Source organism: Paenibacillus glacialis, from assembly GCF_001637205.1.
In the GTDB taxonomy this organism is placed as follows: domain Bacteria; phylum Bacillota; class Bacilli; order Paenibacillales; family Paenibacillaceae; genus Paenibacillus_AQ; species Paenibacillus_AQ glacialis.
In genome coordinates this window covers 1-44382 of sequence record NZ_LVJH01000061.1, presented here as the reverse complement: position 1 = coordinate 44382, position 44382 = coordinate 1, and the positions used below count along the sequence as shown (strand labels likewise).

36 protein-coding genes and 4 pseudogenes are annotated in these 44382 nt (G+C 41.1%); 16 read left to right on the top strand and 24 right to left on the bottom strand.

What is annotated here, in order from left to right:
* Positions 1–728: pseudogene (locus tag PGLA_RS22180) on the bottom strand (hypothetical protein); the annotation flags it as partial.
* 241 nt (positions 729–969) lie between these two features.
* Between PGLA_RS22180 and PGLA_RS22175 the strand changes: the two are divergent.
* Both PGLA_RS22175 and PGLA_RS22170 read left to right on the top strand, forming a co-directional pair.
* Positions 970–1635: a response regulator transcription factor gene (locus PGLA_RS22175; protein ID WP_068537234.1), complete on the top strand. Its 666-nt coding sequence runs from the start codon at positions 970–972 to the stop codon at positions 1633–1635.
* A gap of 13 nt (positions 1636–1648) precedes the next feature.
* Positions 1649–3088, top strand: coding sequence for a sensor histidine kinase (locus tag PGLA_RS22170; RefSeq protein WP_068537243.1), 1440 nt, complete (start codon positions 1649–1651; stop codon positions 3086–3088).
* A gap of 78 nt (positions 3089–3166) precedes the next feature.
* On the opposite strand, the gene PGLA_RS22165 is transcribed toward PGLA_RS22170, so the two are convergent.
* From PGLA_RS22165 to PGLA_RS22140, 6 genes are all read right to left on the bottom strand, one after another.
* Positions 3167–3385 (bottom strand): hypothetical protein, encoded by a 219-nt coding sequence (locus PGLA_RS22165; protein ID WP_068537232.1) that lies wholly within the window; start codon positions 3383–3385, stop codon positions 3167–3169.
* Positions 3386–3398: 13 nt separating this feature from the next.
* Positions 3399–4076 carry an ABC transporter ATP-binding protein gene (locus PGLA_RS22160; protein WP_068537231.1) on the bottom strand — a complete coding sequence of 226 codons (678 nt, stop codon included), beginning with the start codon at positions 4074–4076 and terminating at the stop codon, positions 3399–3401.
* 11 nt (positions 4077–4087) lie between these two features.
* Positions 4088–5512, bottom strand: coding sequence for an ABC transporter permease (locus PGLA_RS22155; protein ID WP_068537229.1), 1425 nt, complete (start codon positions 5510–5512; stop codon positions 4088–4090).
* 154 nt (positions 5513–5666) lie between these two features.
* The gene (locus PGLA_RS22150) at positions 5667–7652 is read right to left on the bottom strand and encodes a stalk domain-containing protein (RefSeq protein ID WP_068537227.1); all 1986 of its coding nucleotides are present in this window, start codon (positions 7650–7652) and stop codon (positions 5667–5669) included.
* 245 nt (positions 7653–7897) lie between these two features.
* Entirely contained in the window at positions 7898–9658 is a 1761-nt protein-coding gene (dhaK, locus tag PGLA_RS22145) for a dihydroxyacetone kinase subunit DhaK (protein ID WP_068537225.1), read from the bottom strand.
* A gap of 1 nt (position 9659) precedes the next feature.
* A complete protein-coding gene (locus tag PGLA_RS22140; protein WP_068537223.1) occupies positions 9660–10796 on the bottom strand; it encodes a glycerol dehydrogenase in 1137 nt (378 codons plus the stop codon).
* Positions 10797–11274: 478 nt separating this feature from the next.
* Between PGLA_RS22140 and PGLA_RS22135 the strand changes: the two genes are divergently transcribed.
* The 3 genes from PGLA_RS22135 to PGLA_RS22125 all read left to right on the top strand — a co-directional run bounded on the left by PGLA_RS22135 (position 11275) and on the right by PGLA_RS22125 (position 15943).
* Positions 11275–13065: a putative bifunctional diguanylate cyclase/phosphodiesterase gene (locus PGLA_RS22135; RefSeq protein ID WP_068537221.1), complete on the top strand. Its 1791-nt coding sequence runs from the start codon at positions 11275–11277 to the stop codon at positions 13063–13065.
* A gap of 260 nt (positions 13066–13325) precedes the next feature.
* The gene (locus PGLA_RS22130) at positions 13326–14990 is read left to right on the top strand and encodes a histidine kinase N-terminal 7TM domain-containing diguanylate cyclase (protein WP_068537219.1); all 1665 of its coding nucleotides are present in this window, start codon (positions 13326–13328) and stop codon (positions 14988–14990) included.
* 185 nt (positions 14991–15175) lie between these two features.
* The gene (locus PGLA_RS22125) at positions 15176–15943 is read left to right on the top strand and encodes a stalk domain-containing protein (protein WP_068537217.1); all 768 of its coding nucleotides are present in this window, start codon (positions 15176–15178) and stop codon (positions 15941–15943) included.
* A gap of 101 nt (positions 15944–16044) precedes the next feature.
* Here PGLA_RS22125 and PGLA_RS22120 read toward each other — a convergent pair whose 3' ends face one another.
* Positions 16045–16386, bottom strand: coding sequence for a zinc ribbon domain-containing protein YjdM (locus PGLA_RS22120; protein WP_068537212.1), 342 nt, complete (start codon positions 16384–16386; stop codon positions 16045–16047).
* Positions 16387–16486: 100 nt separating this feature from the next.
* Positions 16487–17158 carry a YdeI/OmpD-associated family protein gene (locus PGLA_RS22115; protein WP_068537210.1) on the bottom strand — a complete coding sequence of 224 codons (672 nt, stop codon included), beginning with the start codon at positions 17156–17158 and terminating at the stop codon, positions 16487–16489.
* A gap of 211 nt (positions 17159–17369) precedes the next feature.
* Here PGLA_RS22115 and PGLA_RS22110 point away from each other — a divergent pair, with 211 nt between their 5' ends.
* Entirely contained in the window at positions 17370–18491 is a 1122-nt protein-coding gene (locus PGLA_RS22110; RefSeq protein ID WP_245700263.1) for an amidohydrolase family protein, read from the top strand.
* A 189-nt stretch (positions 18492–18680) separates the two neighbouring features.
* Positions 18681–19733 (top strand): YncE family protein, encoded by a 1053-nt coding sequence (locus PGLA_RS22105; protein ID WP_068537208.1) that lies wholly within the window; start codon positions 18681–18683, stop codon positions 19731–19733.
* A gap of 40 nt (positions 19734–19773) precedes the next feature.
* Here the strand turns inward: PGLA_RS22105 and PGLA_RS22100 are convergent, their stop codons facing one another.
* From PGLA_RS22100 to PGLA_RS22090, 3 genes are all read right to left on the bottom strand, one after another.
* The gene (locus PGLA_RS22100; protein WP_068537207.1) at positions 19774–20259 is read right to left on the bottom strand and encodes a hypothetical protein; all 486 of its coding nucleotides are present in this window, start codon (positions 20257–20259) and stop codon (positions 19774–19776) included.
* A gap of 226 nt (positions 20260–20485) precedes the next feature.
* Entirely contained in the window at positions 20486–21802 is a 1317-nt protein-coding gene (locus PGLA_RS22095; protein ID WP_068537205.1) for a D-arabinono-1,4-lactone oxidase, read from the bottom strand.
* A complete protein-coding gene (locus tag PGLA_RS22090) occupies positions 21790–22932 on the bottom strand; it encodes an amino acid deaminase/aldolase (protein WP_068537203.1) in 1143 nt (380 codons plus the stop codon). Before PGLA_RS22090 ends, PGLA_RS22095 begins: the two co-directional genes overlap by 13 nt.
* Before the next feature lie 367 nt (positions 22933–23299).
* Here PGLA_RS22090 and PGLA_RS29860 point away from each other — a divergent pair.
* Together PGLA_RS29860 and PGLA_RS22085 are read left to right on the top strand one after the other, a co-directional pair.
* A pseudogene (locus tag PGLA_RS29860) lies at positions 23300–24184 on the top strand (carbohydrate-binding protein); the annotation flags it as partial.
* A 45-nt stretch (positions 24185–24229) separates the two neighbouring features.
* Positions 24230–26158 carry a glycoside hydrolase family 18 protein gene (locus PGLA_RS22085; protein ID WP_245700254.1) on the top strand — a complete coding sequence of 643 codons (1929 nt, stop codon included), beginning with the start codon at positions 24230–24232 and terminating at the stop codon, positions 26156–26158.
* Between the two features lie 149 nt (positions 26159–26307).
* Here the strand turns inward: PGLA_RS22085 and PGLA_RS22080 are convergent, their stop codons facing one another.
* A complete protein-coding gene (locus PGLA_RS22080; protein ID WP_245700251.1) occupies positions 26308–26874 on the bottom strand; it encodes a TetR/AcrR family transcriptional regulator in 567 nt (188 codons plus the stop codon).
* A gap of 185 nt (positions 26875–27059) precedes the next feature.
* On the opposite strand from PGLA_RS22080, the gene PGLA_RS22075 reads away from it, so the two are divergent.
* The 4 genes from PGLA_RS22075 (at position 27060) to PGLA_RS22060 (ending at position 29726) form a co-directional block, all read left to right on the top strand.
* Positions 27060–27947 carry an ABC transporter ATP-binding protein gene (locus PGLA_RS22075; protein ID WP_068537201.1) on the top strand — a complete coding sequence of 296 codons (888 nt, stop codon included), beginning with the start codon at positions 27060–27062 and terminating at the stop codon, positions 27945–27947.
* On the top strand, positions 27944–28753 hold the full coding sequence (locus tag PGLA_RS22070) for an ABC transporter permease subunit (RefSeq protein WP_068537199.1): 810 nt from the start codon (positions 27944–27946) through the stop codon (positions 28751–28753). Before PGLA_RS22075 ends, PGLA_RS22070 begins: the two co-directional genes overlap by 4 nt.
* A gap of 240 nt (positions 28754–28993) precedes the next feature.
* Positions 28994–29335, top strand: coding sequence for a DUF4234 domain-containing protein (locus tag PGLA_RS22065; RefSeq protein ID WP_068537197.1), 342 nt, complete (start codon positions 28994–28996; stop codon positions 29333–29335).
* The gene (locus PGLA_RS22060; RefSeq protein ID WP_245700247.1) at positions 29325–29726 is read left to right on the top strand and encodes a DUF2752 domain-containing protein; all 402 of its coding nucleotides are present in this window, start codon (positions 29325–29327) and stop codon (positions 29724–29726) included. Before PGLA_RS22065 ends, PGLA_RS22060 begins: the two co-directional genes overlap by 11 nt.
* Before the next feature lie 97 nt (positions 29727–29823).
* Here PGLA_RS22060 and PGLA_RS22055 read toward each other — a convergent pair whose 3' ends face one another.
* The 3 genes from PGLA_RS22055 to PGLA_RS22045 all read right to left on the bottom strand — a co-directional run bounded on the left by PGLA_RS22055 (position 29824) and on the right by PGLA_RS22045 (position 33851).
* Positions 29824–30885, bottom strand: a complete 1062-nt coding sequence (locus PGLA_RS22055; RefSeq protein ID WP_068537195.1) for an endonuclease/exonuclease/phosphatase family protein — start codon at positions 30883–30885, stop codon at positions 29824–29826.
* Between the two features lie 203 nt (positions 30886–31088).
* Positions 31089–32444 (bottom strand): arsenic transporter, encoded by a 1356-nt coding sequence (locus tag PGLA_RS22050; RefSeq protein ID WP_068537193.1) that lies wholly within the window; start codon positions 32442–32444, stop codon positions 31089–31091.
* Positions 32445–32756: 312 nt separating this feature from the next.
* Positions 32757–33851: a polysaccharide deacetylase family protein gene (locus PGLA_RS22045; RefSeq protein ID WP_068537191.1), complete on the bottom strand. Its 1095-nt coding sequence runs from the start codon at positions 33849–33851 to the stop codon at positions 32757–32759.
* Positions 33852–34135: 284 nt separating this feature from the next.
* Here PGLA_RS22045 and PGLA_RS22040 point away from each other — a divergent pair, with 284 nt between their 5' ends.
* Positions 34136–35317, top strand: coding sequence for a MalY/PatB family protein (locus tag PGLA_RS22040; RefSeq protein WP_068537189.1), 1182 nt, complete (start codon positions 34136–34138; stop codon positions 35315–35317).
* 114 nt (positions 35318–35431) lie between these two features.
* Here the strand turns inward: PGLA_RS22040 and PGLA_RS22035 are convergent, their stop codons facing one another.
* The 5 genes and pseudogenes from PGLA_RS22035 to PGLA_RS28435 all read right to left on the bottom strand — a co-directional run.
* The gene (locus PGLA_RS22035; RefSeq protein ID WP_068537187.1) at positions 35432–35968 is read right to left on the bottom strand and encodes a hypothetical protein; all 537 of its coding nucleotides are present in this window, start codon (positions 35966–35968) and stop codon (positions 35432–35434) included.
* Between the two features lie 170 nt (positions 35969–36138).
* Entirely contained in the window at positions 36139–36723 is a 585-nt protein-coding gene (locus PGLA_RS22030) for a MepB family protein (RefSeq protein ID WP_068537185.1), read from the bottom strand.
* 48 nt (positions 36724–36771) lie between these two features.
* Entirely contained in the window at positions 36772–36930 is a 159-nt protein-coding gene (locus PGLA_RS29855; RefSeq protein ID WP_084411417.1) for a DUF2975 domain-containing protein, read from the bottom strand.
* A gap of 15 nt (positions 36931–36945) precedes the next feature.
* Positions 36946–37935 carry a sensor domain-containing diguanylate cyclase gene (locus tag PGLA_RS22025; protein WP_068537183.1) on the bottom strand — a complete coding sequence of 330 codons (990 nt, stop codon included), beginning with the start codon at positions 37933–37935 and terminating at the stop codon, positions 36946–36948.
* Positions 37936–37938: 3 nt separating this feature from the next.
* Positions 37939–38151: pseudogene (locus PGLA_RS28435) on the bottom strand (alpha/beta fold hydrolase); the annotation flags it as partial.
* Positions 38152–38507: 356 nt separating this feature from the next.
* On the opposite strand from PGLA_RS28435, the gene PGLA_RS22015 reads away from it, so the two are divergent.
* Both PGLA_RS22015 and PGLA_RS29230 read left to right on the top strand, forming a co-directional pair.
* Complete coding sequence (locus PGLA_RS22015; protein ID WP_245700243.1) at positions 38508–40148, top strand: glycoside hydrolase family 19 protein; 1641 nt, start codon at positions 38508–38510, stop codon at positions 40146–40148.
* Positions 40149–40431: 283 nt separating this feature from the next.
* Positions 40432–41577: a chitinase gene (locus PGLA_RS29230; protein ID WP_068537177.1), complete on the top strand. Its 1146-nt coding sequence runs from the start codon at positions 40432–40434 to the stop codon at positions 41575–41577.
* Positions 41578–41786: 209 nt separating this feature from the next.
* Here PGLA_RS29230 and PGLA_RS22005 read toward each other — a convergent pair whose 3' ends face one another.
* From PGLA_RS22005 to PGLA_RS28235, 3 genes and pseudogenes are all read right to left on the bottom strand, one after another.
* The gene (locus tag PGLA_RS22005; protein ID WP_068537175.1) at positions 41787–42911 is read right to left on the bottom strand and encodes a DUF4179 domain-containing protein; all 1125 of its coding nucleotides are present in this window, start codon (positions 42909–42911) and stop codon (positions 41787–41789) included.
* Complete coding sequence (locus tag PGLA_RS22000) at positions 42886–43476, bottom strand: RNA polymerase sigma factor (RefSeq protein ID WP_068537173.1); 591 nt, start codon at positions 43474–43476, stop codon at positions 42886–42888. Before PGLA_RS22000 ends, PGLA_RS22005 begins: the two co-directional genes overlap by 26 nt.
* 230 nt (positions 43477–43706) lie before the next feature.
* A pseudogene (locus PGLA_RS28235) lies at positions 43707–44382 on the bottom strand (hypothetical protein); the annotation flags it as partial.

The following is a 44382-nucleotide window of genomic DNA, read 5'->3' as shown; positions in this document are numbered from 1 at the left end:
TGTTTTGGTGGTTTTCTACGGTGTTCACCGATGTTTATGGTGTCGTGTACCGGGCTATAGCGGTAAGCAGCTTTGTTTGTTTCTACCTTGATGTCCTTAGCTCCACTGAAATCAAACTCCCAATCGATACCAAGAGCTTGAAGTTGTGTTTTCACTTGCTCTTTAGTGAGTGTACCCGCTTGTGATTGTTTCAAAATCGCTTTCACCTTTTCCTGGGTAGCGTCATCGAGGTTATCTGGCTTAGTTACTTTGTTTGTTTCTATTTTGATGCCCTTAGCTCCACTGAAATCAAACTCCCAATCGATACCAAGAGTTTGAAGCTGTGTTTTCACTTGCTCTTTAGTGAGTGTACCTGCTTGTGATTGGTTCAAAATCGCTTTTACCTTTTCTTTAGTTGCGTCATCGAGGTTATCTGGTTTACTCACTTTGTTTATCTCTACCTTGGTACCACGAGCCGTACTGAAATCAAACTCCCAATCAATACCAAGAGCTTGAAGCTGTGTTTTCACTTGCTCTTTCGTTAGTGTACCTGCTTGTGATTGGTCCAAAATTGCTTTTACCTTTTCTTTGGTTGCGTCATCGAGATTATCTGGTTTACTCACTTTTCCTTGTTCTACCTGTTGTCCATTTCCAATAGTTTGTGTTGATGCATCAGCCGCGAATACAGACCCAAAAGATGTGAGAGCAAAGACAGCACCTAAAGCAGTAGTAGCCAATTTCTTTTTCATAGTTATCAATCTCCTTCGTAAATGTATTTTTCTTAACGTCTTCATTGTACTGTCGTGATCTGGAGTTACTATGGAGATTACGTAGAGTTTTTGTGGGGATTTTTCTCATTTTTTTTATAAGAAACGGCATATATAACCCATTGTGCTCGGCGCTAGCCTCTATCTATCTATGTATTTATACCGAATGCTTCTCCACATAAACTCCAGATAACACGGTTATAATATTACGAGAGGTGATATAATGATGAACTATCATATTCTTGTGGTAGAGGATGATCAAGAGATTCAGGAATTAATCAAACAATTTTTAATGACACAACAGTATAGTGTTGAAGTTGCATCAGATGGATTAGAGGGAATGAAACAATTTAATAAGCAATCCTTTGATTTAATTCTTTTGGATGTGATGATGCCAAATCTTGACGGATTTGAAGTTGCCAAAATGATTCGAAATGAGTCAAATGTACCCATTATTATGCTAACCGCATTAGAAGAAGAACAAGAACAAATGAAAGGCTTCGATATTGGAATCGATGATTATATTACTAAACCCTTTTCTTTTCATGTATTAATTAGACGGGTCAAGGCTGTACTGAGAAGAAGCAATGATCAAAGTACGGATAATCATTTAGTTTTCAAAGAAATGCAAGTCGATTGCGATGCATATAAAGTTTATGTAAATGAGGTTGAAGTTCCTTTAACGACAAAAGAATTCGAAATTGTACAACTACTGCTTCAAAATGAGAAAAAAGTACTTCCAAGGGAAAGCATTGTCGAAAAAGTTTGGGGATACGATTATTACGGAGAAACACGAATTATTGATACACATATTAAAAACATACGAAAAAAATTAGATATACCCTACATTAAAACAGTGAAGGGAATTGGTTATAAAATTGATGAATGAGGTATTAAAAATGATGACGATGAAGCGGATTACCTATAAACTCTTTCTGATTACATCTCTTATTTTGTTAGCCTTTGCAGTCCTGATTTATTTAACTTTATACTTCTTTCTCCCTTCATTTTATGAGCAGTATAAAACAGAACAGCTTCAAACAGGAATAGAAGAAATAATTGATAAATCTAAGGGTCTCACTTTTCAACATGCCATACCACTTCTTGAAGAATACACAAAAATAAATAACGCAATGCTCTACCTTCAAAATAAAGAAGGAACCATTATTTATTCTCCGTTATTCTCTTTTTTTCAAGGAAGTACCCAAGCAGCCCCAAATGTACAATTCGATAAAACAAAGCCATCAAGGAATTCAAATAGCCTTTCCAAATCATATGACGTTACCATGCCCATTCAATTTCAAGATGTTAACTTAACGCTCGTAGTTTCCGCAACATTTCAACCTATTAATGAAGCTTCACAGGTCTTGGTACGTTTCCTTCCCTATATCAGTATCATTGTCGTTGTTATTGGTATAGGAAGTGCTTATTTATATTCGAGGTTCATTACAAAACCACTCCTTTACATTAATCAAGGAGCACAAAAGATGGCGAATTTGGATTTTGCCGAAAAAATTGAGGTTCGTTCCAATGATGAATTGGGGCAGTTATCCAATAGTTTAAATGAGATGTCAATTAATTTACAACAAACAATGCTTGATTTACAGAAAGCGAATCAGCAATTAAAAAGTGATATTGAAAAAGAAAGAGAAACAGAAAAAACACGCAGGGAATTTTTTGCTATTGTCGCACATGAATTAAAGACGCCTCTTACGGTTATGAAAGGATACTTAGAAGGGATGATATATAATATTGGTCCGTATCAAAATCGTGACCAATACCTACAGAAAAACCACCAAATTATTGAAGGCATGGAACAACTGGTTCGCGAAATTTTAAGCATGTCAAAATTAGAGCAACATACCTTCAAACTACAATTAGAAGTAGTAAATCTCTCGGAATTAATGGATACAATCATAAAAAATCTCGAATTTTTTGCTTCTCAAAAAGACATTCAAATGATAAAACAGATAGGTTCTCACCTTTCTGTTTATACAGATCGTGTTCTTTTAGAAAAAGCCTGTAAAAATATTATTCATAATGCGATTATGTATTCACCTCATGGAGAGAAAGTATATATAGAGCTAACTCAGGATTCAAAACAACACCATATCCAAATTAAAGTCATCAATACAGCTGTGAAAATTAAAGAAGAGGATATACAACATATTTTCGAACCATTTTATCGAATCGAAAAATCAAGAAATCGAAATACGGGAGGGAGTGGCTTAGGGTTATATATTGTAAAGCAAATTTTTGAAGCCCTTTCTATTACGTATTCTATGAAGAATACAGAACAAGGAGTACAATTTTTAGTTACCATTCCTTTATCCATAAAATAAACAACAAAAGAGTCTCGATCTCATTTCAATTAGGAGGAAATGAGATCGAGACTTCATTTTGTATCTTCTGAATCTGAACTAAGGCTTTGCCGCGCCGCTTACAGACCCATCTTGATCTTGATAAGGAGGAGACATTTCCTCTTGATTTTGCATCATTCTATCTTCTTGATATACATCTGTTTCTTTAGGATTCAAGTCCGAGTTATCCCTTGAATTCAACACATATAGAAAAGCACCAGTTAAAATACCAATCGTCACTACTACTAAAACAATTGGGGCTGCTATTTTTTTCCACATTCTTCTCATTCCCTTACAACTTTTTGATTACTAAATTTCTTTTTTCGAGATACACCGCTGTATCTGATTGTTTAGCCACCTCTTGGGAGTGAGTGACTACAATGATACATTTATTTTCTTTATGAGCAAGTTCTTTAAATAACTCGATAATTTCCATGGAAGTTTCTTGATCTAGATTCCCAGTGGGTTCATCAGCAATTAATAAATCTACATTACAAGATAATGCACGAGCAATCGCTACACGTTGTTGTTGACCACCACTAAGCTGTAATACCTTTCTTTTTGCTTCTCCTTCTGTCAGCCCTACCTTTTCTAATAACTCAAGCGCTCTTCCTTTTTTATCTTTCACATCTACCCCTGTAATCTCCATTGCCGTGACTACATTTTGAAGAGCGGTCATATACGTAATGAGATTATAGGATTGAAAGATAATCGAGACATGTTGATTTCGATAGGTAACCAGACCTATCTTCCGTAAATCTGTTCCTTTGTATAATACATTCCCACTACTTGGGATATCTAATCCACTTGCTAAACTAAGGGTTGTTGTTTTTCCGGATCCCGATGGTCCTAAAATGGTATAAAAGTGTCCAGCTAGAAACTCAAAATTTACATTATCTAATATAGTGATTTTTTTATTATTGTTTTGATAATGATAATTCAGATTTTTGAACTGTAAAATAGTGTCCATGTATATCCCCCCTACTCATCTTTTAATAAAATATCTTTTGGATTCAATCGAAGAATCGATAATGCTGGAAGAATGGTTGATAGGATTGCGATTATTAGGCCTAATCCACCTAATTTCAGCACATCTTGAGATGTTACACCTACATCAATATGATTAATAGGATCCACATCTTTACCTTGGTCATCATTCATCCCAAACATAAATGTGGGTGCCTCTAGATTATTTTCTTGCTCTTCAGAAGCAGTAACTTCTTTCTGTAATAAACTGTCTCCCATTGTTTGAGATACTGTCTCACCTGTAAATATAGAAAGGCTAAATGCTAAAGCAGCTATACATAATACCTCTACTAAGAGTTGTCCTATTAATTTTCCTTTTTTCTCGCCAATCGCAAGTAAGATTCCTAATTCTTTCCGTCGTTCTTTTATGGTCAACATAATGATAAGACCTAAGATAATAGATCCTGTAATTGAGACCAGGTATATAATCCATTTTGAAGTTGCTGCCATGTTCTCAATAGGGCCTATCATTTTTTTGTATAAGGCATCATGAGCATCTAGTTTAAATAGGTCAAAATCAATGCCTGTTTTCTTTCCCTCTGCTTTAAAATCATCGATATGATCTGGATCATTCAAGTAATAAATGGCTTTATCAATGGGTGTACCCTTCATATCCTTATTTTCCGAAAATTCTTTTAACGATCCGTACGAGACATATACTTTGTTCGATGGATGAAACAGTGGTGGTGCCGTTTCCATGTTGCTATCCATCGTGGACGTTTCGTAAATCCCTATAATTTCGAGCTCTACTGTCGATGTTTCATTTGTTGTTTTGATCTTTAACTCATCACCAACTTGTAGATTGTTATCTTCAGCTAACTGTTTTTCAACCAAGGCTACTTTCTTATCTTTGTCTTCTGAGGTTATTGAACGCCCCTCAATCATTTTATTCGTTTCTTCTGTAAATTCTTTCAATAAATCAGAACTTCTCACACCGTGAATGAATGTATTTGGCATTGTCATATTACCTTGGCTTCCACCTATGGATCCACCTACCGAGCCTCCCCCTTTATCATCATTAATGGGAGTATAGCCATCCGCTACACCTTGACTATCTTTTAGATAGTTAAAATCTTTTACATATGGTGATTCAGCTAACTTATCTGCTTCCTCTGTAGAAAGTTCTGGGCGATGTATTCTTTCATTTGGATTTTCATTTCTCTGTTTTTGTACATATTTTTGAAATTTTTCTCCATCTAATCCTAACGTTATGTCAACTCCCAACTTTTTTCTAGCGAGATCACTCGCTGTTTCCGTGACATTTTGCATCGCGAATCCTGCTAACACTAAATTACTAACAACTAAAAATACAACAAATAAGATAAGGGATTTTCCCTTTCTTGCTTGTACACTTAAAAATGCGCGTTTGATAAAATTCATTGTTATAACCTCCTTGATATCTCTAATCTATACGATTAATCTGGAGTCTATATGGAGATATAGAGGAGTTTATCTGGAGAATTGTGATGTTTTTATCAAACGTGTAAAAAGGGCACCCTTTTGGGTGCCCTTCATTTAGCGGGTTGAATGAAGTTTATTTGTTTAGCAGCATTATAGAGGCATCATTAATATCATATAGCTTGCCCTTATTGCTATTAACAAGCTGAATAATTTGCTTGTAAGCTAATCCTCCTGTTGGTGCGATTGCATCAAGAGTAACCTTATTCGTTTTCAGCTCGGCAATAATTTGTTCAAGAAAAAATCCGGATTTTCCTTGTGAGGTGCCTTTATCGTGAACAGGAGCATCCGTTATAAAGATGATTCTTTTGGAATTCGTGCTACCCGACAACTTATTAACTGCCATATGAATGGCTTCTAGTCCGGATTCTTCCAAGTCCACTCCGCCAGAAGCCACCAACTTATCTAAATTATTCTTTAACACATTTTTATTGTTTGTGAATGAGAAAAATTCTAAATCTTTATGATACGCATCTACATAATTAATATCCCGATAAGCCACAATAGCAAATTTTGAGCCGGACGGAACGGAATCCACGAATTTTTTAACCGTTTCTTTTATATAACCGATGATCTCTCCCATACTACCAGTAACATCAATTACAAATACAATGTCAGTGGGAGTGGTAATACCATGCGATATTTTTTCTAAAATAGGCGAAGAGCTGGACGGTTCGGATTTCGCTTCTTTCTCGCTTTCAGCAGTTGTAGGGATAGTCGGCTGTTTTTGAAAAACAACAACTGAATTAGAAGCAATGTTCCACTCTACCATTCCGCCAAGAGCCTCGCTAACAAATCGAACCGGAACCATCGTACTTCCATTTATTAATTGCGGAGCTGCACTCAAGGTAATAGGAACACCGTTCACGTAAGCGATCTTAGATCCCATCGTTAGTATAATGGTTTTTCCTTCTCTTGTTGCAGTCACCGTTTGGGTGGATTTGTTCCATTTCACGGTTGCCCCTAGCGATTGGAAAATCGCCCGGAACGGAACGAGTACATTTCCACTTACATTTACAGGTGCTTGCGCATAAGCCTGCTTGTGTCCTTCAATATACACTTGAATATGTTGAGGTTCATTGTTAATCGGAACAAACTGAGGGATCGAAGCTGCCAAACCACCTGATTGATTTACTGTTTTCAAATAAAAATAATATCCTCCTGAAGGCAATCCGAGCTTGCTCAGAGAATAGGTTGAAGAATTGCCCGGGTTAATACGGATTCGTCTAACTACTTCCCCATTTGCGTTTTTGACCATAACATAGGAAGTATAAGTCGGCTGTACGGCTGCAGATGTAATATTAACAATGAACGTATGATTGGTGCTCAGCGTAATATGGCCAGGGTAGCTTTCTCCACCAGGCACTTGAAATTCCGATTCAACCTCTTTACCTGGAGTTACAGGTCCGCCTGTCGAGGGACTCTCTGTTTTTTCACCAGAGGATGATTGGGTACCGGCAATAGAAGTAACCGGAAAATAAAAGTACATTTTTGAATTAGCACCGGGTGCCGAGCGCTTTTCTGATATCGTGATAGAATTGTTCGCATAATTAAAAGTGAACTCAGAGGCGCGAACTTTCGTTCCGTCTATGTATAAGCTGACATTCTTGCTCGAACTCAATAAATAATTGGTTAATTTAAAAACGCGTGTTGAGCCATTCCCTTCAGGAAGAGCATTTCCAATTTGGTCCTTGCCTGAAATTCCTTCTCCCCATTCAAAAGTTGGGCTTATTAAGTATTTAATCGAAATCTCGGCTCCCCTGTCGGGAGCTTTATTCATTGTTATGGTATAGCTTTCATGATTAACCGTATACTCCTTAGAATCGATTTCTATTTGATTGATAAACAAACGAAGATTGGTATTACTGGACGTAATTTTATTGTCAGTCGTGAATTTAAAAACACGCGCTCGTCCATCCCCATCATCAAGGATATTCACAAGGTAATCGCCTTCTCTAAATTCATGCAAGCCATTAGCGCTTGCATTTCCTGCCCAAAACTCCAAGCTCCCAGCAAGCATGATGAAAATCATGAACAAAAGGATCATTTTTCTACGCTTCATATTCTCTCACTCCATTAATGTAAGACATGGTGGGTCTATTATCTGTAGCCTATTTCTCTGCGTGGAAATGGTAGCCGACACCTCACTTTACCATACAAAATGGTGCGGTTATAGTAAAATATTACCTTTTTAAATCTGATACATGTCGCTTGGTAATGACGCCTCAATGATATGCTTTTCGGTACCAAAAGGGCACCCTTTTGGGTGCCCTTCATTTAGAAATATTATTATTGAGTGCCTAACTTTCACTTTATGGTTTTTGAAAGTTCTGTAAAAATAACCCCTAATGCATAGGCTCCTGCGTCGGGATAACCAATACTTCTCTCACCGACGGTACCCGCTCTGCCCATTCGAGCAACAATCGCCTCCGTTTGTTTCGCCCCTTCTACAGCAGCATCTGCTGCCTTCGTTGATGCAGCCTTGATATCATCTCCGTCATGCGCACTATTTGCCCAAGATTCCGAGTAAGGAACAAGCGCATCAATCAAGGTTTTATCCCCCACAACTGCCCCCCTACCAAAGGCTCTTTCTCCTGTATCTTGTATCCCTTTAACAACAGCGGCCATCATTTGGGCAGTCTCGTCAATGGATAGCTCTTGTTTATTTCCAACATTCTTACTGGCTGCTCGAAATGCTGATCCCCAGATTGGACCTGAAGCACCTCCACAATGCTCCATAATAATCAGGGAACAAGCATCTAGGAAACTTCCAATATCCGAGACATGGTTCGTTACAATATCCTGCCACTCTGTCTTTAATTGCTTGAATCCCTTCGCCACACTCATGCCGAAGTCACCGTCACCCGCATGAGCGTCTAGCTCACAGAATGGAACTTCATTCTCAATGATGATTTCACTCATTTTATCTATTAGATAAATGATGTTATTTAAGGAGAATTTGTCATCCACAATGGTTGCAAAGTTCTCATTCGTCTCACATCTGAAGGATACAGACGTATTCTCATTTTCTTCTATGACAACCTCGGTGTAATTCACTTGCTCAAAAGCTTCACGAACAACTAGCGCTGGCGTATCACACTCTTCAGCCAATAACTGCTTTAACTGATCGTCTAGCTTCATAACAGAGACAGACGCCCCAGCCATATCTATACTCGTCATGTAATTTCCAACAAACACTTTGTAGACCCTTATATTCCTGGAAACTAATTCACGGATAACGGAGTTATTCAATACATACAATTCTTGTAGCGGAGTGCCTCCAAATCCATTAATCAATACAGCAACCTCTTGGTCTGAGTCACGATCTATCTTCAGACTTTCTAATAATGCGTTCACCATTCTCTGTGCCAATTCATCGGCAGAAGCTATTGCTTCTCTCCGAATTCCTGGTTCCCCGTGAATGCCAACACCGTACTCCATCTCATTGTCTTCAAGAGTAAACGTTGGGGTTCCCTTTGCAGGAACCGTGCAAGAGGTCAAAGCGAATCCAATACTCCTCGTATGGTCTATCGCCTTTTGGGCTACCGCCTTCACTTCACTTAAAGACTTGCCTTGTTCAGCGGCTGCGCCGGCTATTTTATGAACCAGAACCGTACCTGCTACGCCTCTTTTCCCTACGGTATAAAGACTATCTTCAACCGCAATATCATCATCCACTTTAACGAAATCCACCTGAATGCCATCTTCCCCTGCAAGGTGAGCCGCATTCTTGAAATTCATGATATCGCCGCTATAATTCTTAATGATTAATAACGTTCCTTTATTGGACGCTGTGGATCGGATCGCTTGGTATACTTGAATTTGTGAAGGGGAGGCAAACACATCACCACACACTGCTACGTCAAGCATTCCTTTTCCAATAAAACCAGCATGCGCGGGTTCATGCCCACTCCCACCACCACTGATCAGTGTTACTTTTTCTTTGTTTATTTCCTTCTTCTGAATGATCTTATACTTGCTATTAAACGCTAGATTTGGATGTGCCAAGACTAAGCCGTTACACATTTCTCTGACTAACGTTTCTGGCTTATTTATTATTTTTTTCATGTTATTCATCCTTACTCAATTTGTATTGTCGACCGAGTCGATCGGCTACCGTGATGGCTGCTGCCACCGCTTCTTCTGTTATTGGGAATGGCATTGAATGAATCGATTCTTGTGGAAGACAAGCTATACGGGCTACACTTAACACTTCTTCATATGAAAAGCTATCCACGCCAATGTCTGCGAGGCAGATCGGAAGCCCAACCGCTGTGCAAAATGCCAGCACTTCATTCAATTCATCTTGATCTGCATTCTCAAGAACGAGTTGAGCAATTGTGCTGAAAGCTACTTTCTCCCCATGATAATAGTGATGCGTTCCTTCTAATGAAGTTAAGCCATTATGAATGGCGTGGGCAGCAGCTAGACCGCCACTTTCAAAGCCAAGCCCTGATAACAAGATATTAGCTTCAATAATATTCTCAAGTGCAGGAGTGACTAAATTACAATCTGAAGCTACTTTTGCCTGTACACCGTCTTTCAATAATGTTTCATAGCAAAACTTAGCAAGTGCCAACGCGGTATTGGTTCCTTTAGCATCACCACATATTCCTTCGCGAACCCCACATGGTAATCCTGCATTGACGTTAGCGTATGATCTTGAGGTTGCTCTAGCTTCGAAATAGGTGGAAAGTGCGTCCCCCATTCCCGACACAAGAAATCTCGTAGGCGCATTTGCAATGACGGTCGTATCAATCATGACCACACTTGGGCTTTGTTTAAAATAAGCATAGTCATCAAACTGCCCATCGGGAGTATATAGAACTGCTGAATGACTTGTTGGGGCGTCGGTCGCTGCGATCGTTGGAACTATGATTAAGGCTACACCTTCTGCTACGCACTTTGCTGTGTCAATTGCCTTGCCTCCACCTAATCCAATCGTACAGGAACAGTCATGTTCTTTAGCCAATGCTTGTAATCTCTGAACTTCTTCCCGTGAACACTCCCCTTGGAAGTTACTTTCAATCAGTGTGATATTAAATGTATTTATAGTCGACTCCAGTTTTCCTTTTACTCGATTCACATCATCTGGATGAGCAATAAGTAGTGCTGAATCCCCGAATGTCTTTACAAAATACCCTAAGTTTAAGATTTCATCTTCTCCTTGAACATATTTCGTTGGGCTAATAAAAGCTTTTCTCATAACTATTCCTCCTAATGCTTACTATGAATCTTGTATAGTCCGATATGGGCAGCAATCATTGAAATATCACTGCATATGTACAACATTAGCATGAAAATCCACAGCAAGTCAGTTTATTATTCTATTCGCATTATTAAAATTCTATTCGCGGTAGGAAGCGTATTATGATGATAAACTGATCGATTAATTAAGTTAGTATCAACCATCACTGACATACGATTTGCGAACCCATTTCTTGATTTCTTCGCGTGAGCACCTCCCCTTTAGAATTAAATTCCAATGATTAGTGTTATGTACTGCTTGTTATATGCAGGGATAGGTAATTGTTCAGATGGATCGGCTTGCGAATCGGTTCTTTTCTATAAGTTCCTATTTATGGTAATGTATTTCTGGTATTTGTCAAAATATGTTCAATAATAGAGGATTTCGAAGAAGTTTGTTGAAGATTTCTAGAGGCTTAGATAGTGGGGGGCACAATATGCTGCGAAGAATTAAAGTCGGGAGAACCAAGAATGTGGGAGAACATTTAAATGAGGGATTCCAACCGGCCCCAACAAAAAAGAGAATCCTTAGTCCCCAGTGGAGTTCTTTCAGAATTGCCGGAATTTATTGTATTATAGGGTGCTTATGGATTCTGTTAACCGATAGATTGGTTCCTATTTTTACGCAAAATACAGAAATGATCAAGCAGATAAATTTAATCAAAGATTGGATTTTTGTAATCATAACCGCTGGACTTATCTTTATTCTAATTCTGCATACGCTCAAACATATCAGAAAGATAGAGAAAAAGTTGGGACTCGCGCAGCAGGACAAGATATTTGCTAATGAAAGTCTCACATCTGCGTATGAGGCAATTATCGCTACTGAGGATGAACTCAGACAACAATACGTTCTGCTACTTGAGAACCAGCATATGCTTTCTGAAAGCGAAGAGGAAATGCATCATCTGGCCTATCATGATGTATTAACTGGCTTGCCCAATAAGTTGGCCTTATACGAGAATGAGTCCAATACAGCCTTTGAGGATTCCAATGTCATTGCGGCCCTGATGTTTTTGGACATCGACAACTTTAAATATATTAACGATTCGATGGGCCATGCGTTCGGCGACCGTCTGATTGTTAAGACAAGCGAGAGACTTCTCTCCATTACAGACAAGAAGGGGGACGTCTATCGGTTTGGCGGCGATGAATTCATCATCCTTTTGCATCCCATGGAGAATACAGAGGAGATAAACGACATTGCAGCCAACATCCTAGCTGGGTTTAAGGAATCTATTGAGGTAGACAATATTCTTTTACATATCAGCATCAGTATCGGAATTAGTATTTATCCTGAACACGGAAGCGACATTATGGAGTTAGTTAAACGTGCCGACATTGCCATGTATAAGGCAAAAGAAGCAGGTAAGAATAGGAGTGCCGTTTTTGATCATCCTTTGAATGACACATTCATCGAGAGGATGAATATCGAGAAGCATTTATATAAGGCTATGGAGCACAATGAATTTGAACTCTTTTATCAGCCTCAGGTCGATCTGTCTCTGAATAAGGTGACCGGTTTAGAAGCACTTTTACGCTGGAATAGCCCTGAGCTAGGATTTGTCTCACCTTTTAAATTCATCAAGATAGCAGAAGATTCGCATCTTATTATTCCTTTGGGGGCATGGGTTCTACGCACAGCCTGCGCTTTCCTGAAAAGTCTTCATGAGAAGGGCTTAACACATCTGAGCATGTCCGTTAATATTTCGATGCTGCAAATATTACAAACCGACTTTAATGAGATGGTTCTGGATACTATACAAACTTGCGATCTTTCACCAAAATATCTGGAGCTCGAACTAACGGAGACTGTTCTGGTTGAATCTTATGATCATGTGCTTCATAAGCTGAATGAACTAAGAGAACACAACATCAAAATTGCACTAGACGACTTCGGGACTGGTTATTCTTCATTAAGTTATCTGACCCATTTGCCAATCACCACTTTAAAGATAGACAAGTCCTTTATCGATTCCATTCATACTGGAACACATCAGGCCGCTCTAATAGAGCAAATTATTATCATAGGCAAAAGAATGAACATGTGTGTCGTTGCGGAGGGTGTGGAGCAAACGGTACAGCTGGAGTACTTGCAGCAGCATGGCTGTGATAAAATTCAGGGTTATTTGTTTAGCAAACCACAATCAGCACAGGACCTCGAACAGTTACTAACTCGATGGGCGCTTACTGGTATTAACACATCAGATCATAACACTCAAGCATAAACGGCTGTGCCATCCTTTAGCGGCATAGCAACGTTTAGCGTTGAAATATAAGCGTTAGTATATTTCTTATATTTTAAACAAGAAGAAACGTATTAATAAGTCGGACAAGGTATACCTTGTCTGGCTATTATTTTGATAGTTACTGGTATTTTTTTTAATATCGTTGTATTATTTTTACTAAAATTATATATTAGAACTTGGATGTAAGTCTTTAGGACTACATCAGGTAATGACTATTCTTAATAAGAAGGTGTACCTTAGTGGGTCTTGTGGTATGGATTGACTTAATATTGTTCATCATTTTGTTTGCTCTATTCATATATGTATTTGCTTCTGTTACAATCACTAACCTACATAAAGTCTATTTAGTATTCCACTTTGCTATGATGTTATGGCCCTTCTGTCAATTTTCCATCAAAATAACGGACAACCCCAAGCTTCAATTGTTTTATGTGAAGCTCTCATTTATGGACACGGCTTTATTAGCCACTGGATGGCTTCTATTCACCATTCTACTCACGGGCAAATCGTACGTTCTCCGAAGAAAAGTATCCTTATTACTATTTGTACCTCCCATATTCATAGCCATCGGTGTCATCATCAATCCAAATGGTATGTTTGTCCTCCCTATCGAGGGCGGTTACTTCCAAAGAACTTATGGACCCATTTTTTGGTTTATTATCACTACCGTGATTACCTACGCTATTATTTCGCTTTACATCATATATTTAGCTCTGTCATCAAGCAACACAACCCGTATCAAAAAACAAGTGTCACATGTGCTCATAGGGGTCTCCGTGCTAAGTGCATTTGTATTGTTGGATATATTCCTGAATGTTGTCTTGTCCCTATCTCCGCCCGTGATTCCAGGAATGACTTCTCTGGGTATTTTGCTATCGGCTATCTTTTTCATTATTGCCATTCATCGAGATAAAATATTTGATATTGTGACTATAGCTCATCAGGATATTATTGACACGATAGAGCAAGGAATTCTGGTGCTCGATGATAATGAAACGGTCGTAGAAATAAATCAGTCGCTGCTTCCCCATATTAACTTACAGATAGGTGATCACTTCGATATCGCGGACATCTACCTATCTGAACAATCTGATATCCATTTCGATGTATTTCTTCATACTTACCGAGAACAGCCCCTAGAGAGAGCCAACATCGAATTGTTCTATCCTGGCATCAATGGATATATCAAAATTCATGCTGCGCCTATCATAGTAAATGGTGTCATGGTTGGACGAATTATTACGATTCAGGATATGACTGAGCTTCGCCGCCTCATTGATGCGACAAATCTACAGTCCGAGAGTCTGCAAGAACGTAACCTAGAGTTAATCGGGATACAGAATGAACTCTTTCAGACAAATCGCAAACTCAAACAAATGGCCGTAACCGATAGCTTAACGGGTTGTTACAACCGTCATTACTTAACGCAACAGTTAGAGCATGAAGTTATGAATAATATGAAGTATCAGACCCCTTTTACAATCCTTCTAATAGATATCGATTTTTTCAAATCTATCAATGATGATTACGGTCATTTGGTCGGCGATGCAGTCATATGCAACACTGTGGAAGTCATCAAAAAAACACTACGACAGTCTGACATTCTGGCCCGCTATGGTGGAGAGGAATTTATTGTCTATTTACCAAATACGAGCCAAGCACAAGCCAAATTGTTGGCTGAGCGTGTAAAATCAGCAATCGAAGACAATAAAGTAGTCATCGACAATGTTACTCATGCTTTATCCATTACGATAAGTATCGGCTTGTTATCCCTTAATAATTTCACAATTAAAAATACGAATAGTTCAAAAATTCATTTAAATGATATGTTTGAATCCGTGGACAAAGCCTTATATCAAGCTAAAAAAGCAGGCCGTAATCGGATTGTTAGCATCGTAAGATAACGGCAAAAGGAACCTCCAAATCCACATTTAATCGTGGGCTTGGAGGTTCCTTTGTCATAACGTTCCATTTTGGGCTTTAGCTATCGCGTTGGCATGTGTCACCCAAAGATAATACAAATCATGCAACAAAATATGTCGAAAGATCGTCTGTCATAATGTACTAAAAAATTCAAGGAGGTTTGACGATGAAGAAACCTACGAAAATATTATTTTTCACTTTCGCGATGTCATTGTTTTTTACGACGGGAGCTTCCGCATTTTCTACTATGGAGACCAATCCCTCAAAAGTTACCGCATCTGAAACATCTGCAACTGTCGTACAATTTACAAATAAGGGAGAAATCCCATATGGCGAATTTATACGGGCAGTGGTTATTGAAATATCCGGCGAGAAGCCACAGATTATGGATACCCATTATGCAATGCCGTACATAAAAGAAGCTAAAGAACTTGGCCTTATTGGGGATGTTCCAATGAAACAATGGAGCCAGAATATTACCCACGATGAAATGAATGCAATAATAGCCAAGATGGCAGGCAACCAAAAAGAAAATGTAATTAAACAAGTGAACGCATTGCTGGTAGATTCTATTACTTTAAATGGAAGTCCTCTTGACCTAGGCGGTTTAAAAATGACAGTGCGAAACGGAAATGTCATGGTCCCACTCAGAATAGTGGTAGAAGCCTTAGGTTTTAATGTTACATGGGAGAAAAAGCCGCATACAGCACTCATAGATAACGGGACGATTAAAACGTCTTTGCAAATTGGTTATGACAACTATTATAAGGCAAGCAGTAATCAAATTGGATTAACGGAACCTATACAGTATGGTACGCCACCTATGTTGTTTGAAGGGAATACCTATGTTCCTGCACAGTTGATTAATCTCTTATTGAGTAACCCGGATTCAGTAATTATCGATGGCGGTTTACTCAATATTATTTCAAAATAACCGGAGACTTGTACCCACAATAGCGCCCGTACTGAGCGCACCGCAAACAGCGCGCGCCGATTGAGTTCCGGCACGCGCTGTTTGCATAGATTGACCGTGATTTATATCTTTTTAACAAATTCAGATTTCAATTTCATAGCTCCGAATCCATCGATTTTGCAATCAATATCATGATCGCCATCAACCAGACGGATACTTTTTACTTTTGTTCCTATTTTCAAGACGGAAGAACTTCCTTTTACTTTAAGGTCTTTGATGACTGTGACAGAATCACCATCGTTTAAGACATTTCCATTAGCATCTTTGACAACTTTAATATCATCGCTAGTGTCGGCTTCTGATTCTAACGTCCACTCATGAGCACATTCTGGGCAGATCAAAAGACTTCCATCTTCGTACGTGTATTCTGAGTTACATTTCGGGCAATTTGGTAAATTAGACATAATTGTATGTTCTCCATTCGATATTGTGAATTTATTAGGGAGTTCCTTATATGCTTATATACTGTCATAGTCTTCTCAAATTGACAAACCCTTATTGCGACTAGGATTGATCTTTGCGATAAAGCTCACGACTCTTATAGCCTGCCTGAAGAATCATTTTCATTTCCTCTCGCCGCTTAACCCTTGTCCCCTCTTGTTTCGCACTATAGACATAACGTGCCCAATCTTTACGATACCCTGGCGTAAGTAATTGATACAAAGTAAGTAATTCTGGCGTGTCCTCCAAATCCTTCTCCACACTAGGTATCAAGGAAATATAGTCATCTACACATTGACTGGATTGCGAAGAAGTCTTCCCTTTGCCCCTTGCATCCTCTTTTAGCCCAACAACAGTAAAGACATCATCCAGTCCTACCATTCGAGCAAACTTAATATTGCTTATCCCGATATACCCTTCCTCATCGCTGCCTATTCCAGCAAATAAGTCATCTCGATGGATGAATGTAGGGTAGACTTTGTTTCCCTTTTTAGGATAAGCCGCAAAGAGATAGCCACTTTTATTGAGATGTTCATGTTCAATCACTCGATCAACCAATTCCTTTAATGAATCCATATCTAACACGAAAGCAAATATGAGATCATACGCATGATCCTTGAGCGAAGTATCATACCCTGTCAGTTCCGTAAAATAATCTGTTCCATCAGGTTGATCCAATACTGCTACTTTCTCGTACTTTTGTAAATTCAACTTTTCTACGATCGATTTAGCCATGATGCTTCATCCCCTAAATGTATTCGGCTGTTTTTTCATTTAATGTTCATTATAGCGCAAAAAAATCGTTGAGTTCATCTCCGTTTTATACCATAATTTGTGATAGTTGATATCAATTCCATAATTGAGGGAGTATAGACAGAAGATGCTAGTTACAATAAGAGGAATGATTTCGATCGAGTAAACCAATTATGCGCATGGAGGAATGAATATGAATATGTTCCCAAGAAAGCTTTGGTCTGCATTTTGCATTTTTAACCTTTTCATACTCGTTGTAACGGGGTGTTCAACCGGAGCAAGCAACGAAGCAAGCGTTGAACCCCTTACTGTCTATGAACCGAAGCAAGAAGTAGATTTGATTACTAAGATTCGTAATACTAGAGATACGAGTAAGAAATTATCTGAGTTGTATGAGGAAATGACCCTCATTGATATTCACAACCATGGAGCAGATAGTCCTAGCGCGGTGTATGAATTTACGCAAAACGGGGTCGATCGGATTGTACTATTCGGGAGTGTCTCTGAGCCGAGCGCTAAAATTTCAGATATACTCACTTGGGATCATTATCGCAGAGACCCCACTCAAGTCTATCCATCCTTCGCAGGGTTCCCAATCTATGAAGAAGAGGAAGGCCTATCCATTGTGAAGGAGAAATTAGAGCAGGGTTATCTCAACATCGGAGAGGTTGTTGCCGCATCAACCTACTCGCCTGTTGTATCTCAAGTGGAGTGGAAAGCCCAACATCCTAACGACGGAAATCTTCCACAAATCTATGATTTGGCAGCTAAATATCATGTCCCTGTCCTACTACATATCGATCCCACGAGTGGTACTCCCATTGATCAGCTAGAAAAGGCATTGAAGGAGCATCCGGACACGACAATTATTTTTGGGCATGTCAATGCGTACAATACGCTTGAAAATATTAAATACTTATTAGACAGATATCCTAATTTATACATGGATTTTTTTGCAGGGTTTACTGTATATAATTCAGATAGCAACTATTCATTGAAGGATTTCATACCTCTCTTGGAGCAGTATCCGGATCGGTTCATGTTATCGACTGACACAGGCTACGGCTTAATGCCGGGCCAAGCTACGGACGCTTTATATGAAACTATTGATCTTCTTTCCCCAGAAACAGCACAAAAAGTCGCATTTCTCAACTATGAACGAATGATTGAGCTTCAGCAGCCGACGGACACGCAGATTGCGAAAATTAAGGAACTCACTTCACAACTTGGTAATACACAAACCTACACCTTGAACAAACGGATGGCCAATACACTCATATTTGATCTAGAAAGACAAGTTAAGAAGCTAAAATAAAATATCCATGCACAAAGACCATCCAAAGGATGGTCTTTGTTGCATACCCGTATGATGATAGCCGGATGTTTATCCATGAATAAAATATTCCACCCAGTATTGCGTTTGGGTCAATGCATAGAAGAAGTACCTTTATCTCCGGGCACAAATATAATGTAAGATCTACTTATTTGAAAGGGGTGTAAATCCATGGCGTTGCCAAGAGTTATTTCCACCATCCCCTCAACCGGGGAGTACGGAGATATCCAAGCAAATCCTATAACAAATCGCGTCTATTTCACAAATCCTGATGTCGAAGGTGGAAATGTCCGGGTTCTGAACGCCATTACTAACAAAATTATCACATCTGTGAATGTAGGGAGACGATCATATTATCTGGGAATCAATCCGCATACGAATCGAATTTATGTGCCCAGCTTTCGGGATGGGACAGTCTCTGTTATCAACGGACGGACAAACCGTGTCATCACGACCATCCCAGTGGGCTTATACATCGATTCAATCGGGGTCAACGTTCGAACAAATCTAATTTATGTACCAAGTGCCGTAAATGAAACCCTATCCGTTATTGATGGAAGAACGAACCGTGTTCGAACTACGATCCCAATCAAAGGACGCCCTTCCCGAATCATCATTAATGAGCGGACAAACCGAATCTATGTGACAAATACAGTGAAAGATTCCGTATCAGTCATCAACGGTAGCACGCAGGCTGTCATTGCGACGATAAAGGTCGGCAGCAATCCTGTTATTCCACCCGCAATAAATACGATCACCAATCGCATTTATATCTCCAACAACTTAAGTCGGTATCTCTCCGCGATCGACGGCAGCACCAACAAGCTATTGCGAAATGTCCAATTGGGTCGCCTGCAAAGCGAGGTCGTCGCCAATCCGCGGACAAACCGGGTTTACGTCGCCAGTGCACAAATTGAAAGTGCAGGCAAGCTTTTCATGATTAACGGAAGCACCAATAGAATCATCTCGACGATGATGTTACCGGATTCCACTGGTTTATTTATCAATCCGAATACGAATCACTTGTTTATCAGCGATTTCACTAACAACAAGACGTCCGTCTATAATGCCAGCACACTTAAAAGAATCGCAATGTTCCCATCAGTGGCAGGCATTATGGCGCTAAACCCACGCACAAACAGGATTTATGTAGGAAATTACGGATCATGGGACGATAAAAAAAATAGTGCTAGCACCATCACGGTCATTCAGGATTCCGTCTGAAGGCCATTCCTGTAGAACAAAGGATTAAATACGATGACAACTACGGATTAAGTTCTGTTTTCACGTATGCTGACATTTCTGCTCCGGTACTTTGATTAAAAAGAACTCCATAATCTCCTTTAGGCAAATCAGTGAGTGATTCGTCAAATGTATTATCTATTGATTCAGCTGGTATTAACGTACCCTGCTGTATTACCAATTCATCGTCCATATGCTTAATTTTATACTCGAATTCAGTGGCTCCTGTATTCTTAATATGTACTTGTAGAAACGCACCTCCTGAATAAGTAAAGCCTATATTCCCTTCACCATTCATAGTAATTGTACCGTCAGCCATAGATGAAGATGTAACTCCTTCTTTTTTATCGGTGATTGAATCTATTACAATGAGTTCTTTCTCTTCAGTGTCGATTAATATAGGTGCTTCTTCAACAAACTTATCCTTAGAAGGACTGCAACCCACAACAACGAGTGTCACTAATAGGATAATTGTTGCATGATATAAACTCTTTTTTCTAAACATCATAGTCCGCTCATCACCTCGCCTATAATTTTACATTTATTTCAATCATACCATATGCCACGCTCTAGAATTAACATTGATTTTATACTTACTTGAGGTACTGTCCACTTCATCAAATGGAAGGCACAATTAAAGGACACCCCGCTCGGGTGCCCTTCGTAGTATTGGAGAGAAGAGTTCCGTTAAATTATTGTATTTAACAACTGTGAACTGAGGACATAATAACGAGTTAAATTCCTAACAACTCACGCATATAGGGACTTATGAAGAAATGATTTGGATCCATCTGCGCCCTAATTTCCCCGAACCTCTGCCACATGGGATAGCGCTTCATTAAATCAGCTGCTTTAAGTGTATGCATTTTACCCCAATGAGGTCTACCATCATAACGAAGGAAAATTTGCTCCATGACTTGAAAATAACGTTTGTATGGCATACCGCGATACATATGGACTGCGATATAAGCAGAATCGCGACCATAAGCAGGACTGAGCCAGATATCATCCGCAGCCACATATCGACACTCAATAGGGAAATGAACATGGAACTTCTCCCGCTCCATCGCTTCTCTCATTTCACGAATCACGGACGTCATGGCATCTTTGGGAAGATTGTATTCAATTTCATTGAAACGAACGGTTCTTTGCGTAGCAAATATCCGATGGCTGTAATTTGCTTTCGTCATAATCGGCGTACTCGATGCACTTATTCTGCTTATCGTAGAACTCACTGAGGGGAATACCCTGCAAATCCCCGATAATAGTCCAAATAACGTATTCTCAATCAGTTTCTCGTTCACATAATCACTCACTCTATTAGAAGATATCGGACTATCGGCTTCATTCATCAGCTTCACCTGACAAGTCTCCGCATAAGGAAACCAGAAAAATTCAAAATGCCGATTTCCCTCTATTAATTCTGGTAATTGCGTCAAACAATCACTCAAAGCCATACGTTTACTCTCATAGGAGAGTACATAAGATTTCCTTAAACGGAGCTTTACCTGAACAATAATACCTAGTGTGCCAAGTGAAACCTGTAGTGCTTTGAATACTTCAGGATGCGATTCCTCTGTATACTCCATCACTTCTCCCAAACCATTCACAACGGTTATTCCAATAACCTGTGTAGCGATACTCCCTAAGCGATGTCCCGATCCATGGGTTCCCGTACTCATCGCGCCTGCAATCGACTGAACATCAATATCTCCTAGATTTTCTTGAGCCAATCCTCTCTCGTGTAGCAATTCACCTAACAGCTTCAGCTTCGTTCCTGCCCAGACGACAGCCGTCGCTTGAGCGACATCGATACTCACAATGCCTTGCAAACCGTCCAATGATACGAGTACTTGATCTGATGCAGCAACAGGTGTGAATGAATGTGCTGACCCTACCACACGTAAATACTTGCCACCCAAGATACACTCCTTGCGGACAATCTCTATGACCTCATCTATCGTTTGGGGATACCTAATAAGTTTGGGAGTTGCAATGACTGATCCCGACCAATTTGTCCATTCCTTCCGGTTCTCGATCATAGGAAGCATTCCCCTTCTCCACGGTAGGTTAAATACTCGTCAACAATGACTTCGCCAGATATCGCATACAGCTTGGCAAATCGTTCACATAATTCCCCTGCCTTAGCATGACGGAAGAATATCGGATCCCCTAGTGCAAGCTGCAAACCGCTCGGACAACGAAGGGGAGTCTGCACTTCCCCAGCCCCCTCTAACGAAATCAGCTTTAATCCCTCAGGCAAATACGGCTGCGGCACTTTATCAATTCCAGCACCACCTGAGGCTGTGTATCCCCCACCTAAGCAGGTCACCATATCAACCCGTGGCTTCCGAACGATTTCCACCGCATATCCAGCAGCAGGCAAATACTGAAATCCGGTATAATGATCAAACAACGTCGGAGAATAAAACCCAGAGCCCACCGTTATCTCCGTAACACCCCGTTCCAATCTGGAACTGTCCATACTTCCTGTACCGCCAGCATTTACAAATCGCAGTTCTACACCTAATGCTTGAATGCCTTGCAATATCTCCTCACGTCTCTTCATGACTTCCCGAATAGATCGCCGCTTCAATTGATGAATGAGTCTATTTTTTAACCACTGCCCGGCGACATGATCCGCAACACCTGCGATCTGCGCTTCGTAACCCATCACACCCTCCAACCTCACCCACTTCGATTGCATCATTCGTTCGACAATCAGCCGAGCCTGCGACCAACACGTTACCGGTGACCTCCATATCCCAAAATGTAGCCCCGGATAATTGGTGGACATGTCTATATCGAGACAAACCGCGGCTTGTATGCCTAATGTTGCTGCAAGCTTCTCGATATGCTCCACATGTTGAATCGAATCAACCATAAATACAATCATATGACCACGATCAGCTGCTCGTAATAGATTTGTAATTTCACTCTTATCCCACATGGGATATCCTAGCAGTAAATCATCGAAGCCATTCTGAATTAGAAAATCAGCCTCTCTTGCCGTATAACACATCACACCTTGGAACACTTCGTCCGAATTGATAATACGGCGAAGAACTGCTATCGACCTTATAGATTTGCTCGCAACCCGTACCTTCTTGTCACCTGCTGCACTTACAATGGCTCTAATATTGGCATCCAATAAATCAAGATTTACATAAGCAAAGGGCATTGCCACCTGCGAGAAAATCCTTTTATACTGCTCATACTGTGGAAGTTGAATAGGTCATCCTCCGTTCTATGTATATATCATCCTCAACACATCATATTCTTCACTTTCTAATAGAAGAATTCTTTTTATTCATTCCACAGTCCGACTCTTACAGACTCAGCTATTTTAGCCCAATACTTGTCAGCGATTCTATTAGATGTGTCTAAACGGCCCAGGTGCAGTGAACGTTTGTCCTTTAGCTAAAAAATAACAAATATTTTAATTTTCTCTCAAAAAGAAGTTATATCTAGAGAATTATAAGAATAAAGATCACTCTGTATAACACTTATTAGTTTAATTACCAAAAAGAAAGGAAGTTTTGTGAAGGATGAGAAAAAACTCGATGTGGAAAGGGTTTATTCTATCGCTCGTTGCTGCACTTCTTGTAACACTTTTGCCGCTTTTCCCCGCTACAACTTATGCTGCTGATCGAGGAGCTTGGGCTCCCTACACGGCATATGCGACAGGCGATACCGTAACATACGCCGACAATACGTATTCTTGCCAGCAACCCCACCAATCTTTGCCTGGATGGGAACCTACTAACGTTCCTGCGCTCTGGTCAAAAACAGGAAGTGTTGATTCACAACCTCCAACTGCTCCAAGTAATGCAACCGCCACGAATATAGCATCCACCAGCGTAACACTTTCATGGGGGGCCTCCACTGACAATATCAATGTAATCGGTTACATAGTGTACTTGGGCTCCCAATCTGCCGCCACTGTAACCAGTACTAGCGCGACGATCAGCGATTTGACAGCTAACACAACGTACGACTTTACAGTAAAAGCAAAAGACGCAGCTGGCAACTTATCTCCTACCAGCAACACAGTCACCGTGACTACTACCGCAAACGTAATCGATACACAACCCCCTACCACTCCAGCCAACTTAGCCATCACTGCAACAACCTCTTCCACCGTATCGTTATCATGGAGTGCTTCCAGCGATAACATAGCTGTAGTTGGATACAATGTGTACAACGGTACGACACTTTCTTTGTCTACCAGCAATACAACAGCAACAGTTAGCGGATTAACAGGGAACACCGCATACACCTTCACGGTTACAGCCAAAGATGCGGCAGAGAACCTTTCTCCTGCCAGCAATTCCGTCTCTACAACGACGACGCCTGCCGGCAATAATGCATGGCAGCCCAATATAGCCTATAAAGTCGGGGACACGGTTAGCTACAACGGTAAAAATTATCAATGTACCTTTGCCCATACCTCTTTGACAGGATGGGAGCCGTCCAATGTGCCTACGTTGTGGAGAGTCGTTACTGTTGATCCCGGTACTCCAGCTCCGACAACGCCATATTGCGCACCGACCTTCGCTACAACTAAAATTTATGCCAAAGGCAAAATTGTCGGCTATAACGGCAAAGCATATCGTGCGCTAAACGATGTTCACGGTATCGCGCCTGACGATACGATATATCATATGTGGGAACTGGTCGGTATCGCTGACCCTACCATATGTCCTGTATCTATACCCAATAACATTGATTATGGTCAGCCTACCCCTGTTAGCGGGAATTCGAATACCGGCATTGTGTTACCATCCGGCCCAATAGCAGCAGCTCATCCCGTATCAGGCACAGGAACGGGTGGCACTCGCGGGGGCATTGATCCTTCGACAGATCCGGGAGGCAATCATCCAGGATTTGATGCGGATAACGGTGCTCGTGCAGCGAAGCTCGCTTCGGGAACCCTCCCACTTCAGAACAACGTATATGGTCGTAGCGCAGGTCAAGAAGTCGTAGAATATATGGGAGATTGGGGGATTTACGGACGTCGCTTCGATTTCAGTAAATTGGCTGTGAAGAACGTTGATCGCATTGTATACGGCTTCGCCGGCATCTGCTTCCCGGCAGCCAAGAACACGCAAGATCCCGGTTTCCCGACCACTGCTCCAGCTTCAGTCAACCGTACCTGTAAGCAAAGCAGCTTACCTGACGGCGCCATGGCGATAGCAGACTTTGAAGCTGCATTCATTCGCTTACAGCCAGGTCAGACTGCAGGCAGTTTAACCGGTACGGAAAATATGTATGATCTCGATCCCAAAGATGTGCGTGGCATGTTTGGCGTGCTCTATCAACATCGCAAAAACAACCCGAACCTGAAGCTCGACTTATCTGTTGGTGGATGGACACTTAGCGAAGGCTTTGGATGGATGGCATCTGACGCTACACGCCGCAAAGTATTTGTAGATTCCGTCGTTCGCTTCTTGGAAGAGTTCGATTTTGACGGGATCGATATCGACTGGGAATACCCGGGCACGGATGGAGCCGTAATAGGCACGGCCAGCCCCGACGATCCAGAGAACTACTTGCAGCTCCTGAAAGATTTGCGGGCGGGCATGGATTGGCTTTCAAATAAAACAGGCAAACAGTACCGTCTTTCCAGCGCGATTCCAGCAAGCCAAGCTGCGCTTGATAAAATCAACTGGACACAAGTAAGCCAATATCTCGATCGTTTGTACGCTATGACTTACGATTTCACTGGTGCTTGGGACCGTAAATTAGGACACCACACTTCGCTGTATAACAATCCGAATTTGAAAGATGCGAGTGGTAATCAGATCCAACTCTCTGTTGACGCTATCGTGCAGTATTTAACCAATCATAGTGTGCCGGCCAACAAAATTATGATTGGGATCGCCAATTATCACCGCTCGAAAGCGATAAAACCTGGCGATATCACCGAGTATACCAATGGTTTGATCGGCTCATCCACCTTCGGCAACCTGAACGCTACAGGCGCAAATCTGATCTTGGGTATTGCTGGTGTCGCTTCTTGGGAAGCTGGTGTCGTGGAAGGATACGATCTCTTTCAGAATTTCCTTGATAAAGATTTGAAACCGAAAAATGGTTACCATCTCTTTACGGATAAAGCGGCCAATGCAGATTATCTGGTCAATCCAACAATCGGCTCGTTTATCAGCATCGAAACCCCGCGCACCGTCGCACTGAAGGCGCAATATGCCAAGGATCACGGGTTGGCAGGCATATTCGGATGGCAATTTGAACAGGACAATGGCTACAACCTGAATGCTTTAAATCACGTCCTCGGCAATCCTCTCACAAGTGATTTGGCAGACGGGAAACCGCAAAACCAAATTGCCGTTTGCGGAGAGAACGTGAGCGCAGCAGAGTGTACGCAATTGAACGCTAGCATCGATTAAATTTGGCATAGAAGTCACCCCTTAGTTTGCAATTGAGGACACCACCACGGTGTTTCCCGATTATCAAACGAAGGGGTTATTTTACACGTATTCATACCTACACCACCGCCGAAAGATAGCCAACAACATCTACCGATCTACAAAGGTAATTACCTTTTCCCGCAAACACCGTAAAAGAACATATGGACCATTCCTTCGAGGAAGTTGTCCATATCTCCGCTTTTATTTGCCATTTCAAGTATTGTTTCATACTGATTCATATACAGTTGAATAAAGGTCAAGACGTTCTCTATGGACACGTCATCCGAGATTTCGCCGCTATCTTTACCTTCTTGAATAATCCGAACGGTCAAAGGGATCGTTCTCTCCTTATATTGCTCTTCGATATATCGAGACAGTTCATTATCTTCGATCAATAGTTCTTTCATAAGTGCAGGCGGGAAATCGTTATACGATTCTTTCTCCAGAAAGATAATATGCTCAATCTTTTCCTTTAACGAATGGCCCTCATTCATATAATCCTCGAAATCACGTATGGCCTTGTCGAAGTAGTTCTTGAATACTTCACGAAGCAGTGCTTCCTTACTTCCGAAATAATTATAGATCGTCACTTGTGAAACTTTAGCCATCTTGGAAATATCGGCGATTCGAATTTTCTTCGCTTCCGATGTTCGCAACATGTCCAAAGTGGTTTGCATGATTTTCTCTTTGATCAAGTTCGCCCTTTTCTCAAAACCATTCATCATCATTCACCCTAACTTCTTAGATTATGCGTAAGTTATGAAATATTTATATCAATATATTTCATTAAACCATTGACGACTTCATCGGTCAGGTATATTATAACATATGAAATATGTTATTAATAATATTTCATATCTTTATTATTGGAGGTGCCCATATGTTAACCGTTGAACATTTAACGAAGACGTTTTCAAACGGAAAAGGAATTTTCGATGTCTCTTTTGCGGTGAAGGAAGGTGAAGTCTTCGGGTTTCTGGGACCGAACGGGGCAGGGAAGTCTACGACGATTCGACATATCATGGGCTTCATGAAACCTGACAAAGGATATGTAAAGATAAATGGACTGGATACCTGGAAGGAACAGGGGATAGTTCAAAGCTATGTCGGATATCTGCCTGGAGAAATATCCTTTTTTGACGGGATGACCGGTAAAACGTTCCTAGACTTCATGTCAAATATGCAAGGCATGAAAGACCTGAAAAAGCGTGCAAGCTTAATCGATCGTCTGCAGTTCGACATCCATACTCCTATTCGGAAAATGTCCAAAGGTATGAAGCAAAAGGTTGGGATCGTAGCCACATTCATGCATGACTCTGCTGTGATTATTCTGGATGAACCAACATCAGGTCTCGATCCGCTTATGCAAAAGGTGTTCATTGAAATTGTGCTAGAGGAGAAATCTCGTGGGAAGACGTTCCTGATGTCATCACACAGCTTCCCAGAAATCGAGAGGACTTGTGACCGAGCTGCGATCATCAAGGACGGTGTCATCATTGCCGTTAAGGATATCCACGAACTGCAGTCCATGCAGCGGAAGCTATTCGAAGTGACCTTCGCCAACCACAGCGATGCGAAATCATTCATAGAATCGGGTCTACTTATCGAATCGCATGAAGGGGATCGAGTGAGAGTTGCCGTTCAAGGGAATTACGATAAGTTCGTGGAAGAGACGGCCAAGTACAGGGTGCGTAATATCGATATTTTCACACAAAACCTCGAAGATATATTCATGAATTACTATGATCGGGAGGGGACGATGTCATGAATGTCACTTTATATAAACAAATGATGAAAGTGTACATGAAAAGCTTCATGAACTATGCATTCGGGTCTGCATTTTACATTCTTCTCATGTTCTGGTTATATCCAAGTATCGCTAACAATACGAAAGCCATCGATGAACTGGTGAAGTCCATGCCAAAAGGTGTGGGGAAAGCCTTCGGTCTTACCGGATTTGGTACCGCTGAGGCATTCATTTCGGGGGAATACTACGGATTAATTCTAGTTCTGATCCTCGCTATCGTGTGCGTCCAGTTATCGACTCAGTTAGTGGCCAAATTGGTGGATCAAGGTTCCATGGCCTATCTATTATCCACCCCGACGACACGTGGAAAGGTCGCTTTCACGCAAGCAAGTGTATTAACGAGCGGACTATTCCTGATCATGGCCGTCACGACGATCGCCGGATTTGCCGGAAACGCTTGGTTTCTGGGAAATAAATATGAATTTGATACATCCCGATTCATTCAGATGAATATGGTGGCATTCTTGCTCTTCTTTGCTCTCGGCGGGATCTGCTTCCTTGTGTCTGCCCTTTCCAATGACGAGAAGAAGGCACTTGGCATTTCCGGATTGATTACATTCGGGTTCTTCAGTCTAGATCTACTGGGCAAAATCAGCGAAAAGATCGAATGGATGAAATACTTCTCCATCTTCACCTTGTATAAGCCCGGCGACATTGTAAACGGCCAAGGGAATTTGGTTGTAACCTCCATCATTCTCTCTGTCATCGGATTGGTATCCTTCGGCTTAGCCATCGTTCTATTTCGTAAACGCGACCTACCCTTATAGGATCGTCTGTATTTCAGTTCACACAGAACAACCTCCAAGTCCACAAGCGGCTTGGAGGTTGAATGAGTTAAGTAACCATATTTCATGTAAAACTTTCCCTTGTATATCGTTTCATATTTCTTTATGATAACATTGTCGATTTTTTTCATTTCCTGTAAGGTGCATATTTATACCGAACAAATTCGACGGTATTTATATTGTTATGTTCCACAAATACATAAGTTAACAGGATGGTGTGTAATGGTTATTCAAAGAAATCCCGTAGTAGCAATTATTTTATCCTTTATCACATGCGGCATCTATGGCATCTATTGGTTTATTGTTTTAACTACTGATATCGGTAAGCTAAGTAAAGATCCCTCTTTTACAGGAGGAAAGCATTTCTTACTCTCCTTGATCACATGTGGAATTTGGAGTATCGTTTGGGCCTATCAAGTAGGGAAGCAAATTTCTGAAGCGCAAAAACAACGTGGCATATATGAAGCAGATAATTCGACCCTTTACCTTGTCCTTTCCATCTTCGGTCTAGGTATCGTAGTGTATGTTTTAGCTCAATTGGAAGTTAATAAGCTTGCATTTTAAGTGTACGTTTGATCCCAAGAAACACCCCATATTATCTTGGGGTGTTTCGCTTGGCGTTGGAGGGCTACTTTACCTAAAAGTATGGTTACCGATGACGAATATCGGCATTCCCTGTGTATTTAACGAGTTAACTGGGTTTTATTGTCCGGGATGTGGAATAACGAGAGCTGTTCTGTCCTTGTTGCGGTTAGATGTTATTCAGGCATTTAGATATAATCCCTTAGTGTTTATTTTACTTCCTTTGTATGCGATGTACTTCATTACAAAAAAGAAAAAAATGCCGACTTTAAGCAATGGGATTATGGCTCTAATGTTAATCATGACCCTTGCATTCGGAGTATTGAGAAATATTCCGATGTTTGATTTCCTAGCTCCAACGATAATCCGTTAGTATAATTTCACCTACTTATAATACGTTTCACCGTACCATCTCTACTACAAGACGAAAGGGCCCCAATTGCGAGGGCCCTTTTGTCTTGTCTTCATTTTTATTTCAAAATAAAACTTCCCGTAACAGGATTATGATCACTGTTCTTGAAGCTAAGATCGTGCCCCTTCACACTCACAATCTCGATGTTCGGAGATACGAGAAAACCATCAATGACAGCGAGGAAATTCACACCCTTCTGATAAGGTATATCGAGCGTCCGTACGCTAGGAATCGTTGGATCATTGGCCCATTGGAAGCCTTCTGCGCTGAAGGTTTCGGGGAAGTTCTGCAACCATTTCGGCCACTCCTGCTGTGAAGTGAAATGATTCGGAACTGTCCCAGGGAGGGCATGATTCCAGTCACCACCCATGATGAGATAGCTACCCTTCTCTGTCTCCTCTTTGATGTAATTCGCTAGGAACTCCAGTTGTTGCTTGCGAATTTCGCCGCCCTTATCAAACGCTGACAAATGTAGATTAATCAGTACCAATTCCTTGCCGTTGTCTACTGGGAATCTACTTGCAATAAATGCACGGTCTAACTCCATTTGCTGCACAGGCCAGCCTTCCTTACCAGGCAGATCAAAACGTGTATGTGATGTACTTAGGAACGTGGACAATGTTAGCAATCCACTTTCTACCGAACCCATCGGACGCAACACAGGAACGGGCACCCAAGGTACCTTATAATTAAGGGCAAACGTGCTACTGTATTCTGGTAGTAAGTTACTTAGTTCATCGACTTCGTTGATGTGGTAGCTACGTGAGGAGTCTACATCGACCTCCTGCAGCAAATATAGATTTGAGCCGGTTTCTTTTAAAATATTTCGGATAGACGATAGATTCTCTTCTGTCTGCTCTCTACTGCTTGAACGCGATAGGGTTCCACCATCCATAAAGAAATCCTGTCCCTGATCTAGCCCAGCATAACCAATATTGAAGGTCGTGACAGTCACTGGATCACCCTGCTTAAGCTCGTTACCGTTGTTATTGTTAGTTTGGAGTTGTATTTGTGCCGGGGGCTTGTAATCGACTGCCGTAACATAGATAAGAAATATTGAAATAATAACCACTAGCGTAAGCACGATCCAGCCTAACCACTTTAACGATTTCTTGATCATGATTCTTATCCTTGCCTCCTTGTGTATGTAACTCTTCAGTATAATAGCATTGATGCTACTGAGAATGCACCATATACTGGAGATCTATTATTGTCACACGTTAATATATACGCTTCGTTTCAACAAAAAAAAAACCAATAGTAGGGAAAATTTCTCGAATTGTTATACTTTCTGGTCTCGCTCAATAGGACTAGAAACCTTACTTAACCGAACACCATCTGTACCCAATAAAATAATAGAATTAATGTCACGATGGTTGTTATCGGGATTACAATGAGTGAAACTCTTAAATAATCCTTCCATTGAATCTCAATCTTATTTTGTCTTAAAATACTCATCCATAAAAGAGAGGCTAACGTTCCAATAGGTAATAACAACGATCCGATGTCGCTACCAATAATATTTGAAAGGTAGATGGTCTTCAACGTTATTAGGTTCAATTGCATTTCTGTTAAAGTTAACGTTCCGATCATTAAAGCAGGATGATTATTAAAGATGTTAGATAGAATGGAGACTAATACCCCCATTGTAATACTCGCTTGCATCAACCCTTGGTTTACAATGGGTTCACATATGCCCACTAGCATAGCCGTTAGTCCAGCATTGTGTAATCCGTAAATAATGACATACATAGAGAAGGCAAATATCAATATGTGCCAAGGCACTTTTTTCAAAATGTCCCCCGGAGTCGTGCCCAAATGATACCATCTCCAAAAAAGTAGCACTACTGAGCCAAATACAGCAACCCATTCAATTGGAATTGCAAAATAAGAAGCTACAAAGATGAGACTCCGCATCACGAAAACAAACAGCAACAATCTTAACATCGATTTCATACGTTTATTTTTTGTGTCCTCAGAACTTTTTCCTTTTAATGCATGGGCATGTTTACTAAAAAAGCTCTCCTCTATATCATATGCTGGATCTGGCAAGATGGCAGGCAATTTCTTCTTCACTACTATAAACATTAACCACGACATGAAAAACAAACCTATCGTTGCTGGTATGAAGATCATGGCTGTATGCATATAGAGCGTCATATGAACAATTTCCAATGCGATTAAGTTTACAATATTACTTACTCCAATAGGTGTACTAGAAGCGGTTGCGATCAATGCTCCACTTAATAGATATGGAATCATTTCACGATTGTTTAGGCGAAGACTTTGTAGAAGTAATATCAATATTGGCGTCGTAATTAATATGCTACCATCATTATTGAATAGAAGAGTCATTAAGAAACATAATAATTGAATATACCAATATAGACGATACCCCGAACCTTTAGATAGGATCGCAAGCCGTGCAGCTGCCCAGTTAAAAAAACCGAAACTTTCTAATATGACAGCCATCACAATGGTCGCCATGATGGTAATCGAGGCTCCCCCTATTTTACTGACAATATCCGCAAGGTCTCCACCCGATACAATTCCTGTAAGCAATACCATCCCTGCCCCGATTGACGCCGGCCAAGCTTCATTTACACCACCTGGTCTCCAAAAAATAACTAGCATGGTCATGACAAACACAAATATAGTGATTCCAATTTCAAAACTCATACCAACTCCCCCTCTTATTCCTATCCGTAAAAAACACCTCCTCTCAACTCTCAATGCCTTCTACTTCTTTATATGTATATTCAACTCTAATAGAGTTGGGACTAGTTATTTAATACAAACTATTAAATGGGTTGTTTAATGCTCGCCCATAATCTATTGAAGCAAGCCACAATGGACCATAAATTCAAAAAAGCAGGTCAAGGATAACCCCTTGACCTACTTTTTTTAGTGAATCAGTCTCTTTTTCAGAAAATTAGATGTCATATCAGAAGAGTAATCTACTTTTGGGAGAGCCTCTTTTCAACTTATTGTCTATTGATCTTCCTTGATCTCCGATTGCCAACCTAGCTGTCTGCACATCTCATTCATTCGGCGAATATCACGTCTTGCCTCAATTTGAGTTAGTCCTAGGCGAGACGCTGTCTCTACAGCCCAGCGAAGAAGGTATACTAATGTATCCGCCTGCGCTTCCTTAGCTGCATAATCTAATAATACAAGCGTATCTTCCGTGTAACCAGCGCGTACATAACCCCAGTAGGAGCCATAATTATCTTGGATCGTAAATAGCTCGCGATCCTCTGTCACGCCCGATTCCTCAAGAGGAGTCTCCAGATGCTCAAGCCATTCGCCCTCGGAAGTGAATTGCATCGTATATTGCGGAATGTTCCATTCTACCGTCTGAGCTGCAAGTTCGTACAGCACTTGATCGTCCTTCAAAGGAACCCAATTATCCATCGGATGGTCTAGCTCAGCAGGAACCTCCACAGTAATTTTCCAAGGTCTATAACCCACTTCGATTCCAACAGAATCTAGTATCTCCGGTATGCCTACAGCTCTTAGCCCTTTTTGCTTGGCTATCCGAATAAGCTCCCTTAATGCCTCAGGAGTGCCCTTCGCAATATCATTGCTATGCATAACAACGATGATCCCGTTATCAAGCTGCGGCTCAACTTTTGCAATAATTCCTTCTGCAGGACCACCATCCCAATCGCCAGAATCGATACCTTCAATATCAAGATACCCCCACTCTGCCAGCCAATCTAGATTCCCCTCTCGGAACGAATAGTAAGGAAAGCGCATAAAGCTTGGACAAGGAAGACCCGTTGCATCCTGATAAGCTAATTCTGTTAGCTTTAACTGCTCCATAAACACGGATTTTGGCACTTGTGCCATCCGACGATGATGATAGGTATGAGGGGCAAGTACATGACCCCGGGAAAGTATTTCTCTGGCTTTATCCGGATATCTATCCATCCACTCTCCAGTGAAGAAAAAGGTACCTACTGCGTCTTCCTGCTCCAGCACATCAAGCCATAATTCAAGTGGAAGCTGAGTAGGTCCGTCATCAAATGTAAATGCACAGATCGCTTGGTTAACATCGCCTTGCCAAATCGCTTCAGCTGACATATTCCTGCCTCTTTTCTATAGTTATATACACCGCATTATACACGAGGACGGATTGATATTCTATTATTCATCTCACCCTTTGCAATGCAATTTTCCCTCTAGTCATAGATTCATCGAGAGTCTTTTTATCCTATAACCATTTTAAATAATCGCAATTGGTTTACCGTGGCCGCTCATATTGTTGTTTGCTACTACAATTAAGTTATAATGATTAAATATTTATTGTCGAGTACATCTTAGAAATAGATTTGGTAAGCAGATTACATGACTTCGGAGGATAGATTATGAATTATAATTTTGACAATACTATTTCAAGAGAGAATACCAACTCAGAGAAATGGGACCCTGCTATCATTAAAAGATTGCACGGCTTAGAAGGTGAAGGCATTCTACCGCTGTGGGTTGCGGATATGGATTTTCGCGTTCCTCAGGTCATCATTGATGCATTAATGAAGAAAGTGGAACACGGGATCTTTGGATATAGCTCTCCGCTTGACGATTACTATGCGGCACTGGCTTGGTGGCAGAAGTCAAGGCATGATTGGGAGATTAAAGCGGAATGGGTTACAACTACACCTGGGATCGTTCCCGGATTAAACTTCATTATTAGAGCCTTGTCCGATGAGGGCGATAAGGTTATCATCCAAGAGCCTGTATATTATCCGTTCAGACAAGCCATCGAGAACAATAATAGGGTCGTAGCAAACAATCATTTGATCGTGCAGGACGGTCATTATGTCATGGATTATGATGACTTAGAAGAATTAGCTAGCGATCCAAAGACTAAGATCCTTATCCTATGTAGCCCTCATAACCCAATGGGAATCATATGGAGCAGCGAACAGCTTCGGAAATTAGGAGAAATCTGCAACGAGAACGATGTTATTGTCGTATCCGATGAAATTCATAACGATTTGATCTTACCGGGGAACAAGCATTTTACTTATGCTCTGTTGGGCGAGGAATTTGCCAATAACGCTATCATCTGTACAGCCCCTAGCAAAACTTTCAACATAGCCGGACTACAGACTTCAAATATTATTATCCCGAATCAACAACTCAAAGAAAAAATTGATTCCGAAATGAAAAAGTCCTCCATTATGGATCCTAATTTATTCGGCATTGTGGCAACTACTGCAGCATATACGGAAGAAGGGGCAGCATGGCTAGATCAATTACTTGCTTACTTGGAATCCAATGCAGAATTTATTAATGAGTTTGTAAAGACAAGAATGCCACATGTGAAATTCGTCAAACCACAGGGCACCTATCTGGCTTGGTTAGATTTCAAAGAAACAGCGATCTGTGAGGATCTTGAGAATAGAATATTTGAAGAGACAAAAGTTCTGTTGGATGGTGGATCATGGTTCGGTTCAGCAGGCGAGGGTTATATGCGGATTAATTTCGCTTGTCCGAGATCCATCCTAAGCGAAGCATTAGAAAGAATCGCCGCAATGATGGAATAGAATATACGGAGAATTCAGAACATACAGCATGATTTACAGAATAGAAAAACTCGTCCAATGCTAAAGAAAGCACTACGACGAGTTTTTTAAATTATCATCTCATGATTTAAACCCTTAACTTCCTGCACCGAATAGGCGCCGAAACCAATTCATCACGTCAACCGTGATGGGAATTAATCCAATACCATGTTCGCCGATCACGACTACACCATATGCCCATTGCCCAATGGCGACGGCACCCACCGCGATCTCGCCTATAGCTACTGCCCCAAGCGCCTTAGATCCTATGGCAACAGCTCCTATCGCTACGCCTGCCATTGCAACTGCACCCACTGCCCAACCGAACCAGCTCATCGCTACTGCGCCTAATGCTAACCACAAACCAAGTGATACCGCACCTATGGATAACAGTCCCACACTTACAGCACCTATGGAGATCAATCCAATAGCTACATCTCCAATAGCAATTAATCCTACCGCCGTCTTAAATCGTGGTCTGCTTCCGTATCCATTCCCTTTATCTGAGTATCTCCCTAGATTACTACGAATACTAACGACCGGAAATGAGGGAGACGGCCATTGATAATCAATTTCGCGTCCACCCAATCCCCTAGAAACTGCAAAACGTGTTACGTATCGATGCCATTTCATATCTATCCCGTCCCCCTATGTAATCTATCTTAATTGTACAGCCGACCTTATCACTTGTAATCGGACCTTGTACTGAAATCACCTCATCCTCTAGACCGAGATACGTTTACCGAATGGTTTATCCACATGTGAATAACTGGGCTAGCATTGTTCTCCCCAACCCACTGTTGTTACTTGGATATTTTGGTGCCGTAAAGCATTTCAGCACGAACAAAGTCTATTGGTAGATTTGTAGGTATCTCCAGAAAATATTTCAACTGCCACTTCTGTGTTTTTTGAGCCTGACGGCTCGTAGGATTGTACCAAGGAGGGTACACGCGTATGGCTCTTTTTCCACCTTCGCCATTATTGGACACTATATCCTGCTCACATAGCACAGCTTTTGGAAATATAAACTGACCAAATTGACTCCCTTTACGTGTACTAATAACGTAGAAATCTATTGGATCTGATACGTCATAGGGTTGGATCGGTCCATCCCCAATAATCCTCTCCCACAAAGTCACAAACTGTCCGACTTTTGTAGGTGTAATTTTTGCAACACGAAATCTAATGGAGAGAGCATTCAATTGAAATACATATGCCCCATATTCAGCATTCTGTGCTTCTGGAAGAGGTTCAGAGCAATCAAAATTGCATGGATTATAAATAAGGTTCTTGGTGGTAATAAGGTCACTATGAATTGTGTCTGAGGAAGTCCAACCATTTAGAACGCTTACGAAGCTCTCTGAGAGATCTTGATTTTTTTCAACCATCTGACAATTCCTCCTTGTAGGTTCACCATACTGTCTGTAACGGAATGTTTACACTAAGAATAACCCAGGAGGAAGTGCTTTTTCTACATTAAGATAAATAGTCCCTATCATAAAAAGAGTGATTACACATATTGCAGACATTGTGATTACCCTCAATGCCCTACACGCTTTTTCGTTAAAAGCATTTTCCTTCTTTATAAGCCTCAAAAAAAAAGCCCCCTATTAAAGAAGCTTTTCATTTATATCTATGATGTGTGTAACGCGATTTCTACCATTTTCTTTAGAAGCATAAAGCGCTTGGTCTGCTTTTGCCATTATTGTGATGTCTGAATCCTTGGGATTAAATGTAGCTATGCCAATACTTACTGTGATGTTGATCATTTCCCAACTAGTATTCGCTATGGCATGCCGTAAATTCTCAGCTTTTATCTTGGACTCAGCTTCTTCCATATTAGGCAAGATCATCACAAACTCTTCCCCGCCATACCTAGCAACAATATCTTTTTCATGAGTATGAGATGTTAAGATTTCCGCTAAATTCTCTAATACGTAATCGCCTGTCTGATGTCCCCATGTGTCATTCACATTTTTAAAATAGTCTATATCTATGATATAAATTGAAAAAGGTTCTTCCATCTTACGATATCTTATAATCTGCTCTTCTAGCTTTTCTTGAAAAAATCTTCTATTCTTTAATCCAGTGAGCTTATCTGTATTAGATCGTTCTACTAAAATAGTATTGATCTCTATCAGTTCTTGCTGCTTCTGTTCAATTTCCATATGGATTTGCTTCAACTTCACAAGTGTTTGATCCTTTTCCCAATACGCATCTTCTATTTGTTTCTTAGCAGACCGAAGCTCTAGTTCATAATCAATGCGTTTACCCATCTGCACTAATACACAATCAATAATCTCTACGCCTTCCAGAACGAACCGTCTTCCATTAAATATATAAGGGATCGACTCTCCTTTACTATCTTTCAATCTCAAATATAACTCTTCCACATGTCCATACAGATTGATATAAGGGTAAAAATATGAATGAAAAATGAGCTTGTTTGCCGTAGACATGATCGTTTCAATATGCTTATGCACCAAATCTTCCCTTGTATAACCCATCATATCAAGGAATGTGTGATTCACATCCGTAACCATTCCTTCGTGTGTAATGGAGATATACCCACATGGCGCATACTTCAACCGTTCTTTCATTTTCTAATATCCTTTCAACGCTATATAATCTGGACAATTTTGTTCAAGATATTCATTAATGAAGGAGATTGTTTCCTCCGGATGGCTAATATGAGGATAATGACCTTTGGTCTCCATTAATCGGAACGTACTATTCTTCAAGTGACTATGTAAATATTCTCCTACCTCTATCGGCACGATACTATCATCCGAGCATTGCATAATGAGTGTGGGAACTGGATTTCGACAACTCCTTGTCCAATCACTTTTACGTTATTTCGTTCAATAACATTACTCATGTCATATAACTCCCTTATCGATGGTATTCTCTTCATTCTGAGGGGGAGTCATATAAATATCAAGTTAATGATTAGTGAATAATTCATTCTCGGTAACCCTACTTTATTCCATTTCAATATATTCTAATATATCTCCCGGTTGGCAATCCAACATCTCTGTCATTCAACTCATATCATTATTTATAACAAATTACAGCAAATAATATAATATAGTAATTATTTACTATATATATTATATTTGGAATCTACTATACTTAATATTGAAGTTAAATTTACTAGTATAGGAGAATGACTATGAAACGTAAATTGATAAGCAGCAAGCTAATTCGCGTAAGCACCATAGTACTGTCAGCACTCTTAGTATTCGCACCTTTGGAAGCGGTTACACCTAATGTCTCCGCAGATGGCATACAGCAGCAAGCCTCATTAACCGCCTCACCTTGGGTGTCCACTCAAGTATATGTAAGTGGCAATGAGGTCAGTTATAACAACAATGTGTATCGGGCCAAATGGTGGACACAGGGCGATGTACCGAGTGATTCATCAAGCTCACCATGGCTATTACTTGGTCCGGACACAGGGGGCGAACCAGATCCAACTCCTCCTACAGCTCCGACGAATCTTGTATCAACGGGGCAAACAGCTGACACGATTACTTTGACTTGGAATGCCGCAACAGACAACATTGCCGTGACGGGTTATGATATTTACCGTGGTGACACGAAGGTCGGTTCCTCCGCAAGCGCTTCCACACTAACTTACACAGACACAGGCTTACTCCAGGATACTCAATACACATACTATGTAAAATCAAAGGATGGCGCAAATAACACGACGGCAAGTTCGACCATAGACGTAAAAACGTCATTGGGAGAACTAACCCCCGGCCAAAGTCGCGTATTAACCGATCCTCAAATCACATCGCTGTGGGGTGGAATAGATCCGCAATTTTCGCCAGCCAATGCGGTTGCAGCCGTACAGAGCGCACTACCACAGACTGAATACGAAGCACTGTTCCCGATGCGTATCGGCACACCTGCGTGGCATACATTCGCCGCCAGTAAGCCTTATTACAAACCGGGACAAGCAGACTATTATTCCTATAGTAACCTGATTGCAGCTGTAACCGATGTGGCTAATATCAAGTATAAGCTTGAATACAGGCAGGGAGCTACATGGAACAATCGCGTATTACGATTGGACAAGACAACGAAGACAGAAACAATCATCTATCAAAATGCTGACTTTAACGCTTCGTGGAACTTGACGGTTCCGATCATCTCCAAAACAGTCGATTTCGGTTCTTTTATTAAAGAAGGTTCTGCTGTGAACCGCAAGCGTGAACTGGCAGCGTTCCTCTCCAATATAGCGCATGAAACGGGCGGAGGTTGGGCGACAGCGCCTGGCGGCGAGCTCAGTTGGGGACTATTCTGGAATGAAGAGGTATCCTACATCAATTCTACCAACATCGGTTACGTTCAGAGTCATGCTGAGTTCCCGCCAGTTGCAGGCAAATCGTACCATGGACGCGGACCAATCCAATTGAGCTGGAACTACAATTACGGATTAATTAGCGGAATTATCTATGGAAATCAAAATACACTGCTCCAACAACCGGAGCTCATTGTGAACGACGGCAAATTGGGCTTTATGACAGCTATCCTCTTCTGGATGACACCACAACCACCCAAACCTTCGGCTCACGATGTGATCGTTGGCAATTGGACACCTTCGGCAGCAGAGATCGCCAAAGGATTATCACCTGCGGGCTTTGGTGTTACCATTATGATCATCAACGGCAGCTTTGAAGGCAACAAAGACGAAACCGATTATCGAGTCGGCCGCCGTGTCGGTCATTATCGTGACATTACGACGAGAATGGGTGTCGATATTACAGGTGAGAAAGTGAATACGCTCGGCATGAGTCCATTCTAGAATAGACTATAGCTGTAAACAGAGGCTGACCCATACGTGTCTCCATCAAGCGAATTGTTAATTAAGCGCTTAAAGGAGACGTGTTACGGTCAGCCTTTTTGTCCTTACTCAGATACTCTCCGTTATGTCATTATTATTGTAAAATCTCGCAATTGAAGCTCACATCATTTTTTATATAAATATACATAATTATACTAATAAAGATATTATTTAATATTTATCATGTATTTAGTATTTCCTATAGCAGATAATGAAGTTAACTCACTAGTATAGGAGAATGACTATGAAATGTACCCGCGTGCTCACCGATTCGCAAATCACATCACTATGGGGCGGTATAGATCCGCAATTTTCGCCAGGCAATGCGATGGCAGCCGTGCAGAGCGCATTACCACAGACGGAATACGAAGCTCTTTTCCCGATGCGTATCGGCACACCTGCGTGGCATACATTTGCCGCCAGCAAGCCTTATTACAAACCGGGGCAAGTAGACTATTATTCGTATAGTAACCTGATATCAGCGGTAAGCGGTGTTGCAAATATCAAGTACAAGCTCGAAAACCGGCAGGGATCTACATCTTCATGGAACAATCGCGTATTCCGATTGGACAAGACAACGAAGACCGAAACGCTCATCTATCAAGATGCTGACTTTAATGCTTCGTGGAACTTGACGGTTCCGATCATCTCCCAAATCGTCGATTTCGGTACTTTTATTAAAGAAGGTACTGCTGTGAACCGCAAGCGTGAACTAGCAGCATTCCTCTCCAATATTGCGCACGAAACGAGCGGAAGTTGGGCGTCTGGTAACAAGTCTGGTTGGGGCGTGATAAGAAACAGACTAGTGTCCGTATTGTTAGCATTCAGACCTTTGAAATCAATGAGTCCGAATACGGAGGAGAGCCAAGATTCTACCCCTCTATATTGGAATGAAGAAATACCGTACATAACGAACACTAAGATCGCTTACGTTGATACTCATGCTGAGTTCCTGCCAGTTCCGGGCAAATCATATCATGGACGTGGACCGATTCAATTAAGCTGGAACAACAATTACGGATTGTTTAGCGGAATTATCTATGGGAATCCCAATACCCTTCTCCAACAACCGGAGCTTATTATAAACGACGGCAAATTGGGATTCATGACCGCTATCTTGTTCTGGATGACACCACAACCACCGAAACCTTCGGCTCATGATGTGATCGTTGGCAATTGGACACCTTCCGAATCGGATATTTCCAAAGGGTTAACCTCTGCCGGTTATGGTGTTACCATTATGATCATAAACGGCGGCATTGAAGGAAACAAAGACGAAACCGACTATCGAGTCGGACATCGCGTTAGTCATTATCGTAACATCACGAGGAGAATGGGCGTCAATATTACGGGGGAGAAATTAAATACGCTCGGCATGAGTCCCTTCTAGAATAGCTAACATGCACGTAGAGGCTGACCAATACACGTTCCTCCATCAAACGCTTCGCAGTTTTAGCGCTTGATGGTGACGTGTTATGGACAGCCTATTTGACGCTAACTATAATTGATGTGCAAATAAGAGAAACCCTCCTTTACTAAGAAGAGGGTTTCTCTTGTTTTGTATTCTCAACGTATTTGACAGATAGAGCCGTGCTAATATTAAGGCTGAACTGGAATCGTTAGCTCCAGATCTTTGAGATATGTTTTTTCACCTGTAATCCCTTTATCTGCTCCAACGATGCTCCAATCAGAGGTCTTCACAGTAAAGGTATAAGGTTTAATCGTAATGGATTTAGGAGTTGCCGCGAAAGCCTGATACAGCTCATTTACATGGTACTCGGTCTCAGGTTTGCTATTAAAGAATCCAACTCTATCCTGATTAATTTCATTCCCTTGGTCATCCACGATATCATAGTAAACCATCGTTGCACTATAGTCGCCCGTTGATTGCTCAGGTGTTGTGGGAACATCACCCGTGCTATCCAGAATCAGTCTAGTGGATGCCGGCGTTATCTCCAATTGCTTCACCGTATAACTAAACTTCCCGTCCGTTTCGGTTGCATTCGGCTTTAATACAAGCATATTATTTTCAATTTTCACCGGAATCTTGAATTCGAATGGCTCTTCAATTTGTGTCACTTTGGCTTGAATGGTCAACTCGAATTCATCTGGAAGAGACATTCCATCCCGTATTTCAGCGTTAAGGGTATTCTCTTTGTATGGTATATCCCCAAACCCTCCCGATGTATATTTGATTTCCTTGCCATTAGCCAGTAGTGTCGGCGTCTGAATATATCCTTTGACCTCGCCTTTATCCTGATCCCGATGTGATCCAAATGTAGAAGGCAATTCGACACCCTCACGCTCCACTTCAAATTTTAGAACGGTCCCATCATACAGCAGATCAGTCACCTTCAATGTTACACCGTCATGCGTCACGCTCAGGTTAGGACTGGTAGCGATTCCTTGATCAATCGCTGTCTGCAATCTCTCATCACTGATTCCCGAGAAGACACTGCCAATCACCGGAATTTGTTTCAAAGCATCCGCCATCGCAGGGGATACGAACCCCGTGCCGATCACACCTACGCCTAGTACTGCTGCAGCCGATACGGTAACTAATGTTTTTCTCACAAAATTTGATTTCGCTTTACTCATGGTTTGATCTCCTATCTTACTCATAATTTGATGGCTCATACTTGCTCTTGGCATTTCCAAATTCCGAATCCATTGCTCGATCGTATCCATTTCTTTCGACTCAGTTTGATTTGGCAAATGTACCATTTACGATCCCTCCTTTATTACGTTTGTAATCCATAAGCTTACGGCGAAGCCGTTCGTATTTCTTTCGAATTGTTGCCGGTTTTATGCCCATAATGTCTCCGATTTCGTCAAAGCTGTACTGTTCAACCGCTTTGAGTAGCAAAATATGCCGCTCTTCTGGGGTGAGATAGGTCAACAGTTCCTCAATAACAGACTCTTGGGGTGTAGGTGTAATTTGGACTTTGGGTTGCTGTTCCTTGAACTGATGAATCAGTTCGAACCAGCGGCCCTGCTTTTTCTTTATGTTCATCATGTGGTGATAGGCCATCTTATAAAGCCATGCTGAGAAGGTCGCCTGCCTGCTGTATTGATGAAGATTCTCGTATGCTCGGATAAAAATTTCCTGGACAGCATCTTCGGTTTCTTCATGATTTTTCAAAATATAGTAGCAGTAGGTGTACATTTGCCGTTCAAACTGATGAATAATCATTTCAAACGCCTGCTTGTCTCCTAATTTGACACAATCAATGATCGCTTCTATCTCATTGCTTTTCTCATCCTCTTCCCCGGGGATGGTTGGCTTCACATGCTCACCTCCTTTGTTTCTTTGCCTATATAACAATCGGTACCTGCCGTTTTGTGACATGAGTTATTCTAATAGTAAATAAGTCCGAATTTATTAGTGTTAACGGGTGATTTGCTCCCTTTGTCGAATGTGGGAACACATCAAATCAGGAGCGGCGCTCTTGTACTCAGCTACCTTACTCCTGATCAAATCCGGAACTATGGATCTACCCTCAAATTAGTGGTTGTATTTTAACTTCCTGCGCTACCAGTGCCATCGGTTGACGTTGTTGGTAATGCCTTATAAATAAGTGAATAGGATTGGCTTCCCAGCAACATTCTTTGACCCTGGAACTCATCGTACAGGTTCATGCGAATGCTACCTCCGCTTAATCTTGTATCGAAGTTGCTATTAAACGTAGTTGAGTACGATTTATTGTTACCCATTGGCAAATCAGTCCCGAGTGTCAACGTCTTTTCCATCGTTTGTCCATACGGATCAATGATTTCCATGACAAGCTTGTGCTCGTAGGCACCTGCTTCGTAATCTCCATTCTTGGATAAGTTGTATGTTATGACTGTATTCAAGGCTTTCGTACCTTCGCTTATCGTACCCTCTGCATTTACAACCAAAAGGCTGTAAGGGAACATATCCACATTGTTCAGATTTGACGACGGCGTTTCTGCTACCTTGTTAAGTGACAATCCCACCGTATTGATATATCCCGTGGATGTACCACCTAGAGCTGTCAGCTTACCATCAGCCACACCTTGGCCAATATAAAGCATAAGCTGTGAGGTATTCACACTCTGCGGAAGCTTACTCCAGACGGTAACCAGGTTTTTACCATTTGGGCTTGTTGCGTCGGACGATTGACTAACTTTGGCCTCATAATATTGATTATCAGGTGTTTTGTAGTAGGCAACA

Bases quoted from the DNA above. Each gene is read 5' to 3' on its own strand.
- PGLA_RS22175 (WP_068537234.1), top strand. From the start codon at position 970: ATGATGAACTATCATATTCTTGTGGTAGAGGATGATCAAGAGATTCAG.
- PGLA_RS22170 (WP_068537243.1), top strand. From the start codon at position 1,649: ATGACGATGAAGCGGATTACCTATAAACTCTTTCTGATTACATCTCTT.
- PGLA_RS22165 (WP_068537232.1), bottom strand. From the start codon at position 3,385: ATGTGGAAAAAAATAGCAGCCCCAATTGTTTTAGTAGTAGTGACGATT.
- PGLA_RS22160 (WP_068537231.1), bottom strand. From the start codon at position 4,076: ATGGACACTATTTTACAGTTCAAAAATCTGAATTATCATTATCAAAAC.
- PGLA_RS22155 (WP_068537229.1), bottom strand. From the start codon at position 5,512: ATGAATTTTATCAAACGCGCATTTTTAAGTGTACAAGCAAGAAAGGGA.
- PGLA_RS22150 (WP_068537227.1), bottom strand. From the start codon at position 7,652: ATGAAGCGTAGAAAAATGATCCTTTTGTTCATGATTTTCATCATGCTT.
- dhaK (WP_068537225.1), bottom strand. From the start codon at position 9,658: ATGAAAAAAATAATAAATAAGCCAGAAACGTTAGTCAGAGAAATGTGT.
- PGLA_RS22140 (WP_068537223.1), bottom strand. From the start codon at position 10,796: ATGAGAAAAGCTTTTATTAGCCCAACGAAATATGTTCAAGGAGAAGAT.
- PGLA_RS22135 (WP_068537221.1), top strand. From the start codon at position 11,275: ATGCTGCGAAGAATTAAAGTCGGGAGAACCAAGAATGTGGGAGAACAT.
- PGLA_RS22125 (WP_068537217.1), top strand. From the start codon at position 15,176: ATGAAGAAACCTACGAAAATATTATTTTTCACTTTCGCGATGTCATTG.
- PGLA_RS22120 (WP_068537212.1), bottom strand. From the start codon at position 16,386: ATGTCTAATTTACCAAATTGCCCGAAATGTAACTCAGAATACACGTAC.
- PGLA_RS22115 (WP_068537210.1), bottom strand. From the start codon at position 17,158: ATGGCTAAATCGATCGTAGAAAAGTTGAATTTACAAAAGTACGAGAAA.
- PGLA_RS22110 (WP_245700263.1), top strand. From the start codon at position 17,370: ATGAATATGTTCCCAAGAAAGCTTTGGTCTGCATTTTGCATTTTTAAC.
- PGLA_RS22105 (WP_068537208.1), top strand. From the start codon at position 18,681: ATGGCGTTGCCAAGAGTTATTTCCACCATCCCCTCAACCGGGGAGTAC.
- PGLA_RS22100 (WP_068537207.1), bottom strand. From the start codon at position 20,259: ATGATGTTTAGAAAAAAGAGTTTATATCATGCAACAATTATCCTATTA.
- PGLA_RS22095 (WP_068537205.1), bottom strand. From the start codon at position 21,802: ATGCTTCCTATGATCGAGAACCGGAAGGAATGGACAAATTGGTCGGGA.
- PGLA_RS22090 (WP_068537203.1), bottom strand. From the start codon at position 22,932: ATGCCCTTTGCTTATGTAAATCTTGATTTATTGGATGCCAATATTAGA.
- PGLA_RS22075 (WP_068537201.1), top strand. From the start codon at position 27,060: ATGTTAACCGTTGAACATTTAACGAAGACGTTTTCAAACGGAAAAGGA.
- PGLA_RS22070 (WP_068537199.1), top strand. From the start codon at position 27,944: ATGAATGTCACTTTATATAAACAAATGATGAAAGTGTACATGAAAAGC.
- PGLA_RS22065 (WP_068537197.1), top strand. From the start codon at position 28,994: ATGGTTATTCAAAGAAATCCCGTAGTAGCAATTATTTTATCCTTTATC.
- PGLA_RS22055 (WP_068537195.1), bottom strand. From the start codon at position 30,885: ATGATCAAGAAATCGTTAAAGTGGTTAGGCTGGATCGTGCTTACGCTA.
- PGLA_RS22050 (WP_068537193.1), bottom strand. From the start codon at position 32,444: ATGAGTTTTGAAATTGGAATCACTATATTTGTGTTTGTCATGACCATG.
- PGLA_RS22045 (WP_068537191.1), bottom strand. From the start codon at position 33,851: ATGTCAGCTGAAGCGATTTGGCAAGGCGATGTTAACCAAGCGATCTGT.
- PGLA_RS22040 (WP_068537189.1), top strand. From the start codon at position 34,136: ATGAATTATAATTTTGACAATACTATTTCAAGAGAGAATACCAACTCA.
- PGLA_RS22035 (WP_068537187.1), bottom strand. From the start codon at position 35,968: ATGAAATGGCATCGATACGTAACACGTTTTGCAGTTTCTAGGGGATTG.
- PGLA_RS22030 (WP_068537185.1), bottom strand. From the start codon at position 36,723: ATGGTTGAAAAAAATCAAGATCTCTCAGAGAGCTTCGTAAGCGTTCTA.
- PGLA_RS22025 (WP_068537183.1), bottom strand. From the start codon at position 37,935: ATGAAAGAACGGTTGAAGTATGCGCCATGTGGGTATATCTCCATTACA.
- PGLA_RS22015 (WP_245700243.1), top strand. From the start codon at position 38,508: ATGAAACGTAAATTGATAAGCAGCAAGCTAATTCGCGTAAGCACCATA.
- PGLA_RS29230 (WP_068537177.1), top strand. From the start codon at position 40,432: ATGAAATGTACCCGCGTGCTCACCGATTCGCAAATCACATCACTATGG.
- PGLA_RS22005 (WP_068537175.1), bottom strand. From the start codon at position 42,911: ATGGTACATTTGCCAAATCAAACTGAGTCGAAAGAAATGGATACGATC.